The organism is Clostridium sp. CTA-1 (assembly GCF_054768215.1).
In genome coordinates, this window is the sequence record NZ_BAAAAP010000017.1 from 1 (window position 1) to 57671 (window position 57671).

Annotated in this window: 45 protein-coding genes and 1 pseudogene (1 of these 46 running past the window's edge); 12 read left to right on the top strand and 34 right to left on the bottom strand. The window is 27.2% G+C overall.

All coding sequences use genetic code 11. The annotated features are described in order from the left end of the window. Positions 1–286: 286 nt before the first annotated feature. On the bottom strand, positions 287–1861 hold the full coding sequence (locus ACYUEW_RS13495) for a DEAD/DEAH box helicase (protein WP_003484237.1): 1575 nt from the start codon (positions 1859–1861) through the stop codon (positions 287–289). 76 nt (positions 1862–1937) lie between these two features. Beyond that, a complete protein-coding gene (locus ACYUEW_RS13500) occupies positions 1938–2105 on the bottom strand; it encodes a zinc-ribbon domain-containing protein (RefSeq protein WP_003359149.1) in 168 nt (55 codons plus the stop codon). A 448-nt stretch (positions 2106–2553) separates the two neighbouring features. Here ACYUEW_RS13500 and ACYUEW_RS13505 point away from each other — a divergent pair, with 448 nt between their 5' ends. Continuing rightward, positions 2554–2958: a YtxH domain-containing protein gene (locus ACYUEW_RS13505; RefSeq protein ID WP_460276919.1), complete on the top strand. Its 405-nt coding sequence runs from the start codon at positions 2554–2556 to the stop codon at positions 2956–2958. A gap of 78 nt (positions 2959–3036) precedes the next feature. Here ACYUEW_RS13505 and ACYUEW_RS13510 read toward each other — a convergent pair whose 3' ends face one another. Then, the gene (locus ACYUEW_RS13510) at positions 3037–4731 is read right to left on the bottom strand and encodes a methyl-accepting chemotaxis protein (protein WP_460276920.1); all 1695 of its coding nucleotides are present in this window, start codon (positions 4729–4731) and stop codon (positions 3037–3039) included. A gap of 196 nt (positions 4732–4927) precedes the next feature. After that, complete coding sequence (locus tag ACYUEW_RS13515; protein ID WP_003484232.1) at positions 4928–5338, bottom strand: universal stress protein; 411 nt, start codon at positions 5336–5338, stop codon at positions 4928–4930. Positions 5339–6110: 772 nt separating this feature from the next. Here ACYUEW_RS13515 and ACYUEW_RS13520 point away from each other — a divergent pair. Beyond that, a complete protein-coding gene (locus tag ACYUEW_RS13520) occupies positions 6111–6752 on the top strand; it encodes a 4Fe-4S binding protein (RefSeq protein WP_003484230.1) in 642 nt (213 codons plus the stop codon). 112 nt (positions 6753–6864) lie between these two features. On the opposite strand, the gene ACYUEW_RS13525 is transcribed toward ACYUEW_RS13520, so the two are convergent. From ACYUEW_RS13525 to ACYUEW_RS13555, 7 genes are all read right to left on the bottom strand, one after another. Further along, positions 6865–7341, bottom strand: coding sequence for a hypothetical protein (locus ACYUEW_RS13525; RefSeq protein ID WP_003484228.1), 477 nt, complete (start codon positions 7339–7341; stop codon positions 6865–6867). A 119-nt stretch (positions 7342–7460) separates the two neighbouring features. Next, positions 7461–8378, bottom strand: coding sequence for a glutaminase A (gene glsA / locus ACYUEW_RS13530; protein ID WP_003484226.1), 918 nt, complete (start codon positions 8376–8378; stop codon positions 7461–7463). Between the two features lie 376 nt (positions 8379–8754). Beyond that, entirely contained in the window at positions 8755–9804 is a 1050-nt protein-coding gene (locus ACYUEW_RS13535) for a 3D domain-containing protein (RefSeq protein ID WP_460276921.1), read from the bottom strand. 719 nt (positions 9805–10523) lie between these two features. Next, a complete protein-coding gene (locus ACYUEW_RS13540) occupies positions 10524–12584 on the bottom strand; it encodes a methyl-accepting chemotaxis protein (RefSeq protein WP_163201479.1) in 2061 nt (686 codons plus the stop codon). 516 nt (positions 12585–13100) lie between these two features. Next, complete coding sequence (locus ACYUEW_RS13545; RefSeq protein ID WP_003484219.1) at positions 13101–13901, bottom strand: TraX family protein; 801 nt, start codon at positions 13899–13901, stop codon at positions 13101–13103. A 348-nt stretch (positions 13902–14249) separates the two neighbouring features. After that, entirely contained in the window at positions 14250–15278 is a 1029-nt protein-coding gene (locus ACYUEW_RS13550; RefSeq protein ID WP_460276922.1) for a ribonucleotide-diphosphate reductase subunit beta, read from the bottom strand. 195 nt (positions 15279–15473) lie between these two features. Continuing rightward, the gene (locus ACYUEW_RS13555; RefSeq protein ID WP_459566371.1) at positions 15474–17765 is read right to left on the bottom strand and encodes a ribonucleoside-diphosphate reductase subunit alpha; all 2292 of its coding nucleotides are present in this window, start codon (positions 17763–17765) and stop codon (positions 15474–15476) included. 497 nt (positions 17766–18262) lie between these two features. On the opposite strand from ACYUEW_RS13555, the gene ACYUEW_RS13560 reads away from it, so the two are divergent. The 3 genes from ACYUEW_RS13560 to ACYUEW_RS13570 all read left to right on the top strand — a co-directional run bounded on the left by ACYUEW_RS13560 (position 18263) and on the right by ACYUEW_RS13570 (position 21804). Beyond that, positions 18263–19438, top strand: a complete 1176-nt coding sequence (locus ACYUEW_RS13560; RefSeq protein ID WP_085333679.1) for a GAF domain-containing sensor histidine kinase — start codon at positions 18263–18265, stop codon at positions 19436–19438. A gap of 277 nt (positions 19439–19715) precedes the next feature. After that, the gene (locus ACYUEW_RS13565) at positions 19716–20846 is read left to right on the top strand and encodes an amidase domain-containing protein (protein WP_003484211.1); all 1131 of its coding nucleotides are present in this window, start codon (positions 19716–19718) and stop codon (positions 20844–20846) included. Positions 20847–21015: 169 nt separating this feature from the next. Next, entirely contained in the window at positions 21016–21804 is a 789-nt protein-coding gene (locus ACYUEW_RS13570; RefSeq protein WP_253290193.1) for a M15 family metallopeptidase, read from the top strand. Between the two features lie 158 nt (positions 21805–21962). Here ACYUEW_RS13570 and ACYUEW_RS13575 read toward each other — a convergent pair whose 3' ends face one another. From ACYUEW_RS13575 to ACYUEW_RS13630, 12 genes are all read right to left on the bottom strand, one after another. Continuing rightward, positions 21963–23012: a DNA polymerase IV gene (locus ACYUEW_RS13575; RefSeq protein WP_460276923.1), complete on the bottom strand. Its 1050-nt coding sequence runs from the start codon at positions 23010–23012 to the stop codon at positions 21963–21965. A 531-nt stretch (positions 23013–23543) separates the two neighbouring features. Next, on the bottom strand, positions 23544–24026 hold the full coding sequence (locus ACYUEW_RS13580; RefSeq protein ID WP_460276924.1) for a DUF1097 domain-containing protein: 483 nt from the start codon (positions 24024–24026) through the stop codon (positions 23544–23546). Positions 24027–24101: 75 nt separating this feature from the next. Further along, positions 24102–25337: an NAD-dependent dihydropyrimidine dehydrogenase subunit PreA gene (gene preA, locus ACYUEW_RS13585; protein ID WP_460276925.1), complete on the bottom strand. Its 1236-nt coding sequence runs from the start codon at positions 25335–25337 to the stop codon at positions 24102–24104. Continuing rightward, a complete protein-coding gene (locus ACYUEW_RS13590; RefSeq protein WP_460276926.1) occupies positions 25337–26653 on the bottom strand; it encodes an FAD-dependent oxidoreductase in 1317 nt (438 codons plus the stop codon). Before ACYUEW_RS13590 ends, preA begins: the two co-directional genes overlap by 1 nt. Positions 26654–27095: 442 nt before the next feature. Further along, positions 27096–27644 carry a bifunctional pyr operon transcriptional regulator/uracil phosphoribosyltransferase PyrR gene (gene pyrR, locus ACYUEW_RS13595; RefSeq protein ID WP_042384476.1) on the bottom strand — a complete coding sequence of 183 codons (549 nt, stop codon included), beginning with the start codon at positions 27642–27644 and terminating at the stop codon, positions 27096–27098. Between the two features lie 319 nt (positions 27645–27963). Further along, positions 27964–29019, bottom strand: coding sequence for a YdcF family protein (locus ACYUEW_RS13600; RefSeq protein ID WP_460276927.1), 1056 nt, complete (start codon positions 29017–29019; stop codon positions 27964–27966). 594 nt (positions 29020–29613) lie between these two features. Continuing rightward, complete coding sequence (locus ACYUEW_RS13605) at positions 29614–30033, bottom strand: MarR family winged helix-turn-helix transcriptional regulator (RefSeq protein WP_003484196.1); 420 nt, start codon at positions 30031–30033, stop codon at positions 29614–29616. A gap of 17 nt (positions 30034–30050) precedes the next feature. Continuing rightward, positions 30051–32309: an ATP-binding cassette domain-containing protein gene (locus ACYUEW_RS13610; protein WP_460276928.1), complete on the bottom strand. Its 2259-nt coding sequence runs from the start codon at positions 32307–32309 to the stop codon at positions 30051–30053. Positions 32310–32616: 307 nt separating this feature from the next. Next, positions 32617–33138 (bottom strand): RNA 2',3'-cyclic phosphodiesterase, encoded by a 522-nt coding sequence (gene thpR / locus ACYUEW_RS13615; protein WP_061325744.1) that lies wholly within the window; start codon positions 33136–33138, stop codon positions 32617–32619. A 191-nt stretch (positions 33139–33329) separates the two neighbouring features. Further along, on the bottom strand, positions 33330–33728 hold the full coding sequence (locus ACYUEW_RS13620; protein WP_163201271.1) for a carbohydrate-binding protein: 399 nt from the start codon (positions 33726–33728) through the stop codon (positions 33330–33332). A 390-nt stretch (positions 33729–34118) separates the two neighbouring features. Further along, positions 34119–35831 (bottom strand): methyl-accepting chemotaxis protein, encoded by a 1713-nt coding sequence (locus tag ACYUEW_RS13625; RefSeq protein WP_163201270.1) that lies wholly within the window; start codon positions 35829–35831, stop codon positions 34119–34121. A gap of 566 nt (positions 35832–36397) precedes the next feature. Next, entirely contained in the window at positions 36398–36835 is a 438-nt protein-coding gene (locus tag ACYUEW_RS13630; RefSeq protein WP_460276929.1) for an NUDIX domain-containing protein, read from the bottom strand. A gap of 514 nt (positions 36836–37349) precedes the next feature. On the opposite strand from ACYUEW_RS13630, the gene ACYUEW_RS13635 reads away from it, so the two are divergent. The 3 genes from ACYUEW_RS13635 to ACYUEW_RS13645 all read left to right on the top strand — a co-directional run bounded on the left by ACYUEW_RS13635 (position 37350) and on the right by ACYUEW_RS13645 (position 40736). Continuing rightward, the gene (locus ACYUEW_RS13635) at positions 37350–37730 is read left to right on the top strand and encodes a hypothetical protein (protein ID WP_460276930.1); all 381 of its coding nucleotides are present in this window, start codon (positions 37350–37352) and stop codon (positions 37728–37730) included. A 396-nt stretch (positions 37731–38126) separates the two neighbouring features. Further along, positions 38127–38594, top strand: coding sequence for a Fur family transcriptional regulator (locus ACYUEW_RS13640; RefSeq protein ID WP_163201269.1), 468 nt, complete (start codon positions 38127–38129; stop codon positions 38592–38594). Positions 38595–38726: 132 nt separating this feature from the next. Then, positions 38727–40736: a chitinase N-terminal domain-containing protein gene (locus ACYUEW_RS13645; protein WP_045517386.1), complete on the top strand. Its 2010-nt coding sequence runs from the start codon at positions 38727–38729 to the stop codon at positions 40734–40736. A 95-nt stretch (positions 40737–40831) separates the two neighbouring features. On the opposite strand, the gene ACYUEW_RS13650 is transcribed toward ACYUEW_RS13645, so the two are convergent. The 5 genes from ACYUEW_RS13650 to ACYUEW_RS13670 form a co-directional block, all read right to left on the bottom strand. Beyond that, positions 40832–43051 (bottom strand): glycosyl hydrolase family 18 protein, encoded by a 2220-nt coding sequence (locus ACYUEW_RS13650; protein ID WP_460276931.1) that lies wholly within the window; start codon positions 43049–43051, stop codon positions 40832–40834. A gap of 226 nt (positions 43052–43277) precedes the next feature. After that, complete coding sequence (nagB, locus tag ACYUEW_RS13655; protein ID WP_163201266.1) at positions 43278–44012, bottom strand: glucosamine-6-phosphate deaminase; 735 nt, start codon at positions 44010–44012, stop codon at positions 43278–43280. Positions 44013–44094: 82 nt separating this feature from the next. Continuing rightward, positions 44095–45237: an N-acetylglucosamine-6-phosphate deacetylase gene (gene nagA, locus ACYUEW_RS13660; RefSeq protein ID WP_045517390.1), complete on the bottom strand. Its 1143-nt coding sequence runs from the start codon at positions 45235–45237 to the stop codon at positions 44095–44097. A gap of 22 nt (positions 45238–45259) precedes the next feature. Further along, the gene (gene murQ, locus ACYUEW_RS13665) at positions 45260–46132 is read right to left on the bottom strand and encodes an N-acetylmuramic acid 6-phosphate etherase (protein ID WP_003484174.1); all 873 of its coding nucleotides are present in this window, start codon (positions 46130–46132) and stop codon (positions 45260–45262) included. Positions 46133–46188: 56 nt separating this feature from the next. Then, a complete protein-coding gene (locus ACYUEW_RS13670; protein WP_460276932.1) occupies positions 46189–46923 on the bottom strand; it encodes a GntR family transcriptional regulator in 735 nt (244 codons plus the stop codon). Between the two features lie 292 nt (positions 46924–47215). Between ACYUEW_RS13670 and glcT the strand changes: the two genes are divergently transcribed. Further along, entirely contained in the window at positions 47216–48073 is an 858-nt protein-coding gene (gene glcT / locus ACYUEW_RS13675) for a glucose PTS transporter transcription antiterminator GlcT (RefSeq protein ID WP_460276933.1), read from the top strand. A 236-nt stretch (positions 48074–48309) separates the two neighbouring features. Here glcT and ACYUEW_RS13680 read toward each other — a convergent pair whose 3' ends face one another. Then, complete coding sequence (locus ACYUEW_RS13680; RefSeq protein ID WP_003484170.1) at positions 48310–48789, bottom strand: PTS sugar transporter subunit IIA; 480 nt, start codon at positions 48787–48789, stop codon at positions 48310–48312. Positions 48790–49426: 637 nt separating this feature from the next. On the opposite strand from ACYUEW_RS13680, the gene nagE reads away from it, so the two are divergent. Next, positions 49427–50869: an N-acetylglucosamine-specific PTS transporter subunit IIBC gene (gene nagE / locus ACYUEW_RS13685; RefSeq protein ID WP_163201263.1), complete on the top strand. Its 1443-nt coding sequence runs from the start codon at positions 49427–49429 to the stop codon at positions 50867–50869. Between the two features lie 232 nt (positions 50870–51101). On the opposite strand, the pseudogene ACYUEW_RS13690 reads toward nagE, so the two are convergent. Beyond that, a pseudogene (locus ACYUEW_RS13690) lies at positions 51102–51304 on the bottom strand (helix-turn-helix transcriptional regulator). Between the two features lie 283 nt (positions 51305–51587). Here ACYUEW_RS13690 and ACYUEW_RS13695 point away from each other — a divergent pair. After that, the gene (locus tag ACYUEW_RS13695; RefSeq protein ID WP_460276934.1) at positions 51588–52958 is read left to right on the top strand and encodes an MATE family efflux transporter; all 1371 of its coding nucleotides are present in this window, start codon (positions 51588–51590) and stop codon (positions 52956–52958) included. Positions 52959–53091: 133 nt separating this feature from the next. Here ACYUEW_RS13695 and ACYUEW_RS13700 read toward each other — a convergent pair whose 3' ends face one another. The 3 genes from ACYUEW_RS13700 to ACYUEW_RS13710 form a co-directional block, all read right to left on the bottom strand. Beyond that, positions 53092–54012 carry a SufB/SufD family protein gene (locus tag ACYUEW_RS13700; RefSeq protein WP_003484166.1) on the bottom strand — a complete coding sequence of 307 codons (921 nt, stop codon included), beginning with the start codon at positions 54010–54012 and terminating at the stop codon, positions 53092–53094. A gap of 1 nt (position 54013) precedes the next feature. Continuing rightward, entirely contained in the window at positions 54014–54733 is a 720-nt protein-coding gene (locus tag ACYUEW_RS13705) for an ATP-binding cassette domain-containing protein (RefSeq protein WP_460276935.1), read from the bottom strand. Positions 54734–54822: 89 nt separating this feature from the next. Beyond that, positions 54823–55434, bottom strand: a complete 612-nt coding sequence (locus ACYUEW_RS13710; protein ID WP_003484162.1) for a TetR/AcrR family transcriptional regulator — start codon at positions 55432–55434, stop codon at positions 54823–54825. A 542-nt stretch (positions 55435–55976) separates the two neighbouring features. On the opposite strand from ACYUEW_RS13710, the gene ACYUEW_RS13715 reads away from it, so the two are divergent. Beyond that, entirely contained in the window at positions 55977–56459 is a 483-nt protein-coding gene (locus tag ACYUEW_RS13715) for a Fur family transcriptional regulator (RefSeq protein WP_003484160.1), read from the top strand. A gap of 327 nt (positions 56460–56786) precedes the next feature. Here ACYUEW_RS13715 and ACYUEW_RS13720 read toward each other — a convergent pair whose 3' ends face one another. Continuing rightward, positions 56787–57671: the 3' portion of an MATE family efflux transporter gene (locus ACYUEW_RS13720; protein WP_460276936.1), read on the bottom strand. Its footprint extends 510 nt past the window's final position; 885 of the gene's 1395 nt are visible here — the last part of the coding sequence; the start codon falls outside the window, past its right edge; its stop codon occupies positions 56787–56789.

Below are 57671 nucleotides of genomic sequence, written 5' to 3' on the forward strand. Positions count from 1 at the left end.
CTTATATATTATGTAAAATGTTATTTGAATAAACTTAACAATTCTTAATTTATTTTATTCAAAGAGTCTTTAAGAAAATCTCATGTTTGAGCTATAGTGAATTCGGAATTTTTAGGATATTTCAATAAAATGAGTTTAGATTTGTTAGTATAGTAGATTAGGATTTATAGCAATATATGACTTTATTATATCAAAAAATAACAAAAGCTAAGAAACAAATAAAATTCACCTCTTAGCTTCTAAATTCTCTAGTAATTCCCCTTTAAACAACTAAAATTAAAATAATTTATTTTTTACTTTTAGCTATCTCGATATTAACTTTTCTTCTATTTAATTTTTTACCTGAGCATTTATTTATTATTTTTTCTGCAGTGTTTGATGATACATCCATAAAAGTAAATTTATCTAATATGTCTATATCTCCAATTTCATGATTTCTTACAGAAGCTTCATCTTGAATAAATGTTAATAAGCTTTTTACATTTATACTATCTTTTCTTCCTACACTTAAGAATAATCTTACTGGCACTTCTGCCTCTAATTTATCATTTGTATAGTCAAAGCTCATTTCTTTACTAAATAACATTTCCATTAAAGCTGCTGACACTTCAGATAAATCAAAGTTTTGTTCTAAAGTTTTTACCATTGGCATAAATTTTTCATATTTGTTTTCTTCTATTTTAGAAGTTATATCATTTAATAAATTATCGTATTTCTTTTCTAATATATCCTCTAAAGTAGGTAATTCTTTTTTGGTGATTTTGCTCTTAATTATTCTTTCTATTTGTCTAATAGAAGATACTTCTCTAGGGGTAACTAAAGAATAGGCTGTTCCTTCTTTATCAGCTCTTCCTGTTCTTCCTATTCTGTGAACATAGGATTCCGCATCTTGAGGTATATCATAATTTATTACATGAGATATATTTTCTACGTCTATACCTCTAGCCGCTACATCTGTTGCAACTAAAAAGTTTAAGGTAGCTTTTTTAAATTTTTTCAAAGTATTTATTCTTTGATTTTGGCTCATGTCTCCATGCATACCTTCTACATTGTATCCCTTTGATTGCATAGCTTCAACTAATTCATCAACGCCTCTTTTTGTTCTACAAAATATTATAGCACTTTCTGGTTCTTCTGAATCTATTATTCTACATATAGCTTCTAGTTTATCCTTATTTTTTACTGCAAAATAATGTTGTGCTATTTTATCTACTGTTAAAGATTTTTTTAATATAGCTATATGCTCTACATCTTTTTTCATGTAGTTTAAAGCTAATTTTTTAATGGGTGCTGGCATTGTAGCTGAAAAAAGCATAGTTTGTTTTTCTTCAGGAGTACTTGCCATTATAGTTTCTATATCTTCTATAAATCCCATATTAAGCATTTCATCTGCTTCATCTAAAACTAGGAAATCAATACCTCCAAGTTTTAAAGTTCTTCTATTAATGTGGTCTAATACTCTTCCTGGAGTCCCAACCACTATATCTACTCCACTTTTAATATCTTTTATTTGTCTTTCTATAGACTCTCCTCCATAAACAGGAAGTACTTTTGTTTTACTATATTTAGATAATCTCTTTAACTCATCCTTTATTTGAAGGGCTAATTCTCTTGTAGGCGTTAATACTAGAGCTTTTACGCCTTTTTTCTTTCCTTCGTCACATAAAGTGCTTATTACAGGAGCTCCAAAAGCTAAAGTTTTGCCTGTTCCTGTTTGAGCTTGAGCTATAACATCTGCTCCTTCTAATACTACTGGAATTGATTTTTCTTGTATTGCAGATGGAGTTTCAAATCCCATATGTTGTATAGCTTTTAGTACATCTTCATTTAAGTTTAAATTTTCAAAGTTTTTATTTTCCATATAATGTTCCTTTCTGGTTGTTAATTAAAAATGGCTGTTGACATATAATCAACAGCCAATAAAAAATCTTTTCTAATTATCTAAAAGATCTGTTGTTGTTTCTAGCTTGCTTTCTAGCTCTTCTACAATCTGGGCATCTTTGTGGTTCGTTTTCGAATCCCTTTTCTTTGTAGAATTCTTGTTCTCCTTCTGTGAAAACAAATTCTTTTCCGCAATCTTTACATGTGATATTCTTATCTGCCATTTGTATATCTCTCCTTTTTTAAGAAAAATTATTTTAATTTAATAAACAAAAATCTATACTTCTTAAAAAAGAAGAACCTAGTTTTTATCTTATTAAATCACCTTCTATAGAATATCATAAATAAATTTTATATGCAATATATTTTAAAATTATTTATTTTAAAGCTGTTCTTTAAATATGTTTTTTATGGTATAATAATAAATAATTATTATCCATTAGTATATATTCATTTTTTTAAATTATCTATATTTTATTTTTTACTTAATTATTAATATTATACACCTATATCAATAATTTTTAATTCTTAATATTTTGCCCCCTACATAAAAAATTTCTGTTCTAATTGTTCTAAATTGTATTATAAAAGTATTTATTTTAAAAACATACATAATATAAATATACAATTATATAAATTTTTCAATTTATATATTTTTAAGGAGGTTACATTATGAAAAGAAATAAGAATACTATAGGTAAAATTCTAGGTGCTACAATAGCTGTAGCAAGTTCTGTATTTATAGTGAAAAAACTTAATAACAAATGTAGAAAAAATAATTTTGAAGAAATGGAGTATAACAAAGCTTTTAAAAACAAAATTCATAACATAAAAAATGAAGGGGATAACCTCAAAAATAAAATAAGAGATAAAGGAAAGAATATTAAAGAAAATTTAAAAGATAAATCTGAAAAAACAGAAGAAAAACTAAATATAACTGGCGAAGATATAAATAACATATATGAAGAAGGTAAAAATGAATTCCAAGAAACTCTAAAGGAAACTATGGAAGATTCTAATGATTTTTATGAAAACATAAAAGAAAAAACTGAAAATAAATATAAAGAAACTAAATAATTTATTAATTTTAAAATTTAGCTATTAAAAAGCTATATATTTGTAACCCCATATTACAAATACATAGCTTTTTAATTTTTATATTTTAAATTTAGAAATTGAGTTTATTAATTTTTCGGAATTAGACATAGATTCTTCTGACTTACATTTAACATTGTTGCTTTCTTCCAATATATCATTTGCACTTTTAGCTATATTACTTGTACCATCTGCTGCTTCATTAGCGGCTATAGTTACACTATCTATAGATTCTATAACGTTTTTCATAGAGGCTAAGACTTCTTCTGTAGTTGAACTTATATTTTCAGATACAACCTTATAGTATTCTGCATCACTACTATACATTTCACCTATTGTAACTAAATTCTCATAGTCTTTTACTACTTTTCCATCTATAAATGTCAATATCTTATTAGAATTATTTGCTAAATTTTCTACTGCGCTAACTACAATTTTTGTAATCTCTTGAATTTCATTAGCTGTATTATTAGATTCTTCTGCCAGTTTTCTTATTTCCTCTGCTACTACTGAAAATCCTTTTCCTGCTTCCCCTGCTCTAGCAGCTTCAATAGCAGCATTTAAAGCTAACAGATTAGTTTGTTCTGTTATTTTAAGTATTGCTTCTGACAATACATTAATTTTTTCTACTGATTTTGATTTTTCTATAGCTTCACTTAATTCTTTTTCATTAGTTTTATACAAATTAAAGGCTTCTTTCCTAGAGTTTTCAGCATCTTTTTTTAATTTATTTGCTTTATTGCTTATATCATCAGATTTTTTATAGGTTTCTCCTATTTTATTAGCTATTACTTCTATAGACTTTTCTATTTCATTAGCTGTAGCGTTTATTTCTTCTGCTGAAGCTGCGGTCTCCTCCATTGCCGCGGATATTTCTTCTGTAGTTGATGTAACTTGCTCTACATTTGATGATAATTTGTCTATAAGTATAAATACATCTTCATTAGACTTTATAGAATCTTTTGAATCACTAATTACTTCCTTTAATATATCCTTTATGGCTATTTGCATATATTCTAAATTATTAAACATTTGCCCTAATTCATCTTTTAGTTTTAAATATTTAGCATTTAACTCCTTATTAAAATCTCCCTGAGACATATTTTTAAGATATTCATTAAAGGAATATATATTTTTGACTATGCTATTACCTATAAAATTAAATAATATTATTCCTATAATTAATACAATTAATATAATCAAAAGAATGTAACTTAATATTTTCCAAACTTCTTTTTTAATAGTTTCTTTTTCTACCCCTATAAACCACATACCTATAATTTTAGAATTAGAATCTTTTATAGGTTTATAGTAAGTTAAAACATCCTTGCCAGCTACCTTCGCAGTCCCCTGGAACTCCTCACCTTTATCTAAAACCTTTTCTAATACCTCTTTTGAAGCCTTAGTTCCTACAGCTCTTTTTCCATCACTACTAATTACATTTGTAGATACTCTAGTGTCCTTCATAAATATAGTTACTAAGCTTCTTGTTTGTTCTTTTATGTTATCAACCACATAAAAATTATTATTAATTAATTCTTCTCCTTTATAAAGTTTATCTCCTTTTATATTCCATTTACCAGGATACTTTGAATCTAAATAAGAGTATCCTAAATTAGCATTATCTTTTATATTTTTCAAAAAACTTTTATTTGCCATGTTATTAACTGTAATATAAACCGTTGAAAACATAATTATAGAAAATAAAAAAAGTATTATTGAAAAAGACAGTACAAGTTTTTTTCTGAGTTTCATATCCCACCTCCTAATTATATATAAATTATTTTCCTAGTAATTTATACATATAATATCGAATTAATTATCATATTTTTAATATATAGGTTTTAATTTAAAATTTTGTTTTAAATTAAAAAACATTATGAAATTAGTTTAAAACTAATTTCATAATGTTTTTATTTTAATAGTTTAAAAAATAAGCGCTTAATTTATTTTAAACAACAATTACTGGCACTTCAGAAGTTTTAACTACTTTGGTAGTCACAGAACCCTTCATTTTTTCTAAGCCTTTTCTATTAGATTTAGCCATAACTATCATATCAAAATTATCTTTTTCTGCTTTTTCTACTATTTTATCCGCTGGTATCCCAAAACATGAATACATTTCATATTCATATCCAATATTTTTAATCTTTTGTTTTGCTTCCTCCATAACCTTTTCACTTTTACTTTTAAGTTTGTTAATTTGTTGTTGAATTAAAAAAATATTATTTACTTGAACTTCTTTAACATTTATTAAAGTAACTTCCACCTGTTTTTTATCAAACATATTTTTTAATAAATTTAAAGAATAATTGCTTCTTTCAGATGAATCCACTGGAACTAAAACTTTTAATTTTTCCATCTTATATACACCTCTTTATATAATAATATTGAAATTTAGATGAAAGCTATTTGTTATATTATTAACAATATCCTTGTTATTACATTAACATACTATAAGTATAATTTCAACATATTATCTAAATAATATTATATTAATTATGTTTAGCATATTATTTAAAACAATTTGCAATAAAATATGATTAAAATAGCAAAAAAGCAATCCTCTTATTCATCATATATATCAACAGTTTACTCTTGTTTAAAAAAACTTATTATTTATTAAAAAGTTATATATCATATGAAATTTTAATATGTTATAGGAAAAGTCTATTGTTTAACTTGTATTATTTATTGTTTATATTTTATATTAAATTATTAAAATTCAACAATATAATCAATAAATTATGTTATTTTTTTATCTATTAATTATCTAAAAATTATACTACTCTCTATTAATCAAAGAAACCTAATCTTAAGTACCAAACCAATTTTAATAATAACTAGAGTTATGTAATTTCCTTACTCACCGAAGCAAAAAGATATCATTTCCTTTAAATAGAGAACTAAACTCTATGATTCTTACACAGAGTTAAAACTTGATGTAAATTCCTTAAAAAGTACTGATTTAATATGAAATGCTACTCAGTTGAAAAATAAAACTAAGTTTAAGCTTATATTTTGTTATATTTAGAGTGTTTTTCTAATATATTCTATTGACATAGTTTTTGTAATATATTAAAATCTTTGCATACCCCATATGGGTATATTATTATTTTTTATGAGGTGATTAAATGAAATTTTCTTTTTTTAGTTTTTTGAAAAAATATAGTTATATTATTCTTATATTTTTTATAATAGCAGGTATGTTTAATCCTACAATAGCTTTGACAGCTATTATTTGTATGCTAGGTCCTATTTTCTTAGCCATTTTAGGTAAAGGAAGGTTTTGGTGTGGAAATATATGTCCAAGAGGTAGTTTCTTTGACAATGTTCTAATTAATTTTAGTAGAAAAAATAAGGTTCCTAAATTTCTTAAATCTAAACTTTTCAGAACATCTGTTATTATATTTATGTTTTATATGTTTGGAAGTGGAATATATAAAAACTGGGGAAATGCTGTAGGTATAGGTATGGTTTTTTATAGAATGATTGTAGTTACAACCTTTATAGGTATTATATTAAGTTTTTTCTATAATAATAGAACGTGGTGTAACTTTTGTCCTATGGGAAGTATTGCATCTCTAATATCTTATTTTAAAGAGGATAGAAAAAAATTAACTGTATCTTCAAGTTGTATTTCTTGTAAACTTTGCAAAACAACTTGCCCTATGGGTATAGTTCCTTATGATTATAAAGGAAATCCAATTGAGCATCCTGATTGTATCCAATGTGGAAAATGTATAAATATTTGTCCTAAAAATGCCATAAGATAATGAAATTCAAAATATTGTATAAGAATCTATAAATGAGAAATTTTATAAATTTCTACATAGTAAGATTAAAGGGATTTATCACTAAATAAATTTATATTTAATGATAAACCCCTTATTTTTTATATACTCTTTCTAGATCCTTTATATATTTTTCTTCCATTTTTATAATATCCGTTAATATTTTATATTCATAACTATCCCCATCTCCATTTTTTTGTATCATTCTACCTCTTATATCTATAAATAGTGCTCTTATATCCTTATTCATATTTAATACACATTCTATAAATTCTTTTATGGTTTTATCTTTATAACAATTTGTTGAGATTTTATTATTAAACTGAGCAATTAAAGAAGATATCTTATCATATATATATAAATCTATTTCTTTTATTTTTTCTTTATTTAGCCTGATTTTTAATGAATGATAATAATCTATCTTTTCCTTTTCATATTTCATAAATATCTTGGAAAATATTTTGAAAGAATTAATATCATCATATTCTTTATTCATATCAATATATATTTCAATAACCTTATTCCCTGTATCTATAGCTCTATCTATTAAATCTACAATATTGTATGCCACTTATTGCCTCCTAAATAAAATTTTAAAATCCCCTTACTTTATTGTAAAATTTTTTAAGCCTAATAAATATTTTATTATTTTTTATCTAGTATTATTTCAAATTTAAATATTCTTCTCTTTTAAAAAATACTTAAATCTAATTGCTTTGAAAGCTCTTCTAATATCTTAATTCCAGCTATACTATTACCTTTTTCATCTAAAGCTGTACCTAGAACTCCTATACCCATTCTTCTTGGAGCACAGGCAAGTATGCCTCCTCCAACTCCACTTTTAGCAGGTATTCCAATATGTACAGCAAAATTTCCTGATGCATCGTACATACCACAGGTCACCATTATAGTTTTTACAATTCTAGCCACATACCTTGGAACTATTCTATCACCAGTATAAGGAGATACACCATCATTGGCCAACATAACTCCTATTCTAGCTAAATCTTTACAAGTAATTTCTATGGAACATTGTTTAAAATATACATCTAAAACTTCTTCTACATTCCCCTCAAGGGCTCCTGTACTTTTCATAAAGTAAGCAAGTGCTCTGTTTCTGTGTCCCGTTTCTTTTTCAGACTCATATACATTTAGATTTATATCAATGTTATTGTTACCACTTATTTTTCTAGTAAACTTTAAAATTCTTTCAACCTTTTCATCAGAATCTTTTCCAGCTACCATAGAAGCTACAACTATAGCACCGGCATTTATCATTGGATTTATAGGTTTCTGAGATTCTTTTGCTTCTAAATTTACTATAGAATTAAAAGCTGTTTCTGTAGGTTCCATTCCTACCTTTGAAAAAACATAATCCTCTCCATTGTCTATTATAGCTAACATTAAGGTTACTATTTTTGATATACTTTGAATTGTAAATTTGACTTCAGCATCTCCTTCCCAATATTCCTCTCCCCCTAAGGTACATACAGAAATGCCTAATAAGTTTTTATTCATTTTAGAAAGTTCGGGAATATATGAAGCAACCTTTCCTTCCCCTATCCACTTTCTATTATTTTCTATAATCGTCCTAAGTAGTCTGTTCATATATGGTTCTCCCTAATCCTTATAATATTATGTTATATAATAATTATACATGTTTTATATAATTTTTTTAAGCTAATTTTTGTTTTATAAAAATTATATTAATATATTTTTAGAATTATTAAACTTACTTTAATATAATCTTATACTACAAATAACTTTTAATACTTAAAAAATTTTATAAATTCCTATAAAATAAAATATACCCTATAAAATAGATTCCTTTTTACTCATCTATTCTACAGGGTATATTATTATAAAGTTAAATATTTTCACATTAAAATTTAATTTTTAAACAATATTATTCTACATAAATTAATTGCCACTATTTATTACTACATATAAAATAATTTTTATTTATTTCTAAAATAAATACTTACTATCCTATTACATAAACTTTTACAGTTCTTCTTCCCCAACTATTACATTCAGCCTCTGAATTCATAAATAAATCTATTCTATTACCTTTAATAGCACCACCAGTATCATGGGCAATAGCATATCCATAACCTTCCACATACACTCTAGTTCCTATACTTATTACTCTAGGATCTACAGCTATGGTACTATATCCATTAGGATTTCTACTTGTTCCGTTTCCTGAAGCAGTTATGCCATCTCCTGCATATGCAGTTGCTTCCATTACCATTACTTTCGAATAGGACGTAGAGTTTGATTCTCCTCGAGATAAAGTTTCCCCATTTGAACTGTTGCTATTATTAGATGCAACCTCTTTAGCTTGCTTACTATTCTCTTCAGCTTCTTTAGCTCGTTTACTATTCTCTTGAGCTTCTTTAGCCTTTGCAGCTTCACTAGCTACTATTTGATTTTCTTTTTCTTTTACGTTACTAAGAGCTTTCTTTTCTTCTTCTACACTCTTATTAAGCCTCAATAAAGTAACTTCATTGCTCTTCTTTAAGGATACTAATTTATTTTTCTCTTGGTCTAAGTTTTCTTTTTCCTTTACTATAGCTTCTTTTTCTTCCTTTAACTTAATAACAACATTTTTATCAAATTTCATTATTTTTGAAACTGTATCTATCCTTGACATAAAATCACTTAAACTTTCTGAGGCGAAAAGTATATCTAGGTAGCTATCTCCACCACTTATATACATAGCCCTTACTCTTTTCCCAAATAGTTCTTCTTTGGCTTTTACGTTGTTTTTTACCTGAGTTAATTTTTTCTCTGCATCTTTAACATCATTATTAATTTTATTCATAAGTTGCTTATTTTTATCAATTTCATTTATTACACTATCAATTTCACTGTCCATTTTTTCAACTCTTTGCTGGATTTGTTTCTTTTGCTCTCTAGTTTCTTTTAAATCCCCTGACTCTTTAGTATCTGGTGCGGCCAATACACTGCTAGTACTTGTACTTAAAATTAGGGTTAACATTATAATAAAAGATAAAACTTTTTTATTCAATTTATCACTCTCCTATAATTTATCTGCAAATCTAAAATTCACTATATTTGCTATACACTTTACAATTCTAATACTTTCTATTTTATAATATAAAAGTAATATTTGTAAAGGCATTAATTTTCTTTAGTTAAATTTCCAATAAATAAAAGCTTATTCTAAACTAAGCTTCACTTTATTATTTATTAAAATTATGTTTATATTATACCATAATAATTAATTTTTCAATGTTTTATTATTATATCATGTTTACTAGCTAGATAAAAATTATATATTTATATAAATATTAATTAACTACACTAACAAATATATGAATGTTAAACTTAATAAGTGTTAAAACACATAAAATTTATAGAAGTAATTCCATTTGTTAGTGATTTTTAAATATAAAAAACTCCCTACAAAAAATAGAATGCTTGAAGTTTTTATGATTTTTACTACCTTTTTTGACCTTCTCCTAGAATTTTCTTAACTTCATTATAATTCATTCTATATTTTAACTTGTTATAATTTTTGATATTTACTGTACTTTTAGTTCCACAACCTACCAACACTAGTACAGTTAGACATAACAGCAAAATAATTTTTTCATTTAGTTGCTTCTCATGTATTATTTTACCATATTTTATTAATTTCTTCATATTATGTATTGTATAAAAATAGGCTGAACAATATTTATCTTAAATACCATTCAGCCTATATAATACTTAATTTAGAAGTATCTAATATTTAAATCTAGAAATACTCACCTGCATATCCTCTGCTAACTTAGCTAAAGACTCACTTGCATTAGCTAGTTCTGAAATAGAAGCAGTTTGTTCTTCTACTGCAGCCACTGTTTCTTCTGTCCCCGCAGCATTTTCCTGGGAAATAGCAGATAAATTATCAATTACTCCAATTATCTCATTCTTCTTGCTTTCCATATCTTTTCCTGATTCATTTAATGTTTGTACTACTTTCTGCATTTCATCAATAGCTATAGAAATACCTTCAAATTTTTTATTTGTATTTTCTACACTCTTAGTTTGTTCTTTGGTATTGTCACTAACTATTTCCATACTCTCAACTGCTTTTTCTGTCTGGACCGCTAATTCATTAATTACCAAAGCAATTTCATCGGTGAAAGCATTAGATTGCTCTGCTAATTTTCTTATTTCATCCGCTACCACAGCAAAACCTTTACCTGATTCTCCTGCTCTAGCGGCCTCAATAGCTGCATTTAAAGCTAAAAGATTAGTCTGAGATGCTATACTTTTTATCATTTCACTAGCATTTTCAATTTTTTCTGCACTCTTATTGCTATCAATAATTACTTTATATACTTCCTTCGATATCTTTTCGCTATCCATAGTCTTTTCTACTAATTCTTTTAAAGTAGTTACCCCTTCATTTTTCAAAATATCTACTTTTTCTATAGCCTTATTTAAGCTCCCCATCATCTGTTGATTTTTTGAAATTGTCTCTCCAAGAACATTTACATTCATAGCGCCACTCTCTGTTTGCCTTGCCTGATCCTCTGCAGAGTTAGCCATTTCCTCTATAGTTTTAGTAATTTCATTTGCTGCTTCTGCAGTTTGTTGACTAGTAGAAGTAAGCTCCTCTGAGGAAGCTGCTACCTGCTCTGCACTTTCTAAAGTTTTTCTAGCAAAATCTCTTAAATTTACAGAAATATTTTCAAAAGCCTTTGCTAATAGTCCTATTTCATCTTCCTTTTCCACTAGTTCCTTTGATATATCCTCTGTAAAATCTAGGTCTGCCATTTTCTGTCCATATCCTTCAAGACTTTTAATAGGTTTTACTATAGCTTTTCCTACTAGGAAAATTAGCGCTGCAATAATAATTCCTCCTAGTGCATAGGAGATAATAAGTAATTTTCTTACCATAGAAACTTTTTCATTAAATTCACTTTGATCTATTACCGCTGCAACAGACCATCCATTAGATGATATAGGATAATAACCTACATATTTATGGTTATTTTTATAAGAATACATTCCTGTACCCTGCTTTTGTGCAACCATATTTCTTCCTATGTCTCCCATTTCTCCTTTTTCTTTTGTCATATTATTTTTCAAAATCATTTCTTTTACAGGATGATACACTAGTTCCCCTTTTTTACTTATTAAGAATACAAATCCACTTTTACCGATCTTATACTTTTCCATAATACTAGGCAATTCATCAAGTAGTACATCTATAGCCACTACGCCTAAACTAGTTCCTTTTTCATCATATACTACCTGTATAACACTAATCACCATCTTTCCTGTTACAGAATCTACATAAGGTTCTGTGTAAAGCACTTCCCCAGGTTTTAATTTTAAGGCTTCTTTATACCAAGGTTTTTCCTTAATAATCCAATCTGTTGGAGAGTCCCACTGCTCTTGGGTAACTAAATAACTAGCATCTTGTAGACCAATCCATACTGTAGCAAGATTTTTATCCATTTTTTTTATTTGCTGTAGAGAGTTTATTACATCTTTATAATCTGGATGGCTTCGAACTTTATCCCTAGTCTTTACACCCTTCATTAATTTTATAATATCCTGATTTGTAGCCATTTGTCTTACTAAAACTTCATTCTTTTTAAAAAATTCATTGTTTTGATTAGAAGCTGCCTTTGCTTCCGTTAGAAGATGCTCATAATTCATCTTAGTCACAATATCCTTGGTCTTTAGCTCTAAAAAAATACCAGAAGCTAAAAATACAACAAATACTGCTGTAAGAATATACAACATCATCTTAGCAAAAATACTCTTTTGGACAATGTTTTTAACCTTCATTTATTTTCCCCCTTTATATTGGTAGAAATCTTGTTTCCTCCCCTTTTCCACTAGATTTTATACCATTATTTTTTGCTATTTTCATTATATATCAGAAAATACAAAATTTAAATATTTTTTTTAATTTTTCGTCTATTTTTTAACAAAAGTATAGCAATAAATTCTTTTAAAACAAATTTTAAGCTTATTTTTTATGTAAATTTAAAATTAAATTATATAAAAAATTAAATATATATTTTTTTGAAGGTACTAAGCTTTTTCAAATAGACTTTTAAACATACTTAATGTTAAACTGCATCTTCCTTTTAAATACTATCTTTTTTTGTAAATTTTAAAATATTATAGAGTCCCTCACAAATCAGAAATTTTATAAATTACTATATAATAAATAAAAGCCATGAAATTAAGTTATTAACCTTAATTTCATGGCTTTCCCTTTTAAAATAAAGAATATTATAATTAGTTCTTAAATTAATTCAATTAAAATTGATACAAAATATCTATGTGAATTAAATTTTATCTTTTCATCATATACACAGAAATTATATAAAATATATAGATATGTGCTGGATAAAATACATAGAATAAATATTTCATGCCCTTTCCCTTTTTACCATTGTATAAATAGAATAAAGGTGCTGCGAATATCATCATCCATTGATAATTTTTAAATAAAAGTCCTTGTATAGTAATATCTCCACCTGTTAACATAATAATAATACTCAAAGCTGAATATACTATTATAAGCATGTTCTTTTTTTCTTTAAATAAGTACATTATTATTCCAAGTAATATAAATACAGGTCCACCTTCTACAAGTAATGGAGTAGGAATTAAAAACATAGCATACATCATGCCTGGTGCTGTAATATTCATAATCATTACAAATCCTATAACTATAGGTAGTATAAACAAGCATATTCCTTTAATAATGCCTAAAACTTTCTTTTCCTTTATAGCTTTTCCTAAATACTCTATAATAGATAGGTACATAACAATTACAAAAAGTGTAGTAAATATATTATTCATCAATCCAAAACTATCTGTTCTTTCAAAGTATTTTGGTATAAAGGAATTTCCCAAACTCATAAGTACTGATCCTATATAAAGTCTTGTTGCATATTTTTTTCTATTTCTTGTATGAATAAATCCTTGTACTGTCATAAATATAAATATAGGTGCTACTATTCTTCCTACCCAATTAAATGCTACAGGTATGCTGTTTGTGAATCCAAACATTTCATGAATATGATCAAATATCATTAAAAATAATCCTATTAGCTTTAACTGAAATCCTGTAAGTCCTTTTTCTTTCATAATTATCCTCCTAAATCATTAATATGATACCATTATATAAAGCTAATCTTAACTAATTATCACTTGTACCTTAAATAAACCTTAAAATACATATTTCATTGCTATCATCCCTAATAGTCTTATTTAATATATAAAAACAAATTTTACAAAATCATAGATTGCCTAGATGTGATTTTTAAAGTAAGAATAATAAGTACCTATCTAACCCATTTTAACCTTCAGTTAAAATTAAAAACTCCATCTAAAGACAATAATTATTTATAAATATTATAAATAATAGCCTAACAAAATGTATTTTAAAACTTTGTTAGGCTATTTTTATAACTTCATTTATAATTATTGATTTAATTAATCAAGATCATCAAAATCAAAGGCCGCTGCTTTTGTATAGTTTGTAACCTTTGCTTCAAAGAAGTCGGTCTTTGTACTATTTAATTTTGAAAAACTATCAATCCACTCCATAGGATGTTTATTGATTTCTGGATATAGAGGCTTCAAACCTATAGCTGTTAATCTTAGATTAGAAAGATATTTAATATATTTATCTATTAATTCATCATTAAGGCCTAAGATTTCATTATTAGTAACATACTGTCCCCATTTTATTTCATGCTCTACACCCATTATCATCATTTCTCTAAATTCTTCTTCTAATTCTTCTGTAAAAATATTTGGATTTTCACTTTTTAGTTCTTTAATAATATTTTGAAAAAGCACAAGGTGAGTAACTTCATCTCTATTTATATATTTAAAAATTGTACTAGTGGCAGTCATTTTCCCTTGTCTTGCTAAGGTATAAAAGAAACTAAAACCAGAATAAAAGTATATTCCCTCTAATATATAGTTTGCCATTATTACTCTTAAAAAATTATAAATTTCAGGTTCTTTATTAAACTTTTCATAAATACCTGCTATAAATTTATTTCTTTCTAAAAGCTGTTCATCTTCTCTCCATTGATCATATATTTTATCTCTAGTAATTGGATTTGTAACTGTATCAAGTATGTATGAATAACTTTGTGCATGTATTTCTTCTTGAAAGGTTTGAATATTTAAAAGAGAAGAAACTTCTGCAGCAGTTATATATCTTGATATATTAGGAAGATTTTCACTTTGCACGGAATCAAGGAAATTTAAAAAAGAAATAATCTTATCAAAGGCATTTCTCTCTCCGTCTGTTAAGTACGGAAATTGTTTTACATCCTCATTTAAAGAAATTTCCTCTGGTATCCAAAAATTATTAAGCATTGTTCTATAAAAATCGCTGGCCCAACTATATTTTATTCTATTCCATTCTCTTAAGTTAGTAGTGTTTCCATTTATCATTGATTCCGTTCCCCGTTGACCCTTTTCGTTAAATATCATTTTTTTAAGCATTAAATATAGAGCTCCTTTCTTTACTATCTATTTTGTAAGTATGGTTATTATTTTAAAAGTATATTTAACAATTTTCTAACTAATAAATCATTCTACATACGTGTATAGTTATCATATTAAATATATACTTTAATACTATGACCTTATCTACTACAAGATTATAATATTTTTATATTTATAATCTTAGGTATTCAGTTAACTTGAGCAACTTGTACATTCATCCATTTCTAAAGATTTATTTCTTACATAATATATGGTTTTAACTCCTTGTTTCCAAGATTCCATATACATATTAAGAATTTCTTTAGCTTTTATCTCTGGAGTTATATATAAATTAAAAGATTGAGCCTGATCTATATGTTTTTGTCTCGCAGCACAAGCCTTAATACTCCATTGCTGGTCTATAGTATGAGCTTCTTTGTAATACCAAAAATTTTCTTCATTTAAATCTGGTGCTGTTTTTGGTGTAAAGCTACCCTTCTTTTCTTCCATAAAAAACTTCTTAAATACAGGATCTATTCCTGCAGTTGTATTAGCTATATTAGAAGTACTACCTGTAGGGGCAATAGCTGTAATGTAACCATTTCTCATACCATATTTTTTGATATCACTTTGAAGTTGTTGCCATCTTTCAGAATTATAACCTCTTCTTTCAAAATACTTCCCTGTTTCCCACTCTGAACCTTTAAAGGCTGGATAACTGCCCTTCTCCTTAGCTAATTCCATAGAAGCCTTTATAGACGTATAGGCTATTTCTTCATAGATTTCATCTGCTACTTTAATATGCGCATCACTTTCCCATCTTATCTTGTTATTCGCAAGGAAGTGATGATATCCACTTGTCCCTAAACCAATAGCTCTATATTTGTCACTGGTAACTCTGGCCTCTTTAACAGGAAGCTTATTAAGAGATATAACATTATCTAGCATCCTTATTTGAAGAGGGATACACTTACTAAAATCCTCTTTTTCTACTTTGCTAAGGTTTATTGAGTTAAGGTTACAGGTTACCATATCTCCAGCCTTAATTCTTTGAACAACCTCTGAATAACCATTTTCATCAATTATTTCTTCTTCTACAAGTTCACTTTCACTCATATTTTGAGCTATTTCATGACAAAGATTGGATGAATATATCATACCTTTGTGCTTATTAGGATTTGCTATATTTACAGTATCCCTAAAGAAAATAAAAGGAGTTCCTGTTTCTACTGCACTTTTCATTAATTTTTTCATGATGTCAAGGGCTGGTACTGTATTCCTTGGGATATTAATGTTTTTTTCACATTCTAAATACCTTTTTGTAAATTCTTTACAATCCACATCATCAAAATAATCCTCAAGCTTATAATCCATTATCTTCTCTACCATATAAGGATCAAATAAGGACCACTGTTCTCTTTTCTCTAATCTTTCCATAAATAAATCTGGGATACTTACAGAAGGGAAAATATCATGAGCCTTTCTTCTATCATCTCCATTATTAGTTTTCAGGTCTAAAAAATCAAATATATCTTTATGCCATATATCTAAAGTTATAGATGCTCCTCCCTTTCTCTTGCCAAGCTGATCTACAGCTACAGCTGTATCATTATAAAGTCTTATCCAAGGTACAACTCCACCAGATGCATTTTTATGTCCTCTTATTTCACTATTTAAAGCTCTTATTTTTCCCATATAAATGCCTAGTGCTCCACCATGTTTTGAAACCTGCGCAAACTTTTGATTAACATCATAAATTGACCATAAATTATCCCCTACAGTGGAAATAAAACAGCTACTTAACTGATAAAAAGGAGTACCTGCATTTCCTAATGTAGGAGTTGCCACTGTAACCTTTAGCTCACTTAAAAGATCATAAAACTTTTTTGCATAAAAAACCTTTTTATCTCCCTCAGGAATAGCTAAATGCATAGCTATAGTCATAAAACGTTCTTGAGGTAGCTCTAATACTTCTCCATTATGTCCTTTAATTAAATATCTATCATTTAATAGTTTTAATCCTTCATAATTAAATAGTTCATCTCTTTCTGGCACTATGTACTTTGATAATTCCTTGATATCTTCATCAGAATAATTTTCAATTAAATATTCTCCATAAAGTTTCATTTTAACTATCTTTTTTACTAATTCATAATAATCACCATAACCAAAGCTATTATAGTGTCGGCTGATTTTAGCTTCCTTATATAAATCAAAGCATAAAAGCCTTGCAGCAACATACTGCCAATTAGCATTAGTTTTTTTTATATTATTTCCATTGTTATCTTTACTATTTTGAATAACCTTTTCGATAGCAGTTTGTATCAAAGTTCTTTGAATTTCCTTAGTAGTCATACCATCTCTAAATTGAATTCTAGAATCCAATTCTAATTCAAGAGGATCACAGCCTTCTATGCCCTCACAGGCTAACTTAACCATTTTCTTCGTTTTTTCTACTTGTAGTGGTTCATATTGTCCATTTCTCTTTTTTATTTTAATATTCATTATTCAAACCTTACTTTCTAAAAATTTATTTAATCAATAGAATATATTATAAAATAACCATTGTTAAATAAATTATATAAGTAATTATCTTCAAAATCAATATCATAGAACCATTGTTTAATAAGATAAACTCTACATATTGTATAAAGATCTTATTTTTTCACTATATATTGTATATTTTTTATTATAGAGTTTTCCACAAATTATAAATTTTATAATTTCTTTTTAGCTTTTTATAAATTCTTTATAAATAAAAAATCAAATTATGTTTAAATTATGGAAATTGTTCTTTAAAGGATTTAGATGAATTAGCCGATATATAATTTATTAATTACCTAAGTTTTGTAACTATAAAAACTTAATATTTTCAACAATCTAAAAGAAATAGTTTTTCTTAAAATTATTAACAATATAAAATGCTTTATTAATAACTTTAAAAACCTAATAAAGAAATTTACTATATATTATCTTAAATCAATATAAAGGAGAATTTAGCTATGAAAGAAAATAGGAAAATCAAGTGGAAATCTAATGATGACTGTTGTGAAAAATCTAAAATTTTCATAGAAATACTTTCAAATATTTCATCTAAACTTGTAAATATTAACTTGCGTAAAGAATATTTAATTGAGGAATGTTTAGAAGAACTGGGTAAAAAAACGAATTCCTGTAGAGCTTACATATTTTTATTCAGAAATAATTTAGAGTATATGGATAATGTTTATGAATGGTGCGCTAAAGGAATTAGCTCTGAAAAAAATAATCTTCAAGATTTAAAAACTTCATTATTTCCTTGGTGGATGAATGAATTAAAAAATAATAAAATTATTATTATTGAAAATGTAGAAAAGATGACTGCAGAGATAGAAAAAGAAATTCTTTCAGAACAAGGAATAAAATCTCTTATTGTTTTACCTATATGCTACAAAGATAATTTAGTAGGATATGTAGGATTAGACAATAACTTTCAAAATAAAAGTTGGAATGAAGATACTCAATTTTTATTAAAACTAATTTCGGAAATGCTTTCTGGAGCTTTGGCAAGATTAGACCATGAAAAAGAACTTGAATATGCTGCTAAAGAGCTAATAAAAAATGAAAAAAACATTCACAGCTTAAAAGCTCAACTTATTCAGCAAGAAGAAATGTTTAAACTTAGTCAAAGCAAAGAACTATCAAAGCCAATAGGTTTAAGTAAAGAAGATTTTAATGAAATAATAAATTATGTATTAGATATATTAAGTTTTGATATGATGATTTTTGATAAAATCCATTTAAATCTTTCAGAAAACTTACCTTCTATACTATGTAATAAAATAGAAATTAGTCAAGTTATTATGAATATACTTAAAAATGCTATCTATGAAATGAATAAAAAAATAGAATTTTTAGGTGGAAATAAAGAAATTAATACTAATATCTTAAAAATAGAAACCTATAGTGAAGACAATTTTTTAGTTTGCGAAATATCCGATAATGGTATGGGATTTTCTGATGAAATTGCACCAAAGCTATTTGAACCTTTTTTCACAACAAAACCCTTTGGACTAGGAACCGGTCTAGGATTATCCTTAGCCTATGATATTATTACCCATAAACACAATGGTCAAATAATAGCTAGTGAAAGTGAATGGAAAGGTGCTAAGTTTACTATAAAGTTATGTTATAAATAATAATTATATCTTTCTTATTCTTAAATATAAACACTAAATTACATAAGCTAAACCATATATTTACTAGATAAAATGCTATCTCAAAATGTATTTAATTTTTAGATAGTATTTTTTGTATTTTATTTTTTATAAATTTTGAAATTAATCCTTTTTTTATATAATTATGAAAAATTAAAATGTTTATTTTAATAGATTTTAAACCATAATATTATAGACTTAAATTATAAAATAAACTTGGGAAAATGCTTTATAATACCAGATAAAGGAGATAAAGATTATGGGATTTTTTCAAAGAAATAAAACTAATAAAATTATAGTTAACTTTATTATAGTAATAATTTTATCAATTTCTTTTATATCATTATTTCAATGGAAAAATGTTTTAGTTTATAAAGCTAATGATAATATTCATAATACTGAAATTACTAAATTAATAGATGATATTTTTGAAAATAGAAATAAAGCATTGTTAAAAGGAGACTTAGAATTTATTGAATCTATTTATGACACTGATACTAAATATGGTGTATGGGCCTATGAACATGAGAAAAAAAAGATAAAATATCTTCATAACTGGGAAAAAAAGCAAGGGGTTAAATTTATTGATATAAAACCTAAGGTTGTTATTAGAAATATAAAAGAAAATAAGGATAAATATTCAATTAATTTATTATGTTCTACTGAGTATAAATATATTTATGAAAATGACCCTGAAAAAGTAAATACCTCTACCATAGGTACAAATCATTTAGTTAATCTCGCTAAACAAGAAGATGAATGGGTGATTACAAAGGAATGGTATAAAGATCCCTTTGCAGATTCTCTTAATATAAATAATCTAAAAAAACCAGATGATATAAGGGAATATATATTAAGCAATAGTTCCAAAGACTTTTCTGATTTAGATGAAAGAAGATTAAATTCTATAGAATATGCGGATAAATATTGTGGAACTGCTAGTAATGGAAAATATGGATATAAATATAATAAAAAATATAGAAATTATAACCCTCAAGGAGGAGATTGTGCAAATTTTGCATCTCAAATTTTATTTGAGGGAGGAAAATTTAGAAAAAACTCTGCCTGGAACTACGATTCTAAGGGAGCTACTAGAGCTTGGATAAATGCAGATGGATTTAAAGATTATATGATTCATAGTGGTAGAGCTTCTGTAATTGCTCATGGAGATTATGAAAAAGTATATAAAGCTTCTTACAATCTTTTACCTGGAGATTTTGTAGCCTATGAAAAAAAAGGAGATATAACTCATATATCTGTAGTAACTGGAGCAGACTCCAAAGGTTACTCTTTAGTAAGTTGTCATAATACAGATAGAAATAAAGTTCCTTGGGATTTAGGTTGGAATGATAAGGGAATAAAGTTTTGGTTAGTTAGAGTACATTTTTAAAAAGAGGTGATTTGAAATAAAAAAATTATTTAAAAAAATCATTTTTTTTAATATATTATTTTTTATTTTTTGTAGTAATACTTATGTAGTTAAAGCTTCAAATATAAAAAGTAATACTAAAGATGAAGAGTCATATAATGTAATTATGAAACAGGATATATTATGTTTAATGATGGCTTATGGTGAATATATAAAAGATATTGAATGTGAAAATGATAAAGTGTATATAGTAATGGAATCTGGCAAAAAGATTCTTTATGATGATAAAAAAGAAAAAAATTTTGAAGAAAAAATATATAATTCAGATATCCAGGATATGATGGAACAAATTTATCCTTTGAATATAACAGGTAAAGTAATGGATAAAGATTTTGATCCCGGTAGATTTAGAGTATACTCTTTGTTAGAAGATGTTTATGGAAATAATTCTAGCAAAATTCAAAAAAACTTAAAAACCATTAATACAGCTTATGGAACAGTTCAATTTAATAATAACAGTAAAGGTGCAGAAAGCTTAAAAAATACTTTAGACGAACTTAGTAGTATTTCAAAAAGTAATAGCAAATTAAATTCTTATATATCCCCTCTTAATGGAACCTTTAACTATAGACATATTGCAGGGACAAATCTTTTAAGTCCTCATGCTTTTGGAATTGCTATTGATTTAGTAAGGGATAATAGAGATTATTGGAAATGGGCTACTGAAAGTGAAGGAGAAAAAAGAATAGCTTCCTATCCAAAAGAAATTGTAGAGACCTTTGAAAAAAATAATTTTATATGGGGCGGAAAATGGAACCATTTTGATACACTACATTTTGAATATAGACCTGAAATTATAATGAAGGCTAAATATTTTAATAGTAATGATAAACTAAAAAAGTCTTGGTACAAAGGAGCTCCATTAGAAGATAAACAAGTTAAACATTATGTTGATAAAATTAATAAGACTTTAAAATAATTTTATACTCTATGGCTGGTTACTTCATATCCTATCCATAGAGTATAAAACTATTTATCTTTATAATATGTTTTGTATTATTTATAAATTATTTACAGTTTCGTATAAATTTAAAATTAATATTGATTTTTAATCATATTTAAGGAACTTTATTTAACTTAATAAATATTAAAGGTTAGTTGCTTAATTTTATTTTCTCCTAGATTTGATACAGTAAGACCTATAAGTCTTATAGGTTCTTTAAAATTTATATTATCTAATATATCACAGGCTATACTATAAATTTCATCTTTATCCCTTGTATAATCATTTACTGTTTTACTCCTTGTATGAGTTTTAAAATTAGAAGTTTTTATTTTTACGGTAACAGTTTTTCCGGCACTATTTCTTTTATATAAATTAGTAGATATTTTATTTGAAAAGTCCAAAAGATATTTTTTCATTTCCTCTTTATTTATTATATCCTTTTTAAGGGTTATCTCCTTACCTATAGATTTTCTTTCTCTACTGACTTTTACTTCTCTATAATCTATTCCTCTTATTCTGTCATATATTTCTACTCCAAATTTTCCAAAGTACTCTATACAAAAATCCTTAGATAACTTATGAATATCTGCCACAGTAAAAACACCTATATTGTGTAATTTTTCCACTGACTTTTTACCTATTCCATGAATCTTATTTATAGGAAGCGGCATAAGTATTCTTGGAATCATATCTTTATTTATTATTTTTATACCATCTGGTTTATTCCAATCAGAAGCAAGTTTGGCTAAAAATTTATTATATGAAATTCCTACAGATAGAGTTAATCCTATTTCATTTTCAACTCTATTTTTTATATATTTTGCTACTTTAATAGGTTCTTCTTTAATATGGCTAATATCTAAATATGCCTCATCTATAGATACAGGTTCAATGATAGGAGTAACTCTATATAATATTTTAAATATATTATTTGAAACTTCTCTATACCTATTATGTCTTCCAGGTATATATATACCGAATGGACATTTCTTCTTAGCCATAAAAACAGGCATAGCAGAATGCACACCATATTTTCTTGCCTCATAAGATGCTGTAGAAACTACTCCTCTTTCTCCTATTCCCCCTACTATTACAGGCTTACCTTTAAGCTTTTTATTATCCATTTGTTCTACAGATGCAAAAAATGCATCCATATCAACGTGCATAATAACCCTATCCATAGCTATTAATTCCTTTCTAAAATGTAACTTAAAATTTAATCTAGCTTACATATAATTATATCAAAATCTCCAAAGTTAAATACAAGTATTTTAAAGATTACATTAATTATATATATTAATCTATTCTAATTCATTATTTTTACTTTGAAATAGAATTCATCATAAAAATTTTAATATAAAAAATCCTATTAAGGATAGACTTAATTTTAATATAGCAAAGATAAAAAACATACGTAATAGACCCTATGAATAAATAAAGTTTAGTAATTCTTAATCTAGTGGATTTTAAAATTCACCTATTTTTTAAAGTAACATATCTTTCTTTATTATAATAAATACTAGATATTTGCTTAAATAATATTAAACTACCTGAATTACAAATTAAAACCCACTTATGATTAGTGGGTTTTAATCTCTTTATAAAATTATTGAATTTTCATATCATGTTGATATTTAATGCCATTTACTACAATTAAAATTTCCTTAATGTTTAATTAAATAATTTTCTAGCTAATTACTATATATTCTTTTCTAGTTGCTTAAAGATTTATTTTTGCCTTGTACTTCTTTTCCTATTAATTTATGAAGCCAAATCCCCCCTATTTCAGAAGTATAACCTAAAATTGCTCCACAAAGCAAAGCTATAATTACTCCTTGCCAATTTCCATTAACACCAAAGGTTGAACAACTTCCACAAAAGGTTCCAGGTATAAAAGATAACAATTGAAATCTTGCCTGTGCACACATTACAAAGTAAAATATTCCTATCATTATAGCTCCTTCTAATGGAAAACCTAAATAACTAGATGTTATAATAATTAACATAGCCCATAAAACTCCAGTCATATTAGTAACAACAGATTTTTTTAATCCTTGTAACTTACCACCGGCGGCATAATAACTTGTACATCCTATAAAACCTACCCAAGTTATTAGTCCAAAATTGGAACTTAAACATCCCCAAAGTCCAGACAAAATTCCTACACTTATTGAAATACACATTAATAAACTCATATTAGTTATACCTCCAAAGTACTGGCTGTATTTTTTTACGTTCCTATGTTTTTACATTTGTGTATTTTATTTATATTAAAGTATTACCTTCCTAGCTATTTCATCCTTTTTAAACTCTATTTCTCCTTTTGATATACACTGTACTGGACACACATTAGCACATAAATGACATCCTACACAGTTTTCTTTTTCTAATATAGGTTTTCTATTTTCAACATCCCACTTGATTGCTTGATGTCCACCATCATAGCAAGATATATAGCATCTTCCACATCCTACACAGTTTTCTTCATTAAATTTTGGGTACACAATATATCCTCTATCTAAATCCTCTGCTGGAATTATGTTTTTATTTGCTAATCCCACCATATCTTCTAATTTTTCAAATCCCTTTTCTTCCATATAATATGAAAGACCTTCTATCATATCTTCTACTATTCTATATCCATATTGCATTATAGCAGTAGTTACTTGTAAGTTTCTTGAACCTAATAATATAAATTCCGCAGCATCTTCCCAAGTTTCTATTCCACCGATGCCGCTTATTGGAATATCTTTAAGTCTTTCATCTGTAACAAGTTGTTGTATAAATCTTAAAGCTATTGGTTTTACTGCTTTTCCTGAATATCCTGAAATTGATGACTTTCCGTTTACAATAGGATATCCTATAAATTTATCCAAATCTACTCCTGTAATACATTTAATTGTATTTATTGTAGCTATACCTGTTGCTCCACCTTCTATAGAAGCTATTGCTGGAACACTCATATCCCCTATATTTGGAGTCATTTTAGCTAATATTGGAATATCAGTTCCTCTTCTTACTGCCTCACAATATTTTTTAACTAACTGTGGATTTTGTCCCACATCTGATCCCATAGCGCTACTGGTCATTTGTGGACATGAAAAATTACATTCTATTATATCTGCTCCCACTTCTGTAACAAGCCTTGCAAGTTCTTCCCATTCTTTTTCATTTTGTCCCATGATTGAAGCTACTAAAACTTTATTGGGATAATTTTGTTTTAGTTTTTTCATAGCTTCTAAATTTTCTTCTAGTGAGTGTTCTGCTATTTGCTCCATATTTTTAAATCCTAAAAATGGAGTTCCTTCTTTTTCTAAATTCGTAAAACGTGGAGAAACTTCCTTTGCAATAAAGAAACCTATAGTTTTAAATACTATACCTCCCCAACCAGTTTCTAAAGCTTTAGCACACATTTCATAACAGTTTCCTACTGGTGATGATGATAAGAAAAATGGATTTTCACATTTTACTCCACAAAATTCTATGGAAAGATCTCTTCTTTTCATTATCTTACACCTTCTTTCTTAGCTAATAAATATTTTACTATAGCCTTTGCCGCTTCTTTTCCTTCTTTTACAGCATTTACAACAGTTTTATCTCCTTCAATTATATCTCCTGAAGCAAAAATTCCTTCTATATTTGTACTATAATCTATAGTTTCAATTGTTCCCTTTTCATTAAATTCTACTGTTGTTACTTCCTTTGTTGCAGCTACTTCTTTTACTGCTTCTTTTAATTCTTTTATTTCTTGTGCTTCTTGTCCAATAGCAAATATAATCCTATCTACTGGAAGATTTAATTCTGAATCATCAAACATTCCTGTGGCTTTAAATCTAGCCACTTTTCCAGCTTGTCCAATTATTTCAGCTGGTTTTAATCCTGTAAATATTGGTATATTTAAATCTTGAGTATAAGCTATTTCTTTTCTATCAGCTGGCATTTTTTCTATAGTTCTTCTATAAACTATTTTCACATCCTCTGCTCCTAACAATTTAGCAGTTACAGCACAATCCATAGCTACATCTCCACCGCCTATAACTATAACTTTACTGCCAACTTTAACTTTTCCCTTAGAAGTTTTAACTTCTGCTAAAAAATCTGTTCCAGCAATAACTCCTTCTAAATCATTGCCTTTTATTTCTATATCTTTACTCTTTTGCATCCCTACTGCTACTAAAAATGCTTCAAAACCTTCTTTTCTAAGATCATCTATATTAACATCTCTTCCAACTTTACAGTTAGTTCTAAAATGGACACCTAAATTTTTTATGTATCCGATTTCATTTTCAACAACTGATTGTGGAAGCCTATCTTCTGGTATTCCATAAGTTAACCATCCACCTAATTGATTTCTGGCTTCAAATACAGTAATCTTATACCCTTCTAAAGCTAATTCAGCAGCTGCTGCAAGTCCACTTGGACCTGAACCTATAATAGCTACTTTTTCTTTTGTTGCCTTTATAGCCTCTAAAGCTTCTATCCCTATTGATTGTTCATAATCTGTTAAATAACGTTGAAGTTTTCCTATTTGAATAGGTTTATCTATACCACACCTACTACAGGCTCCTTCACAATATTTATCTGTAGGGCAGACTCTTGCACAGACTCCTCCTAGTATATTATTTTCACGAATTGTAGTTACAGCCCCCTTAAAATTTCTGAAACGCAATGAGCGTATGAATTTCCCAGGGTCTGTACCTGCTGGACATGCCTTTGTACAGGGTGCATCATGACACAACAAACATCTTGATGCCTCTTCAATAGCTAAAAGAGGTGTAAACACTTCTTCTCTTTCTTTCATATAAGCTAATTTATTTTCCAATCTTCTTCCTCCTTTATATTTAATATTTAAAGATTAATTGCAGTTATAACAATAGTTTAACAAAAAAAATAGACCATTTCTAACTTAGAAATGGTCTATTTCCATTATTTAAGACAAATTTAACCTCTGTGCCACAATGTGGTAAATTTAACCATAGTTTTACCCAAGATTTCGTCATTTTTTTAACAATCACTATATATTTCTAAAAACTCCAAAATGTTCATTACAAAAATAGCACAGTTTAATTTTCTTTATTCTATTATTTAACCTTTTTTATCAATTATTAACATTTCTCTTGATTTAAATATTATATTGTAATTTTTAACGAGATGAATATAATAATTGTTAATTAAACTTGAATTTTAAGTTTAAAATAACTTTATAAAAACCCTGTACAAAATTTATATATAATATAAAAATTTTCTGCAATTAACCTTTAATATTATCTATATAAAGGATGTACAAGGATTTTAACTGAATCATTACCATCTATTTCATTAAGTTCTACTAAAATAGCTTCGCTTAATGAAGTAGGTATATTTTTACCAACATAATCTGGTCTTATTGGAAGTTCCCTATGACCCCTATCTACTAAGACAGCTAATTGAATTTTACCTGGTCTTCCATTATCAAATATTGCTTGTATAGCTGCTCTTACAGTTCTTCCAGTATAAATTACATCATCTACTAATATTATTTTTTTATCTTTAATATCTATATCTAATTTATTATTTTTAACTATTGGATCCTGTGATAACTCAGATAAATCATCTCTATATAGGGATATATCTAAAATCCCTACAGAAATATCTATACCTTCAAAGTTCTTTATATTCTCTGCAATTCTTTTAGCTATTGGTACTCCTCTTCTTTTTATTCCTACCAATACTATATCTTGTCCACCTTTATTTTTCTCTATTATTTCATGAGAGATTCTAGTGATAGATCTTTTTATTTTTACCTCATCCATTATTACAGCCTTTAAATTCACCCTAATTCCACCTTTCATCTATATATAAACAAAAAATGTCTCGACCCTTAGCCAAGACATTTGTATAGACTTATTACTTATATGCCTTACAATCTCTCAGGATCATTTAAAGGGCTTTATAATATTTAATTTTTAAAATTATACTATCATAAAACCTAATATATTTCAATACTTTTTTGTAAAAACTTGGTGTTATATTTTTCTTTACAATTTATTTTTATCCCAGTAAATTTTTATTACACTGTATCCTGATAAAAAAATCACACTACCAAAATAGTTAATTTGACAGTATGATTATAATATCTAAAAAATTTAATTATTATAAGAAAGGTCTAACAAAATAAAAATCTATAATAGTCATTAAGATACTAAATAAAAATGCCAAACTTATAATAAGTATATTAATTTTTTTGTAAATATACATAACTCCTATATATTCACGAATAAGTGCATTAAGTGAGAAATATAGTTTAGTTTTAGAACCTGCACCATCACATTCTAGCCCTACTATTCTAGCCCATATTAAAGAACGAAATAGATGAAAATTATTAGTTACTACAATGCATCTATATTGTTTTTCTCTTGTGCCATAATCCTCTTCTAAAAGTTTCTTTGAATTAGATAGATTCTCATAGGTATTTACTGCCTGATCCTCAATTATCATATGCTCATTTGGAATTTCCTTATCCTTTGCATATTTCCACATGGCAAGCCCTTCTGAAATTTTCTCATCAGCACCCTTAGCTCCTGTAAATATAATTTTGGATGGATGACCTTTTTCAAGCTGATTTTTGTATATTTCAATCCCCTTGTCTATTCGACTAGCTAATAGAGGGGGAACTCTATCACCAATTAAACCACTACCTAAAACAATAATGTAATCATATTTTTTTCTTTTTGGCATATAAGTATTAATTGCTGCTGATATTGCAAAAATAAACATCATCATAAAAAAATAACTAATTAAGAAAGTTATAAATCCTATAATTCCTGTAAGTATAGGATTTGTAACCCCTCGTATAATATTTGGTGTAAACCAAATCCATAATATAATAAATATTCCTAAGGATAAAGATAAAAAATTAGTTACACGAGCACCCTCTTTTTTTATAAGTTTATACCCACTTTTAATAAGTATAAATATAAAGGATAAAAGGTATAAAGGAAATCCTACCATAATAATTATTATAATAATTATTATAGAAGTTAGCAGCATTTTTATTTCATAAGTCTCACCTAAAATACCCAAAAATGCAAATATAGATCCGACCCATAAAAGAAATACTATACCAATCCATAATGTCCTTGGCTCCCTACGAAGCATAGCAAAAAATCCCACCGTAAGTGCAATAAAAATAAATAATAAAAAATACATAATTACACCTCTTCTTTAGTTTTGTATATATCTTATAAAGTTTATATTGTTTGGTTCCATATGTAATTCTAAAACTTAATTATACAATCAATTACAATTAGACTATATAATTATTTTTCTTTATTATTATACATTATTAACATTATTATATTCTATAAGCTATTTCTTAACTTGTGTATAAAATCTAAAAAAATATTGGTATTTATTTATCGAACAACATTATAAATAATTGATTTAATTAAACAACACTTGAAATAAAAACATCTAATTCTAAATATTTTTTAGAGTTTTATAATAGATCTGAAAATAAACTGAAGAAATTGAACTGTAGATAGCTTAAATAAACTATTTTGTAGTTAAGTTGTAAAAAAATAATAAGAATATATAATAACCTAATATTACACATTCTTATTATTATAGCTTATACTAAATACAGATCAATATATTGTGACCTTTTAATTATACTAAAAAATATAATATTTTCTCAACATTATAAAATATAGTTTATATAAATATATTTTTAAAGGTTTAAATGTATCTTTTTATAAATTTTGATATTATTTTTCTTTGTTGTATTCAATTTATATTTTAGTATTACTCTTCTTTATAGGAATCCGTAATTTTTTTACATAATGTAGAGAAAATTCTTAATTCATCTTGGCTAAGTGTTTTTTCTATTAAATTCATTATTTCTTCACCAAATTTTTCTGATCTTGCAAGAAACTCTTTACCTTCAGATGTAATAAAAATATTATAAGAGCGACGATCAGTTTCTTGTCGTTCTTGCTTTATATATCCTTTCTCTAAAAGTCTTTTATTTAATTTCGATATGCCCGGTTGAGTTATTCCTCTTATTTCAGCTAATTCTTTAGTTGTCTTTGAACCTTGCTTATCTAATATATCTAATATATAGTATTGAGCAGTTGACACCCCTTCTAGATTAAATCGATTAATGCTGCTAATAATCATACATTGGAAAGGCATATAATTTTCTTCTAATTCTTGTCTAAGCATTATCTTCACCCTTTCTTTTAAAGAATGTATCTTTTTAAGTATTTCCCCGTAATTGAATTCTCATTGTTAATTATATCTTTTGGTTCCCCTTCAAACATAATTCTTCCACCATTTTCTCCAGCCTCTGGGCCAAGGTCAATTATCCAATCAGCTTGAGTCATTACATCTAAATTATGCTCTATTACAATTAAGGTACTCCCCTGATTAACTAACCTATTCATAATAGCTACTAACTTTTTTATATCAGATATGTGAAGCCCTGTTGTAGGCTCATCCAATACATAAATATTACCTTTACTATCTAATTGAGCAGCTAATTTTAATCTCTGTAATTCTCCTCCTGATAAAGTATTTAATGGTTGTCCTAAAGTTATATAATCAATTCCTACATCAGCTAACTTTTTCAACACTAAATATATTTCATCTTCTTTAAAAAAGTCAATTGCCTCAGCAACAGTCATTTTTAAAACTTGGCTTATATTTTTCCCCCTAAATTTAAAATCTAATACTTTATCTGTAAATCTGTTTCCTTCACAAACTTCACATGTACTTATAACAGTATCCATAAAAGCTAAATCAGTATAAGTAACACCTAACCCTTTGCATTCTGGACATTCTCCTTCTGAGTTAAAACTAAAAAGAGAGGATTTAACATTATTTTCTTTAGCAAATAAATTTCTTATAAAATCAAATATACCTGTATAAGTGGCAATATTGGAACGTATTGAAGCATGTATTGCTCCTTGATCTATAAAAATTGTTTCTGGATAAATTTTGGGCAACAATCCATTAATAAGAGTACTCTTACCTGAACCAGCTACACCTGTTACTACAGTCATAACACCTTTAGGAATATCTACATTAATATTTTTTAGATTATGTAAATTTGCATTTTTAATTGACAACCATTCCTTTGCTTTCCTTGTATGAAGTTTTATATGTGGCTTATACTGCAAAGCCTTACCTGTTAAAGTATTAGATTTTAATAATCCTTCTGGAGTTCCTTTATAAACAATGTTACCACCTTCTGTACCAGCTTTTGGTCCCATATCAATAATATAGTCTGCAATTTTTATTATATCAGGATCATGCTCAACAATAAGAACAGTGTTTCCTTTATCCCTTAACATCTTTAATAATTTATTTATTCTACCAATATCATGTGGATGTAATCCAATACTAGGTTCATCAAAAATATAAGTAAGTCCTGTTAAACTACTTCCTAGTTGTTTAACCATTTTAATTCTCTGTGATTCACCACCAGAAAGTGATGAAGTTTCACGGTCTAAACTTAAATATCCCAATCCTATGTACTCTAAATGCTCTAGTCGACTAATTAGGGCTTTTAATACAGTTTGAACAGATTGTTCTTTAATTTCTTTCATAAATATTATTAAATCATTTATTTGCATCTTTGTACAATCCGCAATATTTTTCCCATTAATTTTGCAAGATAATATTTTTTCATTTAATCTTGCACCTTTACACACAGGACATATTTCTTTAGTAACAATTTTATTAATTTCTTTTTTATATTTATCCCTTTCTCCACCTTCTTTTTTTAGAAAGCTTCTCTCAATTCTTGGTATAAGACCCTCGTATAAAGATGTCTTGGGCCACTCTGGATCATCTGTTTCAATTTTTATATCAGTTTTATTTAAAAGTAAATCTAATTCTTTTTCATTATAATCTTTTATTTTTTTATCATTATCAAATAATCCTGAATGTATATATCTCTTTAATCTCCATCCACCAGGCTTAAAGCTAGGAAACAAAATAGCGCCTTCGTTAAGAGATTTATTTTTGTCTAATAATTTATCAATATTAATGCTATCAACTTTTCCTAACCCATCACAATGCATACACATTCCGGTAGGATTATTAAAAGATAAAGAATCAGAATATCCAACAAAGGGTTTTCCTATACGTGAAAAAAGAAGCCTTAATAATGAAGCTATATCTGTAATAGTCCCCACGGTTGACCTTGAATTTCCACCAATTCTTTTTTGATTTATTATAATAGCAACAGATAAATTTTTAATTGAATCTACATCTGGTTGTCCATAATGTGGTAGCCGATGCCTAATAAAGCTAGAATAAGTTTCATTTAGCTGCCTTTGTGATTCTGCAGCAATAGTATCAAAAACTAAAGATGATTTACCTGAACCAGAAACCCCAGTAAATACAGTGATTTTCTTCTTGGGTATTTCAATATCAATATTTTTTAGATTTTTTTCTCTAGCTCCTAATACATGAATGCTTTCTTTTCTATCCATAAAGTATTCACCTCCAAATAATTCATACTTTTAATTAATATATAACTAAGTTAATATATAACTACGTTAAGTATATTCTACTACTTACCTATTTTACTATCAAGCACTTCACTTAAATCTTATGAAATTTTTTTGTATTATTTTTTAAATATATAGTTTGGTTATTGTAAATTTAATTAAATAAGCTAGAAAAATCCTTATAAACTATTCGAAAAACAGCTCATAAGGATTTTTATTTATATCATTAATTAATTATATTTTAAATATAATAATAAAATTATATTTATTATAAATTTGTTTTCTGACTTTATATTATTATTTCTTCTAATGGCTCATAAACTAATTGTCCATTGAATCTCTTACTTTCCATAAGAGCTATTGAAGCTATTGGAATCTTTATAGGAGAAAAAATATTTTTCTCTATAGGACATTTTGTTACTATTTCTCTACCAATTGTAATATGAGGCTTATATTTTCTATTCTCAATTTTAAATCCATTATTAATTAATAAATTTCTTAAATTCCTTTGTAATGTTATAAGTTCTTTATTTTCTTCAATTCCAAGCCAAATTATATCTTTATCTCTCCTTTTAAATGAACCAATATGTGAAGTAATAAGTTCCTTAGGTGGATTCTGCAACTTATATAATATATTAGTTAGTAAAGACAGCTCTTTTTCATCAACTTCACCTATAAACTCTAGGGTTAAGTGGAAATTATTTTTATTTGTGAATCTACCTTTAACTGAATTATTAGAAACTAAATTTTTATATTCTATCAATTTTTCTTTTGTTTCTTCCTGAAATGTAACCGCATAAAATACTCTCATTTTTTCACCTACATTTAAAATAATTTTTTTGTTAATATAAGCTTAGTTTATACAAACTAAGCTTATATTATCTATATTTAATTTTAATAAATACTTCTTCATTTATATCTTCATTAAATTATTCAATTGGTAAAGCCAATTATAATAAGATTAATATATGATAATAAATAAAACAGTCTATTTACATTAAATTATTTAACGTTACTTTCTATTACAGCTATATGATAGTCTTTGTTATTATTATTATCCCATGTTGTTCCCTCATTATAAAACTCTTGTTTAAAGCAATAATCTATTTTTGAACCTTTTTCTACATAAATAGTTGTATAAAAACTTTCAAAGGTTTTTCCCATATAATAATCTACTATACTTCTGTTTAATTGAACATCTTTAACATCTTTCCATCCATTTACACCATAGTGTAATGTTGCTTTTTTTATTTGAGATGTATCTACTTTACTATAATTAACAGGCATATAAATTCTATATGCTACCATTTCATGATTTTCTGCAGCCAAAACTTGCTTGGGCGCTATGAACATACCAAATGCTAATGCTGTTGCCATAATAAAAGTTATTATTTTTTTCATTTTATTTCCCCCTAATTCTAAGTATGTTTTATATATTTTAATACTCATTGATTATATTTACAATTTATCAATTAGGGCCCCTCTTGATTGCATGTTTTATTATAACACTCTTGGCTAAATGTTAAAAATTGTATTTCAATTCAATTTAAGGCATGTAATCATTTAAATCAATGTATTATTATACTTTATTGGAATATACTTGAAGATGTTAATATGTTTTTCTTAACACTATTAGCTTGCACTAGCTAAATTAATACTATATATGTTTTATTTTAAATAAATACTCCTTAGTCTAAATATTATAAATCCCTAATTTTACGCATAAAGACTATGAGGTTATTAATTAAAATTCCTCATAGTCTTTTTATTATGGTTGGAAGATTTTTAAATTTATATTTTAAACTTATGAACCATTTCATTTAAATTTTGGGCAAGTTCTGCTTGACTTTGAGCGGTTTCTGCTACTTGTTCTATAGCTTTAGTTGTTTCATTCATACTATCTTTTATTATATCTGCTTCCTCATTAGACCTTTGAGCAGATATTGCCATATTCTGCACTGCTCCACTTACTTGTCCTAATGTTGCTGTAACTTCTTCAGACATAGCTGCAATTTCCTCGGACATTTTACTTACAAAATCAGAATCCTCATAATATTGACTGCCTGTCTCTCCATAAGCATCAAATTGTTCCATTACTTGTGTGTTTATAAATTCCAATATGTCACTACCTGTATCAATACTACTCTTAAATGCCCCTTGTACTCTAACTATAGTTTCTTGAATGCTTAGTACAGCATCTTTTGACTGTTCAGCAAGCTTTCTTACTTCTTCAGCAACTACTGCAAAACCTTTTCCCTGTTCTCCTGCTCTTGCTGCTTCTATTGCTGCATTTAGCGCAAGTAAATTAGTCTGCTCTGAAATACTTGCTATAGTGTCTGCCATAACCTTGATACTATCAACGACTCTACCTTCTTCAACAGCCCTTTCCATATTACTCTTCTTTTCTAAGTGTATTCTTCGTGATTCGTCTATAGCTTTTTGGCTATTCTTTTTAACTTCTGTGGCTCTTTCTTTAAATTGATTTGAATTATCACTTCCTTCCATAGCTTTTTGTGATAATTCATTGGCACTTGAATCTACTTCTTCAACAGATGCGCTAATTTCTTCCGATGCAGCACTAGACTCCTGCATACTTCCTGCAATATTATTTATTGCAGTATCTATAGTTTCCACTTTTGATGATAATTCCTCTACAGTAGCTGAAAGTTCTTCGGAAGAAGCACTTATGTCCTGTGAATTTTCCATAATTATCTTAACTAATCCATTTACATTTTCTTGTGCAGTATTTAAAGCTGTAGCTGTTTGTCCAAATTCATCTCCTCTTGTAATTGCAATTGAAGTTGAAAAATCATAATTGGCTAATCTCTCTGCTAAATCTTTTATCTTATTAAGAGGTTTTGCTATATTTCTTGCAATAAATAGTCCTATTAAAATTGCCATTGCAAGACCAACTATACTTAAAATAACAATAATCATATTAGATTTAGTATATATAGAATTAATATCATTATTTGCTGATTCAGCTGAGTTTAAATTTATTTCAGTTATTTTACTTATACTCTCAAACATAGCATCTCTAACTTTTGGTATTTCTTTATATTGCTTTTCTGCTTGAGCATAATTATTATCTTCTACTAATTTTATAACATCTTCTCTTAGTGTTCTATATTGACTTAATTGCTCTTTAAAAACTTCAAATATTTTCTTTTCCTCTTCTGTCTTTGGTAATTTTTCATACTCAGAAAGATATTTGCTATTTTCATCTTTATTTTTCTGAATATTCTTTACCAATTCAGCCTTCTTAGATTTATCTTTTTCATATATTAACTGTAGCATATCGCTTTTAATTTCTGTCAAATTTTGATTCATATCTGTAATCATATAAACAGATTGAAGATTAATGCTATACATTTTTTCACCATATCTAGCTACATTTTTAAGGGCTACTCCACCTACTGCTCCTACTATAACAATAAGTACAGCTACTATTAAAAAAGCAGAAATTAGTTGTGTTTTTACTTTCTTTTTTATATTCTTAAACATGGTTCATCATCTCCTTAACAAATTGTTAAAATTTAAGTTCATAGAAACATCAATACTATCTTCATTTTTTAACTTTTGTATCATTTCTTTAGTTTTTATCATTATTTAATTAATTTTATTATAAATACATATATCAAGTTTTCATGCAAATTATCTCCTTTATTTTTAATAGTTTCTGTTGAATTCTTACTCTTCTTTTAATTGGCTCTAAATCTGAATATTAGTTATCTTTTCTTTAAGATAGAAAAAGTAAAAACACTATATTTATTGCTTAAAATAAATTGTACTATGTATCTTGTATTTATTTATCGAACAATATTATAAATATTTAATTTAATTAAGTAGAAATTTAAATAAAAAGATAGGCTATTTTAATATAAACTGAAAAAATTCAACAAATCTAAAAATCTAGTGAAGATATTACTCTAAATAGTAAATCTTCACTAGATTCTTTCTTTTTCCAGTTATGAAAAAGTATAAAATTTATAAAAAATAAATTTATTCAACTTGCTTTCATATATTTTTTTAAAATTGACAAGCTAACCTAAGAAATACTTTTGTACATTTTATCGAATATAAGGGCCCCCTTTAGACAATGCATCCTTTAACCAATCAGGATGCATCTTTACTATATCTATAGGTAATTCATCTATAGGGAAAAATTTCAAGTCTAAAGTTTCCAAAGACTCACAGGAAATCTCTCCGCCTATTATTTTTGCTTCAAAACAACAAGTTACAAAATGAGTTATTCTCCCATCTGGGTACTCAAAAATTTGAGACTTGGGGTCGGAATATACTCCAATAAAACGCGCTACTTTTACATGTAATCCTGTCTCTTCAAACACCTCCCTTATTGCAGCATTAGTTACTGTTTCTCCTGTTTCTACATGACCTGAAGGTATACCCCAAAGGCCAACATCTGATCTTTTCTGTAACAAAACCTGTTTTTTATCATTAAAAATTACAATAGCTACTCCCGGACAAATTTCTTTAGCTTGTCCCATAACATCTCCTCCTTTATCTTAAAATATAAAAAACCGAGAAGATAAGAATTCAGCGCATAAAAAATCCGCTGAACCTTCCCCCTCGGGCATTTTATTCCAATAGGTGCCTCTTGCAAAACAAGAGCTATAGCGCTCGGTCACAAACCCTTAAAATCTTAAGGCGGAACCCTAGCTATCTAGTCCCAGTTCAATAAAAAACTATATAATATTAATATTCATGCTATACCCAAATATTAATCTTGTCAATAAATAACTTCCAATAATTCATATAAAAGCTTATAAATTTTAAAATTTTCTTTATCACTATTAAGAATCTCCATCATAAGAAATTATACAATTTTCTATCTATTGTCTATCTTAATTTCTTCTATATAAAATGAACATCTTTAGTAAAATCATAAGCAATTGTAACCAATATATATTTTAAATAATATACTATAGTACAAACTAGACAAGCTTTAAAATAATTTAATTAATTGTACAACTAATTATTTAATAAAAGGGGTTCTAACTTATGATTACAGAAGATAGAATATTATCAAGAGAACTAAATTTAATAAATGAAAAACTGGATTATTTACTTGATAAAGCTGAGCATACAGATGAAACATTAAATGCTTTAATTAATATTACACTTTCCCCTCCATCAGATTCTATTCCAGAAGATCTTATTAATAAAGATAAATCTGATGTATGCACCTATGCTGTTGATCCAGGAGCATTAAGACCATGTGTATTTAAATATGTATATATATGGCTCGATAATGGAAATAGTTTTTGGGCATGGCTAACTTACGTTGGTCCAAAATCCGCTTCAGGATGGAGATGGAATAGCCAGCGTTGGGTTTATTTTGGAGTTGACCTAAATTGTATCGATTATTTTGAATGTTACTAATAAACTCTTTAAATATAATATATAAACTTACAGTGAGTTAAACTGTAAGTTTTTTTAGTTTCTTTGTGTTTTTTAATAATAATCTATAATTTATAAATAAATTCATAATTAAAAACTTGTTTCTTAATATGCCTTTATCTATTTATCTCCTCACTTAAAATAAATAATCTTAATCATTTTTACAATTTTTTTATAAGATAAATGATCCTTTTTTCGTTATTTTAAATCCTCATATGAGTAGATAGTATATACTAATTTTTTATATAATCGATACAGACAATCATTATTAAATATTTTATGGATCTATCTATTAATATTAAATCATTATTAATAGATAATACACAAATTTATATCCAGTTATTTATTACTTAACATTAACCTTTAAGGAGAATTTATATGTCAAAAGAATTAGATTTTTATAAACATATTTTTAACTCTAATAATATCAGGCTTACAACTAGACGAATTATGATCATAAAAATTTTCTTAAATCATAAAAATGATCATTTAACAGTAAATGAAATTTATTATTTAGCTAAAGAAACTTACCCATCAATTGGTCTAGCTACTATTTATAGAACTATTGAAATATTGCTAAAACTAGATTTATTAGACCATCTCTCACTTGAAGATGGAGTTAATCGTTATAAATTATTTGTAAATAAGGATACAAATCTTAAAGCTTATAATAAACATCATCCTCATCTTATTTGCCTTGATTGTAAAAAAATTATAGATTACCACTATAATTTTATAAATACTATTAAAACTGAGATAAATAAAAGTTGTTTATTTAAAGTTACTGACTTTGAAATGAAGTTTTATGGCTATTGCGAGAAATGTTATATTAAAAAAATTAAGTAATTATTAAATGTAACATTTATTGAATTTATATATTTTTAGTTATTAAATGATATTTTTTATATTTTTGTTATATATTGATAATTATATAATAAACATTTACTATATAATTAACATATAAGGAGGTGTACACTTTTGAATAAAAAATTTAAAACTATTAATAAGGCAAACGCTTTAGCTCTTTCAGCAGCTATATTATTAGGTGTATCTACACCTGTTTGTGCTCTAGAAAAAAATAAAGAAGAAATAGATATTAATAAAGTCCACTTAAAATCTAATAATAGTTCTTATGTATTGAACAATTCCAAAAAAAATCCAAAAGTTCTAGATACTCCAACTAGTGTTCCATCTGATTTCCAACTTTCTAAAGACAACTGGGATGGTTCTCCCAATTACACAATTTCAATGGATATGTGGTATGGCGCTAATGGTGATGTATGGAAACTTTATGAAAATGGTAAATTAGTTCATGAAGTTAAACTTGTAAACAATTCACCCAATGCTCAACATGGTGAAGTAAAATTCACTAACAAAAGTAATGGAACCTATAAATACACTGCTGAACTTATAAATGCAGCTGGTGTTAAAAAATCTAAAAATACTGTAGTTCATGAGGTAACTAAAAATGATACTCCTATAGATGTTCCTTTGCCTGAATCCGTTAGTGGGCAACCTGCTGTAGGATATACTGTTTTAAATGAAGATAATAATAACTTTGAATGGGCAGTGTTTGTTTCAAATCCTAATAAAAATTATATATGGCAAGGTAGTAGTTTTTCTTTATGGGGAATGTCTTTTGAAACTGATAATGAAATAACTTCTGTTTCTAATGCAGATTCTTTTAAGCAGAATGGTAAAAATGTAATAATCAATGTAAAACAAGACGAAAGACTTTTACCTTACAATACTACTAGAATATTTGTAGTCAAAGGTAAAAAACATTCTTCGAAAGCACCTACAAATTTTAAATCAAACTTAATTAGAGGAGATATTAGTTATCCTACTTTTGCTTCTCTTCCTTCTAGCTTTACTAAAAATAAGCCAGATTTAAATGAAAAAGATTTAATTGCTAATAAATCTGATTATTATAATCCTAAAATTAAGGTGAATACTGACAATAAACTTATGTATAATAATCCTGCATCAAGTACTCAACTTATAATACCTATGCCAAAAAAAATGCCCGTTCCTATAAATGGTGTAAATGGTTTAAGAATTTGGATGCCTTCTAAATACTTAGCTATGGGAATTGGAACAGGTACTGAATACTTTGGATTAAATCCGAATTTTATGATTGGTTTATCAATAAAAGAGAACTTTACTTGCGGTCTAGCACCTTTAGAATCTGGGTACACAGAAAATATTGTTACTGTGGATGGTGAAAAATGGTCATGGCCAATTCAAAAAAAGCATCCTGATGGCCCTTTCCAACAAGAAAAAGGCAACTTTAACGAAATAAAAAAACAATATCCTGATTATTTTGCAGATTCAGCAGAACATGAAAATTATGTTACTTTAAAAACTGGAGAACCAGATGATCCATCTTATGTTCATGCTGCTATGTCTTCTTACATGAGCCTTACTATGACAAGAGAATTTTTATATGCTATTCCAAATAATGATTTTAGCGGCGCATTAAAAAAAGCTAAAGATCCTTGGGCAGAATTTGTTTTAGTAGATAATGCTTATAATAGGGGTGTTTATGGATTACTTCAAAGAAAATTATTTACGGAACATAGAGATAAACTTATTAATTCCCCTGATATAAATAAGGAATTTAATCTTTCTGGGTTTGCTAATCATATTGAAAATATCCAAAATGTTATTAAAGCTATGGATTCAGAAACTGAAAACTTCTATGATGCTGATATAACTTGGGCTGACATGGAAAACTACTTTAAAGAATTAAGACTATATTATGGTAGAAATGTCCCAACTGATGCTGATTGGAATGTTATGAAAGCTGATGTTAAAAAAGCCTATGATGTACTTTCTAAGCATTGGGGTGGAGGCCGCGTATCTTTAAGATATGACTTCTTAACACTTTTGAGAGTTTGCCAAAAGCATCTTCCTGAAAATAAACAGCCGGCTCCATCTGGTGCTTCTTGGATAGAACAAGTAAACTCAGCTAATAATATTCACTAATTTAGTTACTAAATAAAGCCTTTTACTCTTAACACCTTTAATATTTTAAATAAGAAATGTCAAGCTAAATTTACTTTAACTTGACATTTTTTATATTATTTATTACTTTCTGTTACATTTACAACTAGATCATCACTTCTAGTTGTGCCAGCTTCATTTATAAGTTCTGCATAATAGGTGTACTTACCATTTTTTCTTCCATTTATTTTTAGGCTGTAAGTTTGAGCTTGAGGAGTATTAGCTGTTAAATTTGCTTCACTAATTAAAACACCATTTTCATATATTTTTACCTTATCACCATTAACTCCCCACCACATACTCATAGTAATAGTATACTCTCCATCAGCTGGCCACCAGTTATCATGAGCCAATGCAGGTTTACCTGGCTTTTCTTTAACTGATGAGTCCTTGTCTTTTACAGTTACTTTTAAATCATTACTTTCTATCTTATCATCTTTTCTTACTATTTCAGCTTTATAAGTGTACTCTCCTACTTTTTTATCTTTAAATTCTTTAATAAAAGTTTTACTAGTTGATCCATCAATCTTTTCTGTTAAAATTTCTACTCCATTTTCATATAGTTTTAGTTCATTTCCATTATTATCTTTTAAAACTTCCATAGATATTTTATAATCTCCTGTATTAATTTGTTTATCCACAGAAATTATAGGAGCTTTTAATTTATTAGGATCTGTTGCTTTAACTACTATGGTATTACCTTTAGAGGAACCATATTTATTGACAAGCTCTGCTGTATAAGTGTATGCCCCTTCTTTCTTTCCTTTAAAATTTTTTATTATATTGTTTGAAGGTAATTTGTTTATATCTTCTTCTAAAATCACTTCATTATCTTCATATAACTTAATCTTATCTCCTCTACTATCTTTTGGTATAGATATATTAATATCATAGTTTCCATAATTATCATCATTTTTCAAAGATACTTCTGGTGACTTAGGCAGCTTATCATCTGAAGGTATACCTCCATCTCCAAAGAATCCTTTATAAATAACATCTGTTAAACTACTTCCTTTTAGAGGTGCATCTCCTGCTAATTCCCAGAAAATTACCCCACCATAGTTATTATCTTTTACATATTTAACTTTTTCACCTAAAGAAATCTCATCTTCATAGGTATACATTTCTCCTTTAGATTCACTATATAAATAAGGGACCTTTGAATAAGGATCTCTATATTTTTTAAAGGATGAATCTTTCTCTAAAGTCCCCTTTATATAATGGTAAGGATTGCATCCTGCTGCACGTCCTCCATCCCATGTTCCTTTTGCTCCTCCAGTTGCTGTGGCAAATAACCCTGGCAGTTCCTTTATAGGTCCATCATTTTTTACACCTTTCCATCCACGAGAATAATATGGTGATCCAACTACAAGTTTATCCTTTGGTATATTATAAGCTTCAAATAACTTCATAGCTGTGTCTACATTATAATAATTCTTTACTGTATCATCATGATTGTCATAAGGATTTTTGTATAAAGGTGATTGATGTCCTGTTACATTTTCCCAAGCACCATTCATATCATATGTCATAATGTTTATAAAATCTAAATACTGTGAGTATTTTTCTGGTTCAGTCTTCTCTATTTTATCTTTTCCAGATCCAACTGCAGCGGTAAGTTCATAATATTTATTATCTTCTTTACCAGCTTTATTTAATGTTTCTCTTAAATCCTTTAAAAGAAGTGTAAAGGTTTCTTTTTCACTTTCGTCTGCCAAAGGTGTTCCTTGATCATTAGGATTATCTACAGTATCTCCTTCTCTTTTAAAAGTAGGATATTCCCAATCTATATCAGCACCATCTAAATCCCAATCACGAATAAACTCTACAACACTGTCAGCAAATATTTTTCTGTTTTCTGGAGTCTTTGCTACATTATGAAATCCAGCTGATTGACTCCATCCACCTATAGATATGAGAACTTTTACATTTGGATACTTCTTTTTATATTTTTTTATTTGTCCTAGATTTCCTTTATAAGGCGAATCCCATCCATCACCAAAATCTATACCTGTAGCAGCCCATTCATCAAATAAAGCAATTTTATTATTTTTTATAGTTGCAAATGCATAATTTATATGAGTAACTTTATCCCAAGGTACATCAGATATCTTGTAATTATTATGACCTCCGTAAACACTCCATTCCGTAAAATAAGCCACAATTTTTTTTCTAGATTCATTAGAATCAGCTGCCTTAGTCGTCTTTCCTTTTAAAGGAATAATACTAAATAACATAAATAAAGATAGAATACATCCTATATATGCTCTAATCCTCTTTTTTTTATGATTCTTCATAAAATTTCCCCCTTTATAATTATTTATCACTTTTTACTTTATTCGTATATTTTTACATAAAACTTAATATTATAGAAAATATTAGTTAATATCAATATATTTTACAAAGAGGTTTATGTTAACATTTTTTTGTATTTTTTACATATTAATGAATAAAAAAGCGCTAGGTAATTCATCCCTATAACCTAAGGGCATGAATTCCTAGCACTTATATTTTAAGCTACCTTTACTTCAAATTTAACTTGCTAGCGGCTTCCTTATCTATAATAACAACAATATCTCTGTGTAATTGAAGAATAGATGCAGGTATATTAGGAGTAATTTTACCATTTATAGCTTTAAAAACAGCATCAGACTTTGCACTACCACAAGCTAACAAAATTATCTTTTTTGAATGTAATATAGTTTTAATTCCCATGCTAATAGCTTTTGTTGGCACCTGATCTTTTGAGCTAAAAAATCTTGAATTAGACTCTATAGTTTTTTCATCTAAATTAACTAGATGAGTTTCTGATTCAAAACTTGCATCTGGTTCATTAAATCCAATATGTCCATTAACACCAATGCCAAGAATTTGTAAATCAATGCCATCTTCCTTATCTATTTTTCTTTCATACTCCTTACACTCTGCTTCTATGTTATCAGCCATTCCATTAGGAATATTAATATTATTGTCATCAATATTCACATGATTAAACAGATTATTCATCATATAATAATAATAACTTTGAGGATTTTCTCTATTTAAACCATAGTATTCATCTAAATTAAAAGTTTTAACCTTAGAGAAATCCATCTTTTGATTTTTGTAAATATTTATGATTTCTTTATACATTCCTATAGGAGTATCTCCAGTTGCCAATCCAAGGACACTATCTGGTTTTAAAATAACTTGGCTAGCCACCATAGCGGCTGCTTTTTTACTCATTTCTTCATAATTATCTACTACTATAATTCTCATAAAAACACACCTCATTAAAATTAAATTTTCTCTTTTAATAAATTAATAACTAATTATGTCTAATAATCTAAGTCAAAATGTTTTATTTTTGATAAACAATATTGCCCTCAACAATTGTCATACTAATATTAATGTCTTTGTCAAAAATAGCAATATCAGCATCTTTTCCTTTTTCAATACTTCCTTTTTTATCATATATGTTTATATCTTTAGCGGGATTAATTGTTACCATAGATATAATTTCACATAAAGAAGCATCTATATTATTTTTCATATTCTTGATTGCATTATCTAATGTCAAAATACTTCCAGCTAGGGTATCATCTTCTAGTCTAGCAGAACCATTTTTTACAATAACTTTCTGTCCTCCTAGTTCCCATATACCATTGTTCATGCATCCAGCTCTCATTGAATCTGTAATTAAAATAATCTTGTCTTTACCTTTAATTTTAGTAAGAACATTAATAGCTCCCTTATGAACATGAATATTATCTGCTATAAGCTCGCAAGATATATCTGTATTCATAATAGCTCCTATTATTCCTGGCTTCCTATGATTTAAAGGAGTCATAGCATTAAATATATGAGTAGCACGACTTATTCCATTATCTATAGCTGCCATAGCTTGTTCATAAGTTGCATCTGAATGACCTATAGATAAAACTATATCTGTATTTTCTTTAATATATTTTAAGAACTTAAAATTTTCATCTTTCTCTGGTGCCAGCGTAATTATTTTTATTACATTCTCATAACCTTTAATAAAATCAAAACTTGGATTTTTTATAAAATCCGCCTTTTGAGCTCCTTTATATTTTGGGTTAATAAAAGGTCCTTCTAAATGTGCTCCTAAAACCTTAGCACCACCTAAATCCATATTCATAGCTTGTTCTATAACATCCAAAGCTTTATATATACGTTCTTTAGCCATAGTCATGGTAGTTGGTAAAAATGAGGTCACACCTCTTTTAGCTATAGTATTACTTATAACCTTTATAGACTCTATTTCCCCATCCATAGCATCTTTTCCACCTGAACCATGTATATGAACATCTATAAACCCTGGAGAAATATATAACCCCTTAGCATCAATAATATAATCATTTTTACTTAAACAAACATTCTCTCTATCTAATATGTCGATTATTTTTTTTTCAAATAATAATACTTTATTCTCTAATATTTCATTCCCTACTATAATCTTTCCATTGACTATAGCCTTCATATTAATCACTCCCCATATCTACCTAGCTTTTTAAAGCATAATAAACTCTACCTCCATGCTGTTGTAACTTTTCTTGTGCTTTTTCAACTGAAATTCCTGTTTTAATCATAACTATAGCAACTTTGGGATCATAATTACATTCCTTAAGATATTTTTCAACTACCTCTAACTCTTTATCTGTTGCCAACATAACTATTTCTTTAACTCTGTCTTTTAGCTTGTTATTTATAGGCCTAACATTAACCATAAGATTAGAATAAGTTTTTCCAAGATTAATCATGGCAGTAGTACTTAACATATTAACAATCATTTTTTGTGCAGTACCAGCTTTCATTCTTGTTGATCCCATTATAACCTCTGGCCCCAAATCTACAGCTATAGTTAAGTCACATATATTTTTAAGCTTTCCATTTTTACTACACATAATGCCTATGGTTTTACATCCTAGCTGTCTTCCATATTTCATAGCACTATTTACATAAGGAGTATTGCCACTAGCAGTTATTCCAATTAAAACATCCTTATTATTTACTCCTATTTTTTCTAGATCTTCTATGGCTAACTCCTCATTATCCTCAGTATGTTCAAGACAATCGCTTATAGCTGCTTCTCCACCTGATATAATGCCTTGTACCAAGAAATCATCAATTCCAAAAGTTGCAGGACAATCGGAAGCATCCAAAACTCCAATTTTTCCACTGGTTCCACTACCAATGTAGAGCATTCTGCCTTCTTCCTTTAGAGCTTTAACAATAATATCCACTGCATAAGCTATATTTTTTTCTTCTTTTTTTATAGCTTTTGCCACTTTTTCATCTTCTTCATTTATTTTTCTTATTATTTCCAAAGTACTTAAACTATCTAAATTAACAGTATTTATATTTCTTTCACTCATAAGTTCGCCTCTTTTCTCAAGATTAATATAGTTAATCTTTAATAAATATTAATCTATTACTGGAAAACCAACTCATACTTATATATGTCACTTCTATAAATTGCTTTTGTATATTCTATTGGAACTTCACCTTTTATATAAGTAGTTCTTCTAAACATTAAGGCTAAAGCATTTTCATTTTGGTTTAAAAGCTTACATTCGTCCTCATTTAGAATTATAGGCTCTATAGTTTGTTTTGCCTTATCAGGAAAATAATTGTATTTATTTTTAAAAGTTTCATACAAAGATTTTCCCTCTATAGTTTGTCTATCCATATCACTACATAAATTATGTGGTATCCACACAGTTTCTATAGCTACTGGTTCACCTTCACTCATTCTTAATCTACTAATTTCAAAAACTTTATTATTATCATCTGATAAGTTTAAAACAGACTGTATTCTCTTTGTAGCTTCCTTTATTTGAAAAAATAAAATTCTAGTTTCTGTTTTTAATCCCTTATCCTGCATTACTTCACTAAAACTTTTTAGACCAGCTATTTCTTTATTTTCTTTAGGTTTAGCAACAAAAGTACCCTTCCCCTGTTCTCTATATAATAATCCTTCATTAACTAAAGACATTATAGCCTTATTTACTGTCATTCTACTAACACCTTGAATTTCACAAAGTTCTCTTTCTGTAGGTACAGCATCTCCAGGCTTTAATTCTTCATTTTCTATCATCTCTTGCAATATCTCTTTAATTTGAAAATGGAGAGGTACTGGATTTTTTTTAGAAACAATTTTCATCATATCACTAATCCCTTCTTTGTTTATCTAAACCTTTATTATACTAATCCTTATATTTCTTAATACTAGAATTTATGGTTTATTTTTATAAAACTTAATAATAAATTTAATATTCAATTCCTATTCTTTATGTTATTATATCATCATATTGTTATGTTGTATATACCAATTTCCCTTGAAAAATATTTTGTTTGATTTTATACTATATTATAAAGAGAGTATTTGTAATCTTATAAATATATAAAAGTTAATTTAATTTTCATATAAAATTTATCTATATTTCGGAGGAATTGTAATGAATGGTTTACAAGACAATTGCTATCAGGTTATAAAAGTATTTAATAATAATGTTTTACTGGTACATGAAAGTAAAGAAGAAAAAATTCTTTTTAGCAAAGGTATTGGTTTTGGAAAACATCCTGGAGATAGTATCCCTTTTGATATAAAAATTGATAAGATATTCACTATACAAAATAAAAATAATTTTAATAACTTTAAATTTTTAATGTCAAATGTAGACAGTGATATTATAGGTTTATGTGAAGAAGTAATTTCAATGATTTCCGATGAACTAAATGAACCTTTAAATGAAAAAATACATGTATCTTTAACTGACCACATATCTTATACTATAAAACGACTCATGGAAAATAATTCTATAGAAAATCCCTTTTTAGTAGAAACAGAAACTCTATATAAAAAGGAATTTGCTATAGCAAAAAAAGCAATAAGGATGTTAGAAGATAGACTTAATTTAGTTATTCCTGATGAAGAGGCAGGTTTTATCACTTTACACATTCACTCTGCAAGAAACGAAGGGAAACTATCTAATACCATAAAATACGCTTTTCTTTCTAACACTATCATAGAGTTCCTTGAAGACGAACTTAACATAGAAATAAATAAAAGTTCCTTAGACTACGCCCGATTTTTAACTCACATAAGATTTGCAATAGAAAGAATTTTAAATAATACACCAATAAAAAATGAACTTTTAACTGCTATAAAAAGTCAATATAAAATTTCATATAAATTGGCTAAAAAAGTAAGTGAAATAATAGAAGGGGAGCTTTCCGTAAATGTGTCCAAAGAAGAAATAGCCTACATTGCTATTCACATAGAAAAATTCAGAAATTCTCCTACTAAAAATTAAGTATCCACTTAACTTTTTCCTATACCTAATTAATACTGCACTATAAAACTTAATTTTTAAGAAATTTTTCATTCCATATAATTAAAAAAACCTTTAATACAGAAAGAATAATAATAATTATTCTTACACTAAAAGACGTAATACTAATATACATAAATTATACTAGTATTACGCCTTACTAAATAAACTTTAGTTCTAATATTCCAAATAAGTTTATAAATTATAACTTTATTAAATTATTTATCAGTATAGATAATCAAAATATCCTTTCCAGGACTAGCATTAAAACCTGTTTTATATTGTATATTTTTAACATTATCAGGATTTGTTATTAAAACAGGTGTAATCAAAGAATATCCTTGAGCTTTAATAAACTCCCTATCTATCCTGATAATAGGGTCTCCTGTTTTAACTTTATCACCTTCCTGTAATAATCTTTCAAAACCTTTTCCTTCTAATTTAACAGTGTCAATACCAATATGGACTAGAAGCTCTGTTCCATCCTCTAAAGTAATACCAAAAGCATGATTAGTTTTAAATATTAAAGAAATTACTCCATTTGCTGGAGCAACAATAGTATTATCTTCACATTCAATAGCAACACCATCTCCTGCTAATTTACTTGCAAATACTTCATCTGGTACTTCTGATAATTCTAATACTCTCCCTAAAACTGGAGCGACAATCTTGTTTTCTCTCTTAAAAAAACTAAACATTTTTAAAACCTCCTAAATATATCTAATACAAATATTACTTACATTTTTATAAAAATTGAAATAAAAAAAGGCACAAGTTATCTCTAACTTATGCCTGATCTAACAGTTACACGTTTAATACTTATATCAGTATATAATCTAAATCCATTGATGTCAATATATTATAAAAAATTAATTAAGTATAATATATTGACATTTTTATTTTTATAGCTTATACTTAATTTATCGGCGTGCAACCAACGTTGGGCAAGAGCTGAAAAGGTTATCTATACCTTTTCGGCTTTTTTTATTACAATTTTTTAACTAAATTCATATTTATCCGATGACTACCCACTCTAATACTCCCATCTTCTTAAAAGTGGGAGTAAAGAGCGGCTATGTTTCTGGATAACGATTTCTAAGCTTTAATGGAGTAAAAACTCCCTCTGAAGCCAAGAACTCTGTTTATAAGTATATTTATTTTAAGAAATGCATCTGTAGGGTTAATTTCAAGAATTTTCTTTCATTTTTTATTCTTTTGCAATACTTTTACTTAATAATAAATAAATTCTTAAGTTAATTAAAGATGTATTCTACTAAAATATCTATACAAATTAAATGGAAATATATTATTAAACATGTATTAGGAGGTATAAACATGGCAAAAAACAGTAAAATTTTATCAAAGGTTCAAAAGTTAGGTAAATCTCTTATGACCCCTATAGCTGTATTGCCAGCAGCTGCCCTACTTCTTAGATTAGGACAGCCTGATATTTGGACTTGGGTTGGTTCTTTACCAAGCGGTATTCCTTGGATGTCTTCAGCTGGATCTGCTATTTTTGATAACTTATCCCTTATTTTTGCTATAGGTATAGCTGTAGGATTAGCAGAGGAGAATAATGGTGTTGCTGCAATTTCTGCTACTGTTGGCTACCTTGTGCTAACAAATGTTTCTTTAAAATTTGATGATACAATTAATATGGGAGTTTTATCTGGTATAATCGTAGGTATATTATCTGCATCCCTTTATAACAAATATAAGGATATCAAACTTCCTGATTATTTAGGTTTCTTTGGTGGTAAACGTTTTGTTCCAATTATAACTTCTCTATATTCTTTAATTTTAGGAATTATATTTGGATTTATATGGCCTCCAATTCAAAATGTTATAAATAACTTTGGTAACGCAGTTGCTGGAGCAGGAGCTATTGGGGCATTTTTCTTTGGATTATTTAATAGACTTTTGATTCCAACTGGATTACACCATATTATGAATACAATATTTTGGTTCCAATTTGGTACATTTAAAAATCCAGCAGGTAAAATTGCTAATGGTGACTTAAATAGATTTTTCGCTGGAGATCCTACTGCAGGTACTTATATGACTGGATTCTTTGTAATAATGATGTTTGCTCTTCCTGCAGCCTGTTTTGCTATGATAAAAGCTGCTAGAGAAGAAAATAAGAAAGCTGTTTCAGGTATGCTTTTAGGGTTAGCATTTACTGCATTTCTTACAGGGGTTACTGAACCAATAGAGTTTTCATTTATGTTTATTTCTCCTGTTCTTTATGCAATACATGCTTTGTTAACTGGTATAGCTCTAGCCCTTACATCAGCCTTAGGAATAAAATGTGGATTTGGATTTTCTGCAAGTCTTATAGATTATGGTCTTAATTTTGGTATATCAACTAAACCACTATTTATAATTCCCATAGGTTTAATATTTGCAGCAATATACTACTTTTTATTCTTGTTCTTTATAAAGAAATTCAATTTACCTACACCAGGAAGGGAATTAGATTCAGAAGTTAATACAAATATCAATGTTGATACGCCTAAAAAAAGTGGACATTCTAAATTAGAAGATAAAGCTAAAGGAATACTAAACGCTATCGGTAATTCTGAAAATATTGATTCTATAGATGCTTGTGTAACTAGAATAAGACTTGTTGTTTTTGATGGAAGCAAAATAAATGAAGCTAAACTTAAAGAATTAGGCGCTAATGGAATTATGAAGCTTGATGATAAAAATTTCCAAATAGTGGTTGGCACTATAGCTGATCCTTTAGTATCTCAAATGAAACTATTAATGAAAAAATAAATTACTTTATAACTTAAACTATATTCCTTATATAACTTAAAAGCCTACAAATATATAAATATTTATATTTGTAGGTTTTTATTTATTACTTAAAATACTATCATAAATTACTTTATCACTTAATTTTATATAATACTTTGGTTTTTTATTATTCCAATCTATATATATTTACCTAAGATATATTATTTCAAATGTTTTTTGTTTTACCCCTAAATATTATAATAAATACATATCAATCTATAAATTCAAACAAATCTTCAACCTACATATTAAAATTTTAGCAATATCCACAGTAAGTTTTAGTGAAGAATTGTATTTTCCATTTTCAAGATGCATAATAGTTTCCCGTCTAACTCTTACTAAATCAGCTAATTCCCTTTGCTTCATGTTTGTCTTTTCTCTGAACTCTTTTAAATTGGTTTTTAAAAGAGCCATTTTACAAAAATGTATCTTCTCCAACTTCTCCTATTCAATTCAAAATTAGCTTTTTTATAATAGAGCAATATAAATTAAAATAATCCTTTTTTCGTTATTTTAAATCCTCATATGAGTAGATAATATATACTAATTTTTTATACAATCGATACAGACAATCATTATTAAAAACCTTAGAGGATATATTCATTGATATTAAGGGAGGTAGATAAAAATATAATCAATCACAAAATTACTAATACTCACTATCATAAAAAATAATTTTAAAAAAGGAAGGATATATATGAATAAAAATCGCGAAGAATTAATTAATGGTAATATGCTTACATTGCTTTTAAAACTTTCTATTCCAGGCATTATAGGAATGCTAGTCATAGGATTATATAATTTATGTGATGCTATTTTTGTCGGAAAACTAGTAGGAGAAACTGCCTTGGCTGCTGTAAGCATATCCTCTCCATTTACTTTTATAAACAATTGTATTGCTGTACTCGTAGGTGTTGGTTCATCTTCAATTTTATCTCGAGCTATTGGATCAAAAGATGATAAAGTTATTAATGAAATTTTAGGAAATTTAATACTGTCTGTATTAGTATTATCATTGGCTGTAACTATATTAGGATGCTTATTTTCAGAAAATTTACTTAGATTTTCAGGAGCTACAGGAGAAATATTAAAATCAGGCATAAACTATTTAAGAATAGTTTATATTGGATCATTCTTTGTTAATTTTTCACAAAGCGCTAATATGCTCATAAGAGGAGAGGGAAAGATGAAAGAAGCTATGAGTATTATGGCATTAGGTGCAATATTAAATATCATTTTAGATCCAATATTTATAAAGACTTTAAATTTTGGCGTTGAAGGTGCAGCTATAGCTACAATAATTGCACAAATAATCCAGGCTCTAGTTACATTTATATACTTTAAACGTAACAAATCAATCCTATCAGTAAATAAATTAAAGTTTGCTTTCGATTTAATGCCAGAGATATTATCCATAGGAGGTTCAGCTGCAATGATGCAACTTATGTATCTAGTACAACAAACTGCTTTGTATAAGCTCACCTCAATATATGGTGGGGATGAACAATTGGTATTAATGGGTGTAGCTCTTAGAATTTTAATGTTTACATTTATACCTATCTGGGGAATCGGACAAGGACTTCAACCTATAGTAGGAATGAATTTTGGAGCTAAAAAATATGATCGTGTTAAAGATGCTGTTAAAATCTTTAGTATAGCTTCTACTATCTTCATTGGAATATTATGGGTCTTTTATATGCTTAAACCTAGAGTTGTTCTAAGTTGGTTTATTAATGATAAGACTATAATCGAAAATGGATACGAATTTTTTAGACTTATGTTTTTAACTTTCCCAGTATCAGGACTTATAGTTATGTCTATGACATTTTTCCAATCAATAGGTAAAGGCGGAAAATCTGCACTAATAACTATTTTAAAACAAGTAATACTCTTTATGCCTATAGCTATAATTCTTACTAAAATTATAGGAATAAAAGGAACATGGTTATCTTCTTCAGTTACTGATTCAATAGTATTTATACTTTCTCTTGTTCTTTTAGCCATGGAATTTAAAAAATTAAATAATATAAATTCTTCAGAAAATCAAAATATAACTTACATTAAATAAAATGGATGAAGAATATATATTTAGATAAAAGGTGACATTTATGTTATGTTACCTTTTATTCATTTTTAATCAATATCTTTTTCATGCATTAATATTCTGTAAAAAACATAATCTCACTCACTATATCCTATAATTACTTTAAAAATCCATTAATGATCTGTTCTTCTGCTTCTATTTCCGTAAGTCCTAAGGTCATTAGCTTAATAAGCTGTTCACCGCAAATCTTGCCAATAGCTGCTTCATGAATTAAACTTGCATCAATACAATTGGCTGCAATTTCAGGAATTGCTCTTACACTTGCATTATCCATGATAATTGCATCACATTCTGTATGTCCTGCGCATTTATTATTTCCATTAATTTTGGATAAAAATAATTGATGTGAATTATCTTTTGCTACAGATCTTGATATTACATTCGTACTAGAGTTCACACCATCTAAATCCACTTCAAATTCTGTCTCAGCAGTTTGCTTTCCATGAGTCATTATTTTCTCTTGAATAACCAATGTAGAACTATCTTTCAAAGTAGCCTTTGTTACACGCTTTGTAGAATTGACACCCTCAATCTGTACAGTATCCATTTCCATATAACCACCATTATCAATTTTTATAATTGTTGTAGGATTCATAATACGTTCTCCATTACCATCGCCAGTTCCATAGTGCTTTTCTACATATTTTACTTTCGCATTTTTACCAATAAAAAAACTATGTATGCCATTATGTTCAGATTCTTTACTACCATCATTGTGAATTCCACAACCGGCAATAATAGTTACATCGGAATTTTCTCCAACATAAAAATCATTATATATCATTTCTTTAAAACCACTCTCACTTAATAAAACAGGTATATGCACACTCTCATTCTTTGTATTAGGTTTAATAATGATATCAATTCCCGGTTTATCTGTTTTGATAACAATATCTATATTCTCAGTTGTATTTCTTCCAACTGCTTTTCCATTTGTTCTAATATTATAAGCCCCTATGGGAATCTCGTGAAATCCTATTACTTCTTTTAATAAATTTCTATGTATTGCATTCATCATCTCATTCTCCTTTGTAAAATTTACAACTTTTAGAACTATTTAATAGTCCCTGAAGTATTTCATCTTTCTTGCCAACTTGTTTTACTTCACCACCATCAATTACAACAATCTGATCTGCAATATTCAAAATTCTTTCTTGATGGGAAATAATAATAATTGAGCCGTGAATTTTATGATACATTTTTTCAAATACCTGAATCAGATTATTAAAACTCCATAAGTCAATTCCAGCCTCTGGTTCATCGAATACAGAAAGCTTTGTACCTCTTGCAATGATCATAGCTATTTCGATTCTTTTTAATTCTCCACCAGAAAGACTAGCATTTACCTCACGATAAATGTAATCTCTTGCACAAAGCCCTACTTCTGATAAATACTTGCAGGCATTTGCTGTACTCAGATTTTCTCCTGATGCCAATGTAATTAAATCCTTAACGGTAATTCCCTTAAAGCGAATGGTCTGTTGAAATGCAAAGCTGATACCCATGTTTGCTCTGTCTGTGATACTCAAATCTGTAATATCCTGTCCATCAAACAGAATCTGTCCACTAGTTGGCTTTTCAATTCCAGCAATTAATTTTGCAAGAGTAGATTTACCACTTCCATTTGGTCCTGTAATAACAACAAACTGCTCTCCAATCTTCAAATTAATATTTTTTAATATATCTTTTTGCAAATTATCTTCTTTCACCCCAAAAGAAACATTCTTCAATTCTAACATATATATCCTCCATTCTTTATCCAACATAACATTATACATACTCCATAATAAAAACCATACTATCTAGTTTTATCTCTATAATACTCCCTTTACAAATCACAATTATCAAGCAAAAATTTTCCATGTGCTAAATCTCTACTATCAGATACAAGTTGTGCAATTTCTCTGGCCGAACATTTGGGTGCACACTCAAACCACCATTTAATAATTACTAAAAAAGAACACGAAAATATTCTGATAAATAGTTCATCTTTTTTATCTAATTGCTCTGTATCTGTATTTAATTTAATCCAAATTCCAATCTTTTCTTCTAAAATTTCCTGCATTTTCGATAAAACGCAATCTTCCATATTTTCATCCCACAACGACATAATCATTTCTTCTTTTATTTGAAAATATAACATTAATTTTTCCAATTCATCTATATTCAAGGTAATACTGTTATGTGTAGATTTGATATAATCTAGACTGAATTCCTTTTCGTAATCTTTTAAAAAATCATTAATTATTCTTTCTTTTAAATCATATTTATCTAGATAATATTTATAAAAAGTTGATCGATTTATTCGTGCCCTCTCAGTTAAATCTTTTATGGTAATTTTAGTAAAACTTTTCTCTTTTATTAATTGTAAAAAACTATTTTTTATATTATCTAATGTTTTTACAACTCTTAAATCTTGTGCTTCAAACAATATAATCACTCCTAATATGAATCAATTTTCTGATAAATTATATGAACATTAACGTACTTCTCTTATTAAAATATAATGGATTTATCATAAAATCATTATCTACAAAATTGATGAAGATATCAATATTGAAATCTAATAAAATTAATTTTTCTTTTTAAATTTATAATAATTTGATAATAATGCTTGAAATAATTCGATTTAACATTAACATTAGATATTAATTTCTTATTTTAATTTAAATAAATACTATAATTTTTTATTAACAATAACATAAATTCACTAATATTTCTCTCTAATAACCTTATATACTTACCTAATAAGTAATTGATATTAATTATCATCTACATGTATATTCTATTTTAACTTTTAACCTTTTTCAATCATCAATATATAATTATAATGTTGCATAAACAACTTTATGATATAAATTGATGCTTATCCAATTTTAAAAAATTATTTAATGATTTTATTTAAATAAATACAATAATATAATGTCTTTATATCCAAATTTTATGCTTATTACTTAACACCAAAGTTTAAGGAGAATCTATATGTCAAAGGAATTAGAATTTTATAAACATATTTTTCACTCTAATAATATCAAACTTACAACTAAACGAATCATGATTTTAAAAATTTTCTTTGATCATAAAAATGATCATTTAACAGCAAATGAAATTTACTATTTAGTAAAAAAAATTTGTCCGTCAATTGGCTTAGCTACTGTTTATAGAACCATTCAAACATTATTAAAACTAGATTTGTTAGAACATTTATTATTAGAAGGTAGAGTTAATTGTTATAAACTATTTTTTAATGAAGATACAAATTTTGAAGTTCATAATAAACATCATCCTCATCTTATTTGCCTTGGTTGTAAAAAAATTATAGATTGTCGATATGACTTTAGTCAATATAACTTTATTAATACTGTTAAAAATCAAATAAATAAAGACTTTTTGTTCAAAATTACTGATTTGGAAATGAATTTCTATGGATATTGTGAGAAATGTTCTGGTAAAAAAAGCAAATAATAGATTTCGTGCATATAAATATTATTTTTATTAATGCTATTTATATTAAAAGAATTTACTTAACCCATTTAAATATGTATATAATAGTGTTTTAAATTTTTATATAATTTTAAAAATTGTATAATATAAAACTCTAGGGAAATAAAGATATCGCTTACATTAGGTTCATTAAATAAAAAAATAAGCGAAAATAAAAGGTGACACATATACTATGCCACCTTTTATTTTTGCTTATTTTTATTTGTATTAATAAATAAGACTTTTGAGAAACTCTAACTAACATATATTTGTAAACATTTTTCCATATATATACTTTGAATCTGGTCTTTATAAGGATGAAACTTTCTTTACTGAGTCTAAATTAGTCTCTTCCACCATTTCCTTTTTTAGGCTCTTATTTAACCAAATTGCCATTATAAAAGTTTCTATAAACGCCAAGCCATCCGCTGCAGTTTGACAGAATATTACTCCTTCTAATCCTATAAATTTTGGTAATATAAATATTAAAGGTATATAAAATATACCCTGTCTAGAAATAGATAATATAAAGGCTCCTAAAGCCTTACCTAAGGCTTGATATAATACTGCATAAGTATTTATATATCCAAAAAGTGGGAACAACAAACTTGCTGCTCTAAAGGCTTTTATTCCTATATTTATAACTTCTCTATCCCTTGTAAATATGAGCATACACCCTTCTGCAAAAACTATAAATAAAATAGATATAACAATTCCAGATATAATACTCCATTTAATAGATAATTTTACAGCTTCTTTTAATCTAGCAAAATTTTCAGCCCCATAATTATATCCTGCAACAGGTTGGAATCCTTGGCCAATTCCAAACACTATATAAAATCCTATAGACATAACTCTAAATACTATTCCCATAGCAGCTACAGCTGCATCTCCATAAGGTTTTGCTCCTAAATTCATGAAACCTAAAGCAAAACTGGCCAATACTTGAGTTACAAAAATAGGAATACCTATCTTAAGTATTTCAAAAAACATATTAAAAGTTGGTTTAAAAAACTTGATTCCTAATTTTATATAGCTTTTCTTAGAATAATAATATCTTAAAAGAAAAACAAAAGATACTATCTGTGATATAACTGTAGCAACTGCAGCACCTTTTATACCCATACCAAATTTAAACATGAATATAGGATCTAATATTATATTTATAACTCCTCCTATACAGGTAGCAATCAT

Excerpts from the sequence above, each read along its gene's own strand:
- ACYUEW_RS13495 (WP_003484237.1), bottom strand. The coding sequence starts at position 1,861 with ATGGAAAATAAAAACTTTGAAAATTTAAACTTAAATGAAGATGTACTA.
- ACYUEW_RS13500 (WP_003359149.1), bottom strand. The coding sequence starts at position 2,105 with ATGGCAGATAAGAATATCACATGTAAAGATTGCGGAAAAGAATTTGTT.
- ACYUEW_RS13505 (WP_460276919.1), top strand. The coding sequence starts at position 2,554 with ATGAAAAGAAATAAGAATACTATAGGTAAAATTCTAGGTGCTACAATA.
- ACYUEW_RS13510 (WP_460276920.1), bottom strand. The coding sequence starts at position 4,731 with ATGAAACTCAGAAAAAAACTTGTACTGTCTTTTTCAATAATACTTTTT.
- ACYUEW_RS13515 (WP_003484232.1), bottom strand. The coding sequence starts at position 5,338 with ATGGAAAAATTAAAAGTTTTAGTTCCAGTGGATTCATCTGAAAGAAGC.
- ACYUEW_RS13520 (WP_003484230.1), top strand. The coding sequence starts at position 6,111 with ATGAAATTTTCTTTTTTTAGTTTTTTGAAAAAATATAGTTATATTATT.
- glsA (WP_003484226.1), bottom strand. The coding sequence starts at position 8,378 with ATGAACAGACTACTTAGGACGATTATAGAAAATAATAGAAAGTGGATA.
- ACYUEW_RS13540 (WP_163201479.1), bottom strand. The coding sequence starts at position 12,584 with ATGAAGGTTAAAAACATTGTCCAAAAGAGTATTTTTGCTAAGATGATG.
- ACYUEW_RS13545 (WP_003484219.1), bottom strand. The coding sequence starts at position 13,901 with ATGAAAGAAAAAGGACTTACAGGATTTCAGTTAAAGCTAATAGGATTA.
- ACYUEW_RS13550 (WP_460276922.1), bottom strand. The coding sequence starts at position 15,278 with ATGCTTAAAAAAATGATATTTAACGAAAAGGGTCAACGGGGAACGGAA.
- ACYUEW_RS13555 (WP_459566371.1), bottom strand. The coding sequence starts at position 17,765 with ATGAATATTAAAATAAAAAAGAGAAATGGACAATATGAACCACTACAA.
- ACYUEW_RS13560 (WP_085333679.1), top strand. The coding sequence starts at position 18,263 with ATGAAAGAAAATAGGAAAATCAAGTGGAAATCTAATGATGACTGTTGT.
- ACYUEW_RS13565 (WP_003484211.1), top strand. The coding sequence starts at position 19,716 with ATGGGATTTTTTCAAAGAAATAAAACTAATAAAATTATAGTTAACTTT.
- ACYUEW_RS13570 (WP_253290193.1), top strand. The coding sequence starts at position 21,016 with ATGATGGCTTATGGTGAATATATAAAAGATATTGAATGTGAAAATGAT.
- ACYUEW_RS13575 (WP_460276923.1), bottom strand. The coding sequence starts at position 23,012 with ATGGATAGGGTTATTATGCACGTTGATATGGATGCATTTTTTGCATCT.
- ACYUEW_RS13580 (WP_460276924.1), bottom strand. The coding sequence starts at position 24,026 with ATGAGTTTATTAATGTGTATTTCAATAAGTGTAGGAATTTTGTCTGGA.
- preA (WP_460276925.1), bottom strand. The coding sequence starts at position 25,337 with ATGAAAAGAAGAGATCTTTCCATAGAATTTTGTGGAGTAAAATGTGAA.
- ACYUEW_RS13600 (WP_460276927.1), bottom strand. The coding sequence starts at position 29,019 with ATGTATTTTTTATTATTTATTTTTATTGCACTTACGGTGGGATTTTTT.
- ACYUEW_RS13605 (WP_003484196.1), bottom strand. The coding sequence starts at position 30,033 with ATGCTTAGACAAGAATTAGAAGAAAATTATATGCCTTTCCAATGTATG.
- ACYUEW_RS13610 (WP_460276928.1), bottom strand. The coding sequence starts at position 32,309 with ATGGATAGAAAAGAAAGCATTCATGTATTAGGAGCTAGAGAAAAAAAT.
- thpR (WP_061325744.1), bottom strand. The coding sequence starts at position 33,138 with ATGAGAGTATTTTATGCGGTTACATTTCAGGAAGAAACAAAAGAAAAA.
- ACYUEW_RS13620 (WP_163201271.1), bottom strand. The coding sequence starts at position 33,728 with ATGAAAAAAATAATAACTTTTATTATGGCAACAGCATTAGCATTTGGT.
- ACYUEW_RS13625 (WP_163201270.1), bottom strand. The coding sequence starts at position 35,831 with ATGTTTAAGAATATAAAAAAGAAAGTAAAAACACAACTAATTTCTGCT.
- ACYUEW_RS13630 (WP_460276929.1), bottom strand. The coding sequence starts at position 36,835 with ATGGGACAAGCTAAAGAAATTTGTCCGGGAGTAGCTATTGTAATTTTT.
- ACYUEW_RS13635 (WP_460276930.1), top strand. The coding sequence starts at position 37,350 with ATGATTACAGAAGATAGAATATTATCAAGAGAACTAAATTTAATAAAT.
- ACYUEW_RS13640 (WP_163201269.1), top strand. The coding sequence starts at position 38,127 with ATGTCAAAAGAATTAGATTTTTATAAACATATTTTTAACTCTAATAAT.
- ACYUEW_RS13650 (WP_460276931.1), bottom strand. The coding sequence starts at position 43,051 with ATGAAGAATCATAAAAAAAAGAGGATTAGAGCATATATAGGATGTATT.
- nagB (WP_163201266.1), bottom strand. The coding sequence starts at position 44,012 with ATGAGAATTATAGTAGTAGATAATTATGAAGAAATGAGTAAAAAAGCA.
- nagA (WP_045517390.1), bottom strand. The coding sequence starts at position 45,237 with ATGAAGGCTATAGTCAATGGAAAGATTATAGTAGGGAATGAAATATTA.
- murQ (WP_003484174.1), bottom strand. The coding sequence starts at position 46,132 with ATGAGTGAAAGAAATATAAATACTGTTAATTTAGATAGTTTAAGTACT.
- ACYUEW_RS13670 (WP_460276932.1), bottom strand. The coding sequence starts at position 46,923 with ATGATGAAAATTGTTTCTAAAAAAAATCCAGTACCTCTCCATTTTCAA.
- glcT (WP_460276933.1), top strand. The coding sequence starts at position 47,216 with ATGAATGGTTTACAAGACAATTGCTATCAGGTTATAAAAGTATTTAAT.
- ACYUEW_RS13680 (WP_003484170.1), bottom strand. The coding sequence starts at position 48,789 with ATGTTTAGTTTTTTTAAGAGAGAAAACAAGATTGTCGCTCCAGTTTTA.
- nagE (WP_163201263.1), top strand. The coding sequence starts at position 49,427 with ATGGCAAAAAACAGTAAAATTTTATCAAAGGTTCAAAAGTTAGGTAAA.
- ACYUEW_RS13695 (WP_460276934.1), top strand. The coding sequence starts at position 51,588 with ATGAATAAAAATCGCGAAGAATTAATTAATGGTAATATGCTTACATTG.
- ACYUEW_RS13700 (WP_003484166.1), bottom strand. The coding sequence starts at position 54,012 with ATGATGAATGCAATACATAGAAATTTATTAAAAGAAGTAATAGGATTT.
- ACYUEW_RS13705 (WP_460276935.1), bottom strand. The coding sequence starts at position 54,733 with ATGTTAGAATTGAAGAATGTTTCTTTTGGGGTGAAAGAAGATAATTTG.
- ACYUEW_RS13715 (WP_003484160.1), top strand. The coding sequence starts at position 55,977 with ATGTCAAAGGAATTAGAATTTTATAAACATATTTTTCACTCTAATAAT.